General features: G+C 68.3%; 58 protein-coding genes (1 of these 58 only partly in view). 23 read left to right on the top strand and 35 right to left on the bottom strand.

The annotated features are described in order from the left end of the window. The 5 genes in view from A5698_RS04760 to pncA are tightly spaced (at most 26 nt apart) and all read left to right on the top strand, a layout consistent with a single transcriptional unit that may run on beyond the window. Positions 1–216: the 3' end of a hypothetical protein gene (locus A5698_RS04760; RefSeq protein ID WP_068293850.1), read on the top strand. The gene continues 1,635 nt to the left of window position 1, outside the view; the window shows 216 of its 1,851 coding nt (coding positions 1,636–1,851); its start codon lies off the left edge, out of view; it ends in the stop codon at positions 214–216. After that, positions 213–383, top strand: coding sequence for a hypothetical protein (locus A5698_RS28860; protein ID WP_197500588.1), 171 nt, complete (start codon positions 213–215; stop codon positions 381–383). The genes A5698_RS04760 and A5698_RS28860 overlap by 4 nt, the downstream gene beginning before the upstream one ends. A gap of 26 nt (positions 384–409) precedes the next feature. Continuing rightward, positions 410–796 (top strand): hypothetical protein, encoded by a 387-nt coding sequence (locus A5698_RS04755; RefSeq protein WP_068293868.1) that lies wholly within the window; start codon positions 410–412, stop codon positions 794–796. Positions 797–798: 2 nt separating this feature from the next. Then, positions 799–2,127 carry a hypothetical protein gene (locus A5698_RS04750; RefSeq protein ID WP_068293848.1) on the top strand — a complete coding sequence of 443 codons (1,329 nt, stop codon included), beginning with the start codon at positions 799–801 and terminating at the stop codon, positions 2,125–2,127. A gap of 11 nt (positions 2,128–2,138) precedes the next feature. Then, a complete protein-coding gene (pncA, locus tag A5698_RS04745; RefSeq protein ID WP_068293845.1) occupies positions 2,139–2,690 on the top strand; it encodes a pyrazinamidase PncA in 552 nt (183 codons plus the stop codon). Here the strand turns inward: pncA and A5698_RS04740 are convergent. After that, positions 2,687–3,508 carry an enoyl-CoA hydratase/isomerase family protein gene (locus tag A5698_RS04740; protein ID WP_084792259.1) on the bottom strand — a complete coding sequence of 274 codons (822 nt, stop codon included), beginning with the start codon at positions 3,506–3,508 and terminating at the stop codon, positions 2,687–2,689. The genes pncA and A5698_RS04740 overlap by 4 nt on opposite strands. A gap of 109 nt (positions 3,509–3,617) precedes the next feature. On the opposite strand from A5698_RS04740, the gene glgX reads away from it, so the two are divergent. Then, positions 3,618–5,765, top strand: a complete 2,148-nt coding sequence (gene glgX, locus A5698_RS04735) for a glycogen debranching protein GlgX (RefSeq protein WP_068293837.1) — start codon at positions 3,618–3,620, stop codon at positions 5,763–5,765. 15 nt (positions 5,766–5,780) lie between these two features. Here the strand turns inward: glgX and A5698_RS04730 are convergent, their stop codons facing one another. Then, positions 5,781–6,161 carry a hypothetical protein gene (locus A5698_RS04730; RefSeq protein WP_067084803.1) on the bottom strand — a complete coding sequence of 127 codons (381 nt, stop codon included), beginning with the start codon at positions 6,159–6,161 and terminating at the stop codon, positions 5,781–5,783. A gap of 393 nt (positions 6,162–6,554) precedes the next feature. Here A5698_RS04730 and A5698_RS04725 point away from each other — a divergent pair, with 393 nt between their 5' ends. After that, positions 6,555–7,115, top strand: coding sequence for a TetR/AcrR family transcriptional regulator (locus A5698_RS04725; protein WP_068293865.1), 561 nt, complete (start codon positions 6,555–6,557; stop codon positions 7,113–7,115). Here A5698_RS04725 and A5698_RS04720 read toward each other — a convergent pair. Genes A5698_RS04720 through treS form a run of 3 tightly spaced genes read right to left on the bottom strand, consistent with a single transcriptional unit; the run spans position 7,099 to position 10,654 of the window. Further along, positions 7,099–7,479, bottom strand: a complete 381-nt coding sequence (locus A5698_RS04720) for a hypothetical protein (RefSeq protein WP_067084805.1) — start codon at positions 7,477–7,479, stop codon at positions 7,099–7,101. The genes A5698_RS04725 and A5698_RS04720 overlap by 17 nt on opposite strands. An 8-nt stretch (positions 7,480–7,487) precedes the next feature. Beyond that, on the bottom strand, positions 7,488–8,834 hold the full coding sequence (locus A5698_RS04715) for a maltokinase N-terminal cap-like domain-containing protein (protein ID WP_068293834.1): 1,347 nt from the start codon (positions 8,832–8,834) through the stop codon (positions 7,488–7,490). After that, positions 8,831–10,654 (bottom strand): maltose alpha-D-glucosyltransferase, encoded by a 1,824-nt coding sequence (gene treS / locus A5698_RS04710; RefSeq protein ID WP_068293832.1) that lies wholly within the window; start codon positions 10,652–10,654, stop codon positions 8,831–8,833. Before treS ends, A5698_RS04715 begins: the two co-directional genes overlap by 4 nt. A gap of 66 nt (positions 10,655–10,720) precedes the next feature. Between treS and A5698_RS04705 the strand changes: the two genes are divergently transcribed. Further along, on the top strand, positions 10,721–11,521 hold the full coding sequence (locus A5698_RS04705; RefSeq protein ID WP_067084810.1) for a HugZ family pyridoxamine 5'-phosphate oxidase: 801 nt from the start codon (positions 10,721–10,723) through the stop codon (positions 11,519–11,521). Positions 11,522–11,535: 14 nt separating this feature from the next. After that, entirely contained in the window at positions 11,536–12,120 is a 585-nt protein-coding gene (pyrE, locus tag A5698_RS04700) for an orotate phosphoribosyltransferase (protein ID WP_067084811.1), read from the top strand. Positions 12,121–12,144: 24 nt separating this feature from the next. Here pyrE and A5698_RS04695 read toward each other — a convergent pair whose 3' ends face one another. From A5698_RS04695 to A5698_RS04680, 4 genes are read right to left on the bottom strand one after another with little or no spacing between them, the layout of a single operon-like run. Further along, positions 12,145–13,185, bottom strand: a complete 1,041-nt coding sequence (locus A5698_RS04695) for an ABC transporter ATP-binding protein (protein WP_068293829.1) — start codon at positions 13,183–13,185, stop codon at positions 12,145–12,147. Continuing rightward, positions 13,182–13,964, bottom strand: coding sequence for an ABC transporter permease (locus tag A5698_RS04690; RefSeq protein WP_067084815.1), 783 nt, complete (start codon positions 13,962–13,964; stop codon positions 13,182–13,184). Before A5698_RS04690 ends, A5698_RS04695 begins: the two co-directional genes overlap by 4 nt. Beyond that, on the bottom strand, positions 13,961–14,782 hold the full coding sequence (locus A5698_RS04685) for an ABC transporter permease (protein WP_502688875.1): 822 nt from the start codon (positions 14,780–14,782) through the stop codon (positions 13,961–13,963). The genes A5698_RS04690 and A5698_RS04685 overlap by 4 nt, the downstream gene beginning before the upstream one ends. A 53-nt stretch (positions 14,783–14,835) precedes the next feature. Next, a complete protein-coding gene (locus tag A5698_RS04680) occupies positions 14,836–15,966 on the bottom strand; it encodes an ABC transporter substrate-binding protein (protein WP_068293825.1) in 1,131 nt (376 codons plus the stop codon). Positions 15,967–16,119: 153 nt separating this feature from the next. Here A5698_RS04680 and A5698_RS04675 point away from each other — a divergent pair, with 153 nt between their 5' ends. Beyond that, positions 16,120–16,692 (top strand): hypothetical protein, encoded by a 573-nt coding sequence (locus tag A5698_RS04675; RefSeq protein ID WP_068293824.1) that lies wholly within the window; start codon positions 16,120–16,122, stop codon positions 16,690–16,692. Here the strand turns inward: A5698_RS04675 and A5698_RS04670 are convergent. Continuing rightward, entirely contained in the window at positions 16,683–16,946 is a 264-nt protein-coding gene (locus tag A5698_RS04670; protein ID WP_084792257.1) for a hypothetical protein, read from the bottom strand. The genes A5698_RS04675 and A5698_RS04670 overlap by 10 nt on opposite strands. 175 nt (positions 16,947–17,121) lie before the next feature. On the opposite strand from A5698_RS04670, the gene A5698_RS04665 reads away from it, so the two are divergent. Together A5698_RS04665 and A5698_RS04660 are read left to right on the top strand one after the other, a co-directional pair. Further along, entirely contained in the window at positions 17,122–17,529 is a 408-nt protein-coding gene (locus A5698_RS04665) for a TIGR03668 family PPOX class F420-dependent oxidoreductase (RefSeq protein WP_068293819.1), read from the top strand. Between the two features lie 100 nt (positions 17,530–17,629). Further along, positions 17,630–19,798 (top strand): elongation factor G-like protein EF-G2, encoded by a 2,169-nt coding sequence (locus tag A5698_RS04660; protein WP_068293816.1) that lies wholly within the window; start codon positions 17,630–17,632, stop codon positions 19,796–19,798. A 179-nt stretch (positions 19,799–19,977) separates the two neighbouring features. Here the strand turns inward: A5698_RS04660 and A5698_RS04655 are convergent, their stop codons facing one another. The 5 genes from A5698_RS04655 to A5698_RS04635 form a co-directional block, all read right to left on the bottom strand. Continuing rightward, on the bottom strand, positions 19,978–20,709 hold the full coding sequence (locus tag A5698_RS04655) for a hypothetical protein (RefSeq protein ID WP_068293813.1): 732 nt from the start codon (positions 20,707–20,709) through the stop codon (positions 19,978–19,980). Next, complete coding sequence (locus tag A5698_RS04650; protein ID WP_068293808.1) at positions 20,706–21,899, bottom strand: hypothetical protein; 1,194 nt, start codon at positions 21,897–21,899, stop codon at positions 20,706–20,708. The genes A5698_RS04655 and A5698_RS04650 overlap by 4 nt, the downstream gene beginning before the upstream one ends. Then, positions 21,896–23,482 carry a S53 family peptidase gene (locus A5698_RS04645; protein WP_068293804.1) on the bottom strand — a complete coding sequence of 529 codons (1,587 nt, stop codon included), beginning with the start codon at positions 23,480–23,482 and terminating at the stop codon, positions 21,896–21,898. Before A5698_RS04645 ends, A5698_RS04650 begins: the two co-directional genes overlap by 4 nt. A gap of 39 nt (positions 23,483–23,521) precedes the next feature. Next, a complete protein-coding gene (locus A5698_RS04640; protein WP_068293802.1) occupies positions 23,522–23,797 on the bottom strand; it encodes a hypothetical protein in 276 nt (91 codons plus the stop codon). 124 nt (positions 23,798–23,921) lie between these two features. Next, positions 23,922–24,281, bottom strand: coding sequence for an STAS domain-containing protein (locus tag A5698_RS04635; protein WP_082963807.1), 360 nt, complete (start codon positions 24,279–24,281; stop codon positions 23,922–23,924). Positions 24,282–24,465: 184 nt separating this feature from the next. Here A5698_RS04635 and A5698_RS04630 point away from each other — a divergent pair, with 184 nt between their 5' ends. From A5698_RS04630 to A5698_RS04620, 3 genes are all read left to right on the top strand, one after another. Continuing rightward, positions 24,466–26,433 (top strand): SpoIIE family protein phosphatase, encoded by a 1,968-nt coding sequence (locus A5698_RS04630; RefSeq protein ID WP_068293801.1) that lies wholly within the window; start codon positions 24,466–24,468, stop codon positions 26,431–26,433. A 201-nt stretch (positions 26,434–26,634) separates the two neighbouring features. Further along, entirely contained in the window at positions 26,635–26,946 is a 312-nt protein-coding gene (locus A5698_RS04625; protein WP_067084255.1) for an STAS domain-containing protein, read from the top strand. Positions 26,947–26,956: 10 nt separating this feature from the next. After that, positions 26,957–27,766, top strand: coding sequence for an ANTAR domain-containing protein (locus A5698_RS04620; RefSeq protein WP_068293799.1), 810 nt, complete (start codon positions 26,957–26,959; stop codon positions 27,764–27,766). Positions 27,767–27,784: 18 nt separating this feature from the next. On the opposite strand, the gene A5698_RS04615 is transcribed toward A5698_RS04620, so the two are convergent. After that, on the bottom strand, positions 27,785–28,687 hold the full coding sequence (locus A5698_RS04615) for a DMT family transporter (RefSeq protein WP_068293797.1): 903 nt from the start codon (positions 28,685–28,687) through the stop codon (positions 27,785–27,787). 36 nt (positions 28,688–28,723) lie between these two features. On the opposite strand from A5698_RS04615, the gene A5698_RS04610 reads away from it, so the two are divergent. After that, a complete protein-coding gene (locus A5698_RS04610; RefSeq protein WP_353651806.1) occupies positions 28,724–29,185 on the top strand; it encodes an aminopeptidase in 462 nt (153 codons plus the stop codon). A 16-nt stretch (positions 29,186–29,201) separates the two neighbouring features. On the opposite strand, the gene A5698_RS04605 is transcribed toward A5698_RS04610, so the two are convergent. The 9 genes from A5698_RS04605 to A5698_RS04565 form a co-directional block, all read right to left on the bottom strand. Next, positions 29,202–29,477, bottom strand: a complete 276-nt coding sequence (locus A5698_RS04605; protein ID WP_068293795.1) for a hypothetical protein — start codon at positions 29,475–29,477, stop codon at positions 29,202–29,204. Between the two features lie 44 nt (positions 29,478–29,521). Then, positions 29,522–29,935 carry a hypothetical protein gene (locus tag A5698_RS04600; protein ID WP_068293792.1) on the bottom strand — a complete coding sequence of 138 codons (414 nt, stop codon included), beginning with the start codon at positions 29,933–29,935 and terminating at the stop codon, positions 29,522–29,524. 73 nt (positions 29,936–30,008) lie between these two features. Continuing rightward, positions 30,009–31,310, bottom strand: coding sequence for an MFS transporter (locus tag A5698_RS04595; protein ID WP_068293790.1), 1,302 nt, complete (start codon positions 31,308–31,310; stop codon positions 30,009–30,011). Between the two features lie 119 nt (positions 31,311–31,429). Further along, the gene (locus A5698_RS04590) at positions 31,430–32,842 is read right to left on the bottom strand and encodes an HNH endonuclease signature motif containing protein (protein WP_068293787.1); all 1,413 of its coding nucleotides are present in this window, start codon (positions 32,840–32,842) and stop codon (positions 31,430–31,432) included. A 145-nt stretch (positions 32,843–32,987) separates the two neighbouring features. Beyond that, positions 32,988–33,422 (bottom strand): hypothetical protein, encoded by a 435-nt coding sequence (locus A5698_RS04585; protein WP_084792253.1) that lies wholly within the window; start codon positions 33,420–33,422, stop codon positions 32,988–32,990. Continuing rightward, positions 33,419–34,672 carry a DUF58 domain-containing protein gene (locus A5698_RS04580; protein ID WP_068293784.1) on the bottom strand — a complete coding sequence of 418 codons (1,254 nt, stop codon included), beginning with the start codon at positions 34,670–34,672 and terminating at the stop codon, positions 33,419–33,421. Before A5698_RS04580 ends, A5698_RS04585 begins: the two co-directional genes overlap by 4 nt. Continuing rightward, the gene (locus A5698_RS04575; protein ID WP_068293781.1) at positions 34,669–35,634 is read right to left on the bottom strand and encodes an AAA family ATPase; all 966 of its coding nucleotides are present in this window, start codon (positions 35,632–35,634) and stop codon (positions 34,669–34,671) included. Before A5698_RS04575 ends, A5698_RS04580 begins: the two co-directional genes overlap by 4 nt. Beyond that, positions 35,631–36,116 (bottom strand): hypothetical protein, encoded by a 486-nt coding sequence (locus tag A5698_RS04570; protein ID WP_068293779.1) that lies wholly within the window; start codon positions 36,114–36,116, stop codon positions 35,631–35,633. Before A5698_RS04570 ends, A5698_RS04575 begins: the two co-directional genes overlap by 4 nt. Next, positions 36,113–37,069, bottom strand: coding sequence for a DUF4129 domain-containing protein (locus tag A5698_RS04565; protein WP_068293776.1), 957 nt, complete (start codon positions 37,067–37,069; stop codon positions 36,113–36,115). The genes A5698_RS04570 and A5698_RS04565 overlap by 4 nt, the downstream gene beginning before the upstream one ends. A gap of 53 nt (positions 37,070–37,122) precedes the next feature. Between A5698_RS04565 and A5698_RS04560 the strand changes: the two genes are divergently transcribed. Beyond that, complete coding sequence (locus tag A5698_RS04560; protein ID WP_067083804.1) at positions 37,123–37,782, top strand: O-methyltransferase; 660 nt, start codon at positions 37,123–37,125, stop codon at positions 37,780–37,782. Here the strand turns inward: A5698_RS04560 and A5698_RS04555 are convergent. Further along, on the bottom strand, positions 37,775–38,599 hold the full coding sequence (locus A5698_RS04555) for a hypothetical protein (RefSeq protein WP_068293772.1): 825 nt from the start codon (positions 38,597–38,599) through the stop codon (positions 37,775–37,777). The two genes, A5698_RS04560 and A5698_RS04555, sit on opposite strands and share 8 nt — an antisense overlap. A gap of 79 nt (positions 38,600–38,678) precedes the next feature. Between A5698_RS04555 and A5698_RS04550 the strand changes: the two genes are divergently transcribed. Next, positions 38,679–40,589: a potassium transporter Kup gene (locus tag A5698_RS04550; RefSeq protein ID WP_068293769.1), complete on the top strand. Its 1,911-nt coding sequence runs from the start codon at positions 38,679–38,681 to the stop codon at positions 40,587–40,589. A gap of 5 nt (positions 40,590–40,594) precedes the next feature. On the opposite strand, the gene A5698_RS04545 is transcribed toward A5698_RS04550, so the two are convergent. Then, positions 40,595–41,461, bottom strand: coding sequence for a rhomboid family intramembrane serine protease (locus tag A5698_RS04545; protein WP_068293766.1), 867 nt, complete (start codon positions 41,459–41,461; stop codon positions 40,595–40,597). Beyond that, complete coding sequence (locus A5698_RS04540; RefSeq protein WP_502688874.1) at positions 41,458–41,865, bottom strand: VOC family protein; 408 nt, start codon at positions 41,863–41,865, stop codon at positions 41,458–41,460. Before A5698_RS04540 ends, A5698_RS04545 begins: the two co-directional genes overlap by 4 nt. Before the next feature lie 295 nt (positions 41,866–42,160). Between A5698_RS04540 and A5698_RS04535 the strand changes: the two genes are divergently transcribed. From A5698_RS04535 to lipE, 4 genes are all read left to right on the top strand, one after another. Next, positions 42,161–42,559: a heme-binding protein gene (locus A5698_RS04535; protein ID WP_068293759.1), complete on the top strand. Its 399-nt coding sequence runs from the start codon at positions 42,161–42,163 to the stop codon at positions 42,557–42,559. Between the two features lie 100 nt (positions 42,560–42,659). Beyond that, entirely contained in the window at positions 42,660–43,130 is a 471-nt protein-coding gene (locus A5698_RS04530; protein WP_068293756.1) for an Rv1352/Rv1906c domain-containing protein, read from the top strand. 9 nt (positions 43,131–43,139) lie between these two features. Then, positions 43,140–43,622: a peroxynitrite isomerase gene (locus A5698_RS04525; RefSeq protein ID WP_068293753.1), complete on the top strand. Its 483-nt coding sequence runs from the start codon at positions 43,140–43,142 to the stop codon at positions 43,620–43,622. Next, positions 43,619–44,857: a lipase LipE gene (lipE, locus tag A5698_RS04520; RefSeq protein ID WP_068293750.1), complete on the top strand. Its 1,239-nt coding sequence runs from the start codon at positions 43,619–43,621 to the stop codon at positions 44,855–44,857. The genes A5698_RS04525 and lipE overlap by 4 nt, the downstream gene beginning before the upstream one ends. A gap of 39 nt (positions 44,858–44,896) precedes the next feature. Here lipE and A5698_RS04515 read toward each other — a convergent pair whose 3' ends face one another. The 5 genes from A5698_RS04515 to A5698_RS04495 form a co-directional block, all read right to left on the bottom strand. Next, entirely contained in the window at positions 44,897–46,033 is a 1,137-nt protein-coding gene (locus tag A5698_RS04515; RefSeq protein WP_068293746.1) for an FAD-dependent oxidoreductase, read from the bottom strand. Positions 46,034–46,042: 9 nt separating this feature from the next. Further along, positions 46,043–47,044 (bottom strand): tocopherol cyclase family protein, encoded by a 1,002-nt coding sequence (locus tag A5698_RS04510; RefSeq protein ID WP_084792251.1) that lies wholly within the window; start codon positions 47,042–47,044, stop codon positions 46,043–46,045. A 37-nt stretch (positions 47,045–47,081) separates the two neighbouring features. Then, complete coding sequence (locus A5698_RS04505; protein ID WP_068293743.1) at positions 47,082–47,888, bottom strand: glutaminyl-peptide cyclotransferase; 807 nt, start codon at positions 47,886–47,888, stop codon at positions 47,082–47,084. A 108-nt stretch (positions 47,889–47,996) separates the two neighbouring features. Then, the gene (hrpA, locus tag A5698_RS04500; RefSeq protein WP_068293740.1) at positions 47,997–51,899 is read right to left on the bottom strand and encodes an ATP-dependent RNA helicase HrpA; all 3,903 of its coding nucleotides are present in this window, start codon (positions 51,897–51,899) and stop codon (positions 47,997–47,999) included. Between the two features lie 22 nt (positions 51,900–51,921). Continuing rightward, the gene (locus A5698_RS04495) at positions 51,922–52,758 is read right to left on the bottom strand and encodes a helix-turn-helix transcriptional regulator (RefSeq protein ID WP_068293738.1); all 837 of its coding nucleotides are present in this window, start codon (positions 52,756–52,758) and stop codon (positions 51,922–51,924) included. Positions 52,759–52,936: 178 nt separating this feature from the next. On the opposite strand from A5698_RS04495, the gene A5698_RS04490 reads away from it, so the two are divergent. Further along, a complete protein-coding gene (locus A5698_RS04490) occupies positions 52,937–53,710 on the top strand; it encodes an SDR family oxidoreductase (RefSeq protein WP_068293735.1) in 774 nt (257 codons plus the stop codon). Positions 53,711–53,733: 23 nt separating this feature from the next. On the opposite strand, the gene A5698_RS04485 is transcribed toward A5698_RS04490, so the two are convergent. After that, a complete protein-coding gene (locus A5698_RS04485) occupies positions 53,734–54,849 on the bottom strand; it encodes an aromatic acid exporter family protein (protein ID WP_068293734.1) in 1,116 nt (371 codons plus the stop codon). A gap of 82 nt (positions 54,850–54,931) precedes the next feature. Next, positions 54,932–55,825 (bottom strand): mycobacterial-type methylenetetrahydrofolate reductase, encoded by an 894-nt coding sequence (locus A5698_RS04480; protein ID WP_068293731.1) that lies wholly within the window; start codon positions 55,823–55,825, stop codon positions 54,932–54,934. Between the last annotated feature and the right edge of the window lie 239 nt (positions 55,826–56,064).

The following is a 56,064-nucleotide window of genomic DNA, read 5'->3' as shown; positions in this document are numbered from 1 at the left end:
GAGGCGTCGATGACGCGTCCGTTCGTCTCCGAGGTCACGATCCTGCAGCGCGAGCGCAGCCCGGACATTCCGGCGTCGCTGTGGCTGATCGGGTGCCTCGTGGTGCTCGTGTGCTCGCTGGCCATGGTCACGGGAGTGACCTGGGGCGGCGGCCGCATCAACCGGAGCGAGCCCAGCGGCAGTGAAGCCAAGCTCGAGCCGAGCGCGCAATCATGACGGCCGGTACAGCCGACGCCGACGTCCTGATCCTCGCCGACCACTCGGTGTGGATCGCGGTGCCCGCCTTCGCTCCTGCGATCGTCGTCGCCGGGGTGGTGGTCTACATCGCGATGAAGAACCGACGCAAACGAGAAGCCCGATCCGACGGGGAGACCAACACGTGAAACCGATCCACACTGCGATTTGCGTCATGGCCGCGGTGACGCTGCTCGTCGCCGGTTGCGGCGGCTCGCGCAACGACACCGAAAGCAACGGTCCCGCCGAGTCGACGGCGGCACCGGCGGACATGCCGGATCAGCAGCGGCCGACCGATCGCGTCAGCATCGACGTCTCCATCGAGGGCGGCAAGGTCGACCCGACCAACGCCCGAGTGCAAGCGAAGGTCGGTGAGCCGATCGTGCTGCGGGTCAACAGCGACGCCGCGGACGAACTCCACGTCCACTCGGTGCCCGAGCACACCTTCAAGGTGGATCCCAAGCCCGGCCAACAGTTCCAGTTCACGGTCGACGTGCCCGGCAACGTGGAGATCGAGCTGCACGAGCTGAATCGCGTCGTCGCCACGGTGCAAGTCCAGTAGCGATGCGGGAACCGACGGTTTCCGTACTGGCACACGGCCTCGGTGGCTCGACCGACCTGCCGATCCCCTACACCTATGCACTGGTCGGCGCGGCGTGGGCGTTGACGTTCACCTTCGCGGTGGTGGCGCTGGCGTGGAAGAAGCCCAAGTTCGATCCCGCCAATTCGGTTCGCCCGCTTCCTCGTTGGGTCACGACGATCGTCGACGCACCGGCCACCCGGTGGGCCCTTGCCCTCGCTGGGCTGGTGTTCGCGGTGTGGGTAGGCGTCGCCGCCGTCTTCGGCCCTCAGAACAACCAAAACCCGTTACCCGGTGTCTTCTATGTGTTGCTCTGGGTGGGCCTGGTGGCGGTGTCGCTGATCATCGGGCCGGTGTGGCGCGCGATATCGCCTGTGCGGACGGTGCTTCGGCTGTTGGGCGGGCGGTCGCGCGCGCTGGCCTACCCCGCGTGGCTGGGCTACTGGCCCGCCGTGTTCGGCCTGTTCGCGTTCGTCTGGCTGGAGCTCGCCAGCCCCGATCCCGGTTCGCTCAACGCGATTCGTATCTGGCTGCTGGTCTACCTGGTCGTCACTCTGGCCGGGGCACTGCTGTGCGGTGAGCGGTGGTGCACGCGGGCCGACCCGTTCGAGATGTACAGCGTGGTGGCCTCGCGGCTCTCCCCGTTTCGCCGCGACCCTGCGACCGGCCGAGTCGCCATCGGCAACCCGTTCGACCATCTCCCGTCGCTGCCGGTGCGCCCGGGCGTCGTCGCCGTCATGGCCGTCCTGCTCGGATCGACTGCGTTCGACAGCTTCTCGGCGATGCCGGTATGGCGGAACTTCGTCGACGACCACTCCTCCTCGACGCTCACCGCGACCCTGATCAAGACCGTCGGCTTGTTGACGTTCGCGGCGGTGGTCGCGGCGACGTTCTCGCTCGCCTCGATCGCCACCGGCGGGGTCGACCGCAACCAGCGCCGCCGGTTGCCCGGCGAGATGGCGCACTCGCTGATCCCGATCGTCATCGGCTACGTGTTCGCCCACTACCTGACGTATCTGGTGGAGCGCGGACAGCAGACGATCATCCTGCTCGCTGATCCACTGGGTCGCGGTTGGAACCTGTTCTGGCTGCACGACGCCGAGGTCAGCTACTTCCTTTCGCAGCATCCGGCGGTGCTGGCCACGCTCAAGGTCGGCTTCGTCGTGGCCGGACACGTCGCCGCCGTCCTCGCGGCGCACGACCGCGCCCTGCGCCTGCTTCCGTCGGGCCATCAGCTGACCGGGCAACTGGCGATGATGCTGGTGATGGTCGGCTACACATTCACCGGGCTGTACCTGCTGTTCGGCGGGTAGCGTCAAAGGGCATGAGGGCACTCATCATCGTCGACGTGCAGAACGACTTCTGCGAGGGCGGATCGCTGGCCGTCACCGGCGGCACCGACGTGGCCCGCAACATCAGCGCGCTCCTCGCGAACCAGACCGACTACGCACACGTGGTGGCCACCAAGGACTTTCACATCGACCCCGGCGACCACTGCTCCGACAACCCCGACTTCGTGAACTCCTGGCCGAGGCACTGCGTCGTCGGCACCACCGGCGCCGACTTTCACCCGCAGTTCTCCTCCGACGCGGTCGAAGCCGTCTTCACCAAGGGCGAATACGCGGCGGCCTACAGCGGTTTCGAGGGGACCGACGAGAACGGCACCTCGCTGGCTGAGTGGCTGCGTCAGCGCGGCGTCGACGAGGTCGACGTGGTCGGTATCGCTACCGACTACTGCGTGCGCGCGACGGCGTCCGACGCCGCCGCCAACGGGTTCACGACCCGCGTGCTGTTGGACCTGACCGCGGGGGTCGCCGCGGAGTCCACCGCCAAGGCCGTCGAAGACCTGCGCGTGGCGGGCGTCGTGATCGCCTAACACTCCGCCGTCGGGTCTACCGGCTTGCCCGTCCACACCGGCGCTCTGCGCTGCATGAATGCGCGCACGCCCTCCTTGGCGTCCTCGTGCCCCATCAGTCGCAGGTGGATCTCGGTCTCGCGATCGCCGACCGCGGGCCGGTCCAGGTCGGACGAATCCCACAGCAGGCGCTTGCTGGCTGCCACCGACATGGGGGCGGTGTTCACCGCGATGTCGCGGGCGAGTTTGCGCGCGGCCGGGAGCACCTCGTCGGCGGGCAGCACACGGCTACCGAGCCCCAGCTCCACCGCGCGCACTCCGTCGAAAGTGGCACCGCCGAGCAGTATTTCGGCCGCGTTGGCGATGCCGACCAACCGCGGCAGGACCCAGTGTGAGTACGCGTCGCCGACGACCCCGCGCCGCACCTGCACGACGCCATAGCGGCCCTCGGCGGCGAAGAACCGGATGTCGCACTGCAGCGCCAGCGTCAGGCCCAGCCCGATCGCGTGGCCGTTGACCGCCGCGATGACCGGCTTGGGCAGCGTCCACGCGGGCACGTCGATGCCCGCCGCGCTGAACCCGGCCCCCGGCGCGGCGAAGGTGTCCTCACCGGGCGCCAGGTCGGCACCGGCGCAGAACGCCGGCGGAGCGCCGGTCAGCACGATCACCCGGATGCGGTCGTCGTGGCCGAGGGTTCGGTACGCGTCGGCGAGTTCCTCACGCATACCGTCGCCGACGGCGTTGCGCTGCCGCGGCCGATTCAGGGTGATGGTCGCCACGCCGTCGTCGACGTCGGTCAGCAGCGTCCGGTAACCGGGCAGGTCGGGGCGGGCGGACACGCGTTTCTCCTGGTTCGTGTGATTTTGATGCCGAGTTGGTTGTGATGCTGCCGCATCGGGCACACCCGTATCGTTCCGTTGTGAGTTGTGTCGTCGTCTGGAGTGAGAATTGACCCAAGCCCCCGCCCCCCAAGCCGCGTCCCATGAGGTCTGGCCGGGTAAGGCCTACCCGCTCGGCGCGACCTATGACGGGACGGGCACCAACTTCGCGGTGTTCAGTGAGGCGGCCGAGAAGGTCGAGCTGTGTCTGTTCGACACCGACGGCACCGAGACCCGGATAACGCTTCCCGAGAACGACGCGTTCGTCTGGCACGGCTTCATCCCGAACATCGAGCCCGGTCAGCGGTACGGCTACCGCGTGCACGGCACCTACGACCCGCCGACCGGTCAGCGCTGCAACCCGAACAAGCTGCTGCTCGACCCGTACTCGAAGGCCATCGACGGCAACTTCGACTGGAACCAGTCGCTCTTCAGCTACAACTTCGGCGACCCCGACAGCCGCAACGACGACGATTCCGCGGCGAGCATGCCGAAGTCGGTGGTCATCAACCCGTACTTCGACTGGGGCAACGACCGGCCGCCGGACTACGAGTACGCCGACTCGGTCATCTACGAGGCGCACGTCAAGGGCCTCACGCAGACGCATCCCGACATCCCCGAGAACATCCGCGGGACGTATTCGGCCGTGGCACACCCGGTGATCATCGAGCATCTGCAGTCGCTCGGCGTGACGGCGATCGAACTGCTGCCGGTGCATCACTTCGCCAACGACTCCACACTGATCGACAAGGGCCTGTCGAACTACTGGGGCTACAACACGATCGGGTTCCTCGCGCCGGACTCCAAGTACAGCTCCAGCCCGAACCCCGGCGGTCAGGTGCAGGAGTTCAAGGCGATGGTCCGCGCGCTGCACGAGGCCGGCATCGAGGTGATCCTCGACGTGGTCTACAACCACACCGCCGAGGGCAACCACATGGGCCCGACGCTGTCCATGCGTGGCATCGACAACGGCGCGTACTACCGGCTGGTCGAGGACGACAAGCGGTATTACATGGACTACACCGGAACCGGCAACAGCCTCAACGTCGGCCATCCGCATTCGCTTCAGCTGATCATGGACTCACTTCGGTACTGGGTCACCGAGATGCATGTCGACGGGTTCCGTTTCGACCTGGCCTCGACGTTGGCCCGCGAGTTCTACGATGTCGACCGGCTGTCGACGTTCTTCGAACTCGTACAACAGGATCCGACCGTCAGCCAGGTCAAGCTGATCGCCGAACCGTGGGACGTCGGCCCCGGTGGCTATCAGGTCGGCAACTTCCCGCCGCAGTGGACGGAGTGGAACGGCAAGTACCGCGACACGGTTCGCGACTACTGGCGCGGTGAGCCGGCGACGCTCGACGAACTCGCTTACCGCTTAACGGGTTCGGCCGACCTCTACGAGCAGACCGGTCGGCGACCCGTCGCGTCCATCAACTTCGTCATCGCCCACGACGGGTTCACGCTTCGCGATCTGGTGTCCTACAACGAGAAGCACAACGAGGCCAACGGCGAGGACAACAACGACGGCGAAAGCCACAACCGGTCCTGGAACTGCGGTGTCGAAGGGCCGACCGACGACCCCGAGGTGAACGCGTTGCGCGCCCGCCAACAGCGCAATTTCCTTACCACACTGTTGCTTTCGCAGGGCGTGCCGATGATCGCCCACGGTGACGAGCTCGGCCGCACCCAGCAGGGCAACAACAACGTTTACTGCCAGGACAACGAACTGTCGTGGATCGACTGGGACAACCCCGACACCGATCTGATGGAATTCACCCGCAAGGTGTCGGCGCTGCGCGCGGCGCACCCGGTGTTCCGTCGGCGCCGGTTCTTCTCCGGGCGTCCGGTGCGCCAGCGCGGTGATGACGGACTTCCCGACATCGCCTGGTTCGCGCCCGACGGCTCCGAGATGAGCGACGAGGACTGGGAGACCGGTTACGCCAAGTCAATCGCGGTGTACCTCAACGGCAACGGCATCCCCGACCGCGATGTGCGCGGCCAGCGCATCGTCGACGACTCGTTCGTGTTGTGCTTCAACGCCCACTACGAGCCGATCGATTTCGTGTTGCCGGAGAAGAAGTTCGGCGACTCCTGGATCTCGGTGATCGACTCGGCGGCCGACGGCGACGACGAACCGGCGCCGGTCGGCGCCGGGCAAAAGGTGTCCGTCGCCGCACGCTCGGTCATCGTGCTGCAGGCTGCCCCGGAGGAGTAACCGCCGAAGCGGTTGTTATTCGACGACGGGGAAGAACGAGTCGCCGTCCTCGGGCGTGCCGTCGACCTGGCCCTCGTCGCGACCATGCTGTTCGGGGTCGAGGCGATCCACCTGGTCATCGGTGCGCACCTCGGTGTCGCCGCTGGGTTCGCTCATCGGCTCGTTCAGTTCGGGTTGTTCGGGTTCTTCGGCCGCGAGTTTCTCGTCGAGGCTCTCGTCGACCTCACCCTCGGCGTTGATCTTGTCGGCTTCACGCCACTGCTCTGGCGGGTCGACGGTCTCGTCGCCGTCGTCATTGCGCACGTCGTCGGAGTCGAACGCCTCCGTCGGGCGCAGCGTGTCGCCGACGCCGCCGCCGTCGTTGGGTGAATAGCCTGGGTCCGGATTTGCGCTCACAGTTATCCGGTTGCCCACCTGCCGGGTCGCTAAACGCCGCACCGCACCCGGCGGCGCGATTCGCGCCGCCCTCGGATGCCGCGCCACCTTCCCTCGCAACCATGCCGGCTCCGAAACCGCCTGTGCGACACCGTTCTTGGGGGCGCAAATGCCCGACGTGAGCATGCCGGTGTGCTACGGTTTGCCTCACAGCAACCGTGGCCGTCGCGACTGACAGCCAGAGTTGTCACACGCCCGGCGGGGCGAGTAGGAGCCGATGAGCGGCGGCGCCTACCGGCGGCCACGGTTGCCGTCTCGCCTCGTGCATCACGGTTGACTCAACGGTGAACACGCACGTCAAAAATTTTCGTGAGTGTCAGTAAAGGACCCGGAACTCGCCGTATGCTGCCCTCCATGACGGCGCCTCCCAGCACCGGCCGCCGCGTGACCGCCCAAGACTGGATCCAGGCCGGTTTCGACGTGCTCGCCGACGGCGGTCCCGGCGCGCTGCGGATCGGCCGCCTCTGTGACCGTCTCGAGGTCACCAAGGGCAGCTTCTATTGGCACTTCACCGACATGCCCGCCTACCGCGACGCACTGGCGCGGGCATGGGGCAATCTGCACGACGAGCGTCGGCGGCGGTTCGAGGACATGCGTGACGCCGATCCGCGCGTCCGGCTGGCGCTGATGATCCAGACGTTGATGTGCCCGGACCACTGGGCGCTGGAGCGGGCCATGCGGGTCTGGTCGTTGACCGACGCGACGGTGCTCGCCAGTGTTCAGCAGAGCGACGGTCGTGTCCTGGGCGCTGTGCGGGAGGCGTTCGTCGACTACGGATTCGAGCCGGGCGAGGCCGATCTGCGTTCGGCGCTTCTGTTCGCCACTGGCTTGGGCCTGTTGCACGAGGTCGGTTCGGCGCCTCGCGAACCCGCGTCGATGAGCGAGCGGGTGCTCGACCTCATGCTTCGCCAATAGGCCGCGATGGTTTGAGCCCGGTTTTGGCGTCCAGGTACTGCAGCAGGTGGTGGGCGGCGAGCTCGATGTCCTTGTGCCGCCATTCGGCTGCCCGGTACACGCAGGCGATGAGCCCCGAGCGGTGCAGCCGCCGAAAATCGCCGTACACGAACGCGTACCGCGCCTTCGTCTCGTCGCGGGCGCCGTCGGTCAGGCCGAGGTGCCAGCGCGCGTAGTCGTCCCAGGAGTGCGACTCGAGATAGGCGTTCTGCGCCTCGGCGCGCGGCTGCACCTCGCCCCAGTCGCTGTCGAGCACGTACTGGCGCGCATCGATGAGCTCGCGGGCCCTGGCCATCGCGGCGTCGTTGAGCGAGTACTTGGCCACGGCCCTGTTCAGCCGACGAGGCGCGCTATCGACTTCAAGGGGATCGGCAGCCAGCTCGGCCGGAAGCGCGCTTCGTACGCCGCTTCGTACACCGCCTTGTCCAATTCGTAGGCCGCGAGCAGCTGGCCGGAGTCGCGCGGGTCGGTGCCGGACACCTCCGCGTAGCCCTCGCAGAACGACGCGGCGTTGCGGTCCACCCACTCACGGGCGCGCGCGCCGAGTTGACGGTCGTGGTCCTCGTCGAAGGACTGTTCCATCAGCCGTTGGTACGCGGCGTATTCGAAGGACCGCAGTATCCCGGCCACGTCGCGAAGCGTGGAGTCCGGCCGGCGGCGCTCCTCAAGCGGTTGGCCGGGCTCGCCCTCGAAGTCGATCAGCAGCCAGCCCTCGGGGGTGCGCAGCACCTGGCCGAGATGCAGATCGCCGTGGATGCGCTGCACCGTCACTGTGTCCTCCGACAGCTTGCGGTAGCGCTCCTCGATCAGCGGCGCGTACTGCTCCAGGTCGGGTACCGACTTGGTCGCCGACGCCAGTCGCTCCAGCGCGGTGTCGGTCGGGAACAGCGTGGTCTCGGTGCCGAGTTCGTCGGCAAGCGTGGCGTGCACGGACGCAACCGCCTCACCGAGCCGGTACGACTCGCCCGCGAAGTCACCGCCGACCTCGTCGGCGTACAGGTCGCCCTCGGCGAACAGATCGCGGGTGCTGGCGGTCGCCATGTCCCAGCCCTCGGCCGACGTCGCGGCGAACTCGGTGACCATGCCCAGCGCGCACGGCTCACCGTCCTCGCTCCCGTCCCAGTTCGTCTCGAACGAGCCGAGGAGCCGTGCGACATGCGGATTGTCGGCGCGGGCCAGTACGCGGTTCAACTCGATGTCGGGGTTCGTGCCCGGCGTGATCCGACGGAACAGCTTGAGGATCGCCTTCTCCTCGAAGACCACGCTGGTGTTGCTCTGCTCGGCGGCCGACACCCGCGGCGCCGCATCCAGCGGCAACTGCACGTCGGGCTCCTTGACGAAGCGCACCACGTCGGCTCCGGACCCAACCGTCGCCGACGAGTCGATCAGCGACAGCAGGTACTGGGCCGAGGTCGGGTCGTAGAGCGCGTCGTAGGCGGTGCGGTCACCGTCGGCTCCGATGGTCGCGACCTCCGCGTACTCCTCTATGGGACCGGTGTTCCAGCGCACCAACACCTGATAGCGCTCGCTCGAACCGTCGGTGTACGACAAGTCGAGCAACACGAGGTCGAGGTCGTCGCGCAGACCGACGCATGCGGACTGCTCTACCGACGCCAGCTCACGGCTGCGGCCGGCATACCACCGCTGCTGCGGTAGCCACTCGTCGAACGGAAGGTTCATGACTGCTCTCCAGGCTCCGGGCTGGGCGGCTTCAGCGAGAACCAGTAGAAGCCATGGCCGGGCAGGGTCAGTAGATAGGGCAGCTGGCCGATGCGGGGGAATTCGACGTATCCGGTCATCTCGATCGGCGTGTATCCGCTGTAAGCCTGCAGGTTCATCTCGATCGGCTGGGGGAAGCGCGAGAGGTTGTTGACACAGAGCACGGTGTCTTTCCCGCCGTCCTTCGTCCCGTTCTCCTTCTCCACCTCGCGAACGTAGGTCAGCACCGACGGGTTGGAGCCGCCGAGCTCGTGGAAGCTGCCGATCGCGAACGCCTCGTGGCGGCTGCGCACCGCGAGCATCGTGCGGGTCCAGTTCAACAACGAGGTCGAGATGTCGCGCTGCGCCTCGACATTGACCGCTTGGTAGCCGTAGATCGCGTCCTGGTTCGGCGGCAGATACACGCGCCCGGGCGTCGCGGTCGAGAAGCCGGCGTTGCGGTCGGGCGTCCACTGCATTGGGGTGCGCACGGCGTCGCGGTCGCCGAGCCAGATGATGTCGCCCATCCCGATCTCGTCGCCGTAGTACAGCACCGGCGAACCGGGCAGCGACAGCAGCAGCGCGGTGAACAACTCCATCTGGTTGCGGTCGTTGTCCAGCAGCGGCGCCAGCCGTCGACGGATCCCGACGTTCGCCTTCATCCGCGGATCCTTGGCGTACTCGGAGTACATGTAGTCACGCTCTTCGTCGGTGACCATCTCCAGCGTCAACTCGTCGTGGTTACGCAGGAAGATGCCCCACTGCGCCATCTCCGGAATGTCGGGGGTCTGCGCCAGGATCTCCGAGATCGGGAACCGCGACTCGCGGCGGACCGCCATGAAGATGCGCGGCATCAGCGGAAAGTGGAACGCCATGTGGCATTCGTCGCCGCCGGTGTCCGGGTCACCGAAGTACTCGACCACGTCGGCGGGCCACTGGTTGGCCTCGGCCAGTAGCACCCGGCCCGGGTACTCGTCGTCGATCACCTTGCGGCAGTGCTTGAGGAATGCGTGCGTCTCGGGCAGGTTCTCGCAGTTGGTGCCCTCGCGCTCGAACAGGTACGGCACCGCGTCCAACCGGAAGCCGTCGATACCGAGGTCGAGCCAGAACCGCAGGACGTCGAGCATCGCCTCCTGAACGGCGGGGTTGTCGTAGTTCAGGTCGGGCTGGTGGCTGAAGAACCGATGCCAGTAGAACTGTCGTCGCACCGGGTCGAACGTCCAGTTCGACTCTTCGGTGTCGACAAAGATGATCCGGGCGTCGGAGTACTTGTCGCTGGTGTCGCTCCACACGTAGAAATCGCCGTACGGTCCGTCGGGATCGCGGCGCGATTCCTGGAACCAGGCGTGCTGGTCGGACGTGTGATTCATGACGAGGTCGGTGATGACGCGGATACCGCGACGGTGCGCGGCGTCCAGGAGCTCAACGAAGTCGTCGACGGTGCCGAACTCGGGCAGCACCTTGTAGAAGTCGCGGATGTCGTAGCCGCCGTCGCGCAGCGGCGAATCGTAGAACGGCGGCAGCCAAAGGCAGTCCACGCCAAGCCACTTCACGTAGTCCAATTGCTCGGTCAGGCCGCGCAGATCGCCGATGCCGTCGGAGTTGGAGTCGTAGAACGCGCGCACCAGCACTTCGTAGAAGACGGCGCGTTTGAACCATGTTCGGTCCTCGGGCAATACCCGGGCGTGGCCGAAGTCTCCGGCGGTGGGGTGCTCGACGACGCCGTCCTCGACGTGACTGCCCTCCGCCGGATCGTGGTCGGCGGATACGTCGGATGCTGAGACACCGCTGTGCTGTTCCATACGGTTTTCAACCTACCCACGTGACGGACAAACGAATCGGCGGAAATCTCTAGGTATCGTTCGGGCGTGGCCACTCGTGATCACGGCGACCCGGGCGACGCGCCGTCGATTCCTCCGCCGTTGACGGAGGTCGTCAATTCCGTCCGCCCGTCGGCGGCCGAGGAAGCGCGGACCATCGCTGCGTCCACTAATACCGCAACTCTGGCGACGCTGACGGCCGACGGCGATCCGTGGGCGTCGTTCGTGACGTACGGCCTGCTCGGCGGCGACCCGGTGCTGTGCGTGTCTAATCTTGCCGAGCACGGCCGCAACCTGTTGGCCGACCCGCGGGCGAGCCTCGCGATCGTCGCGCCGACGTCGGAGTCCGATCCGCTGGCCAGCGGGCGGGTCACTCTGGCCGGGGTGGTGGAGCGGCCCTCCGGCGACGAACTCGCCGCAGCGCGCGAGGCACACCTGTCGGCCGTCGCGGCCGCGAAGTACTACATCGACTACAGCGACTTCACGCTGTGGGTCCTGCGGGTGCGGCGGGTGCGCTGGGTCGGCGGCTACGGGCGGATGGATTCGACGACGGGTGAAGCGTATTCGGGGGCCAGCCCCGATCCGGTACAACCGCTGGCGGGCGGGGCGATCGCGCACCTGAACGCCGACCACTCCGATGCGCTCGTCGCGATGGCCAAGGTGCTGGGGGGCTACCCGGACACCACCGCGGCGACCTGCACCGGCGCCGACCGGTACGGCCTCGACCTGCGCCTGACCACCGAGCGGGGGCTGGCCTACACCCGCATCGGGTATCGCGAGCCACTGGGCTCCATCGATGAATTGCGTTCGGCCGCCGTCGAGCTGACGCGCCTGGCGCGCCGCGGCTGAAATACGATCACCCCATGACTGCTGCGGCTTCCTCCGGGCGACCGGCCACCTGGCAAGCGGCGTTCGACCTGATCGCCACCCGCGGACACGAGCGCCGCGACGAGCCGTTCCGCCTGGCCAGTGGCCAGCTCAGCCATGACTACATCGACGGCAAGTACGCCATCGACACCGGTGAACGGTTGACGGTCGTCAGCCGCGCGGTCGCGGAGCTGGCCGAGAGCCGCGGCATCGAGTTCGACGCCGTCGGCGGACTCACGATGGGCGCCGATCCGCTGGCGCACGGCGTCGCGATGGTGACCGGCAAGGCGTGGTTCTCGGTCCGCAAGGAGCAGAAGAAGCGCGGCCGTGAGCAATGGATCGAGGGCACCCGCATCGAACCGGGCATGCGGGTGCTGCTGGTCGACGACGTGATCAGCACCGGCGGCTCGACCGAGATCGCGTTCGAGCGGGTGACCGAGGCGGGCGCCGTGGTCACCGGGGTGATTCCGATGGTGGACCGCGGCGACATCGCGGCCAAGCGCTTCGCCGCCCGCAACGTGCCGTTCGCGGCGCTGGTCACCTACCGCGATCTCGGCATCGAACCGGTCAAGGACGTCTAGCCCCAGCTCCCGCGAACGGCGGGGTCAGGTCGGCACGACGAGCACGCCGTCGGAAACGACGCCGACGGTCACGCGGTCGCCGGGTGCGAAGCCGCGCGCCGCCGCGCTGGCCATCTGAGCGCTGATGACCGTGCCGTCGACCATCGCGGCGTAGACGCGGGAGATCGCGCCGAGGAAGGCCACCGAGCTGACGGTCGAGGTGCCGGCCGGGTCCGCCGTCACGGTCACCGACTCCGGGCGCACCATCGCCATACCGCTGCCTGACGCGACCGATCCCGCCAACGCCGGCACCGATGTGCCGAGCAGTTCGGCCCGCCCGCGCGAAACCGTCGCGGGCACTTTGTTGTTCAGGCCGACGAACTCGGCGACGAAGGGCGTCGCCGGGTTGGCGTAGAGCTCCGCGGGCGCGGCGACCTGTTCGAGTTTGCCCTGGCTCATCACGCCGACGCGGTCGGCGACGGCGAGCGCCTCCTCCTGATCGTGGGTGACGAACAACGTCGTCGTGCCGACGTCCAACTGCACGCGGCGGATCTCGTCGCGCAACTGGGACCGGACCTTGGCGTCCAGGGCCGACAGCGGTTCGTCGAGCAGCAGCACCCGCGGCTGGATCGCCAGCGCGCGGGCCAGCGCCACGCGTTGCTGTTGGCCGCCGGACAGCTCGCTGGCGAACTTGTCCTTGTGTTCGGACAACCCGACCAGGTCCAGCATGTCGGCGGCCCGGGACAGCCGGTCGCGCTTGCCGGTCCCGCGCATCTTCAACCCGAACGCGACGTTGTCGAGCACCGTGAGGTGAGGAAACAGGCTGTAGGCCTGAAACACCATGCCCATATCGCGTTTGTTCGCCGGTACACCGCCGACGTCTCGCCCGCCGACGGACACGGTTCCGGACGTGGCCTTGTCGAGTCCGGCGAGGATGCGCAGCGCCGTGGTCTTACCGCAGCCCGACGGGCCCAGCAGCGCGACGAGTTCGCCGGGTTCGATCCTCAGCGTCAGCCCGTCGAGTGCCTTCACCGTTCCGTAGACCCGCGTCAGATCGTTGAGTTCGACGGCGACTCCGGCGGTCATGCGGTCACTCCCTGAACTCGGCGGCGGCCCCGGGTGAGCAGTGAAAGCCCCATCAGCAGAACGAAACCCAGCAGCAGCACGGCCAACGACGCGGCCACCGAGGTGGGTCCGTCGGCCTTGCCGATCGTCACGATCTGCACTTGCAGCGTCTGGTAGCCGCTCAGCGAGGCGATCGTGTACTCGCCGAGCACGACGGCGATCGATATGAAGGACGCGGACAGGATGCCGGGCCAGATGTTGGGCACCACGACCCGCAGGATGGTCGTCGTCCATCCGGCGCCCAGCGATCGTGCGGCCTCGGTGAGCGTCTGCAGGTCGATCGATGACAACGCCGCGTCCAGCGCGCGGTAGGCGAACGGGAACACCAACACGATGTAGACGAACGTCAACGTCAGCGCCGATTCGCCGAGGAAGTACGTCACCCAGAGATACACATTGCGCAGTCCGACGACAATGACCAACGCCGGAATCGTCAACGGCAGCAGGCACAAAAATTCGACGACGCCCTTCGCCCACGAGGCCCGCAGGCGCACCCAGATCATCGTGGGCAACAGGATGACCAGCATCGCGAGCACGGTGAACACCGCGAGCAACAGGGAGACCACGATGGCCTGATACAGGGCGTCGTCGGCCACCAGGTTCGTCCACGCGCGCAGCGTCCGCCCACCAGCGACCAAATTGCGCGTCGAGAAATCCGCCATCGCGTAGAGCGGGAAAAGGAAGAACACGCCGAACAGCAACCACAAGGCGGCCCGAATCACCTTGGCGCCGGACGTCATCGGAGCCACCTCGCGGTGCGCCGCACCAACCTGCTGTAGGCCACCATCACCACCGCGACCACCACGATCATCTCCAGCGCCAGCGCATACGCGAACCCGCTCTGCCCCAGCACCACCTCGCTGGTGAGCGCCGCCCTGATCAACAGCGGCACGATCGGGCTACCCTGGCTGACCAACGCGGCGGCCGTCGCGTACGCGGCGAATGCGTTGGCGAACAACAACAACGCCGACCCCAGGAAAGCGGGCGTCAACAACGGCACGACGACCTCGCGGAAATACTGCAGCCGGGAGGCGCCCAGACTCAGCGCCGCCTCGCGCCACTGCTCGCGCAGGCCCTCGAGTGCCGGCACGAACACGATCACCATCAGCGGGATCTGGAAGTACGTGTAGACGAGGATCAGGCCGGTCAGCCCGTACAGCCATCCCGATGCGGCCAGGTTCCAGTCGAAGAGCTGCTGGACCCACAGCGTCAGCACGCCGTTCAGCCCGATCGTCGCCAGGAACGCGAAAGCCAGTGCGACACCGCCGAACTGCGCGAGCACGCTGCACAGCGCCAGCACGGCGCGTCGCACCATCGACGTCGGCGCGCTGGACACGATCAGCCAGGACAGCGCCGCGCCGAACGTCGCGCCGATCAGCGCGGTGCTGGCCGACAACACGACGCTCTTACCCAGGGCCGACAGTGCGGCGCCGGAAAACAACGCGTGGATGCGATCCAGCGAGAACACACCGTCGGCGAAGAACGCGTTGACGATCACCGTCACGGTCGGAATCAGCAGGAACACCACCACCACCGCCAGGAACGGCAGCAGCGGCACGGTGTCTCGTGCGGTGTCCCGCAGCCTCTTCAGAGTTGCTCCTCCGTGTGCGGTCAGCCGATCGCGGCGGCCCAGTGCTCGGACAGGTACTTGGTGGCCGCCTCGGTCTGCTGCGGTGACGGCACCGTCACCGGGCCGTCGATGACGGGCAACGACGCCGCCGCGGCCTTGTCCAACGTGCCGTCGACGGTCATGTTGTCGGCGCGGACCGGGCGCACGCCACCGAGCGCGAACAGGTTCTGCCCCTCGTCGCTGTAGAGGAACTCCTGCCACAACCGTGCCGCGGCGGGATGCGGCGCGTCCTTGTTGATCGCCTGATAGTAGAAACCGGCGACGGCGTAGTTCGGCGGCACCAGAACCTGCCACGACGGTAGCTTCTTGGTCTCGGCCGCGTTGGTGTAGTTCCAGTCGATGACGACCGGGGTCTGGCCGGAGCCGATGGTGGCGGGCGTCGGGTCGACGGGCAGGAAGTTGCCCGCGTCGGCCAACTTTCGGAAGAACTCGACGCCCGGCGCGATGTCGTCGGCCGAACCGCCTTGGGAGAGAGCGACCATCAGCACGCCCGAGAACGCGGCGCCCGCCTGGGTCGGGTCGCCGTTCAGTGCGACCTTGCCGCGGTACTCCGGCTTGAGCAGGTCCTCGATGCGCGTCACCGGCGGCACCTTGGCCGAGTCGTAACCGATCGACATGTAACCGCCGTAGTCGTTGACCCAGGTTCCGTCCGCATCCTTGAACGCGGCAGGTATGTCATCGAAATTGACCACCTTGTAAGGCGCGAACATCGAGGTGTTGGCCAGTGCGACCGACTGGCCGAGATCGAACACGTCGGGCGCGGAGCTCCTGCCCTTCTGCTGATTGGCCGCGTTGATCTCGTCCTGGCTCGACGCGTCGGGCTGCGCCGAGTTGACCTTGATGCCGTACTTGTCCGAGAACGCCTTGATGATCGCGCCGTAGTTCGCCCAATCCGGCGGCAGCGCAATCACATTGAGCGCGCCCTCCTTCTTGGCCGCTTCCACCAAACCGTCGAAGCCGCCGAAATCCTCCGCCGAAGTGGCTTCGGACGCCTTGACGCCGGACTGTGTCTGCTCGCCATCACCGTTCTTTTCGGGCGGTGCGCACGCAACCGAACCGGCCAGCAGCAGAACGGATGCGGCGAACGCGGCCGCCAGCGAGGTGATCTTCATGCGAACCTTCCGATGGTCGGGAGACGGCAGCGGTCACCGCAGTGAATGACTCCATGCGAGGCGCTCGAAACCCTATCGCGGTGAAAACAATGGCGTGCAACTTCCATCGGAGTTTGCCAGGCCGCCCGCTTGGTGCGGCGTTAGCATTCTCGTGTGGCGCAACGCGAAGCCTCGGGGGACTTCGACTATCTGATCGACGACACGGTCGACGTCGAGGATGCCGCCGATTCGGGGGCGCAGACGCAGGCCGACTTCTTCGATCCCGAGAAGGCGCCGGGCCGCGATATGAGGTTCGACGCGTTCGACGCGGACACGTGGTACTTCGAGCCGTCTCCGCCGCCCTGGTACCGGACCAGACTCAATCTCTGCATCCTGATCGCCGCCGCGATCGCGGCCATCGCACTCGTCGTCTCCGTTGTGCTGCTGGTGGTTCGTGCGCCCGAACCGGCCGTCGACCGCAACGACAAGCCGGTGCGCCCCTCCGTCCAGACCACGGCCCCGCCGCGCACACCGTCGCCGCGCAACGAGTCACCGCCGCCGCCACCGCCTCCCCCGCCGCCGCGTGAAGACGCGTCGCCGCCTCCGGCAGCCCCACCGCCGCCCGCGACCTATCGACCGCGCACGCCCGCGCCGCGATCCGGCCGCGAACCCGAGATCGGGGTGACACGCACGCCCGTCACCCGGTCGCCGATCAGCGTCGCGCCTCAGCGGCCGGGTCAGCGGTGATGGTGCCCTACGTCTTGGCGGTTGTCGTGACGGACCACGAAGCCATGAGGGGCGAAGAACGGGTACTGCAGGCGGGCGGCGTCCGCTGAGGCCTGCCCCGGTTGGGTGGTGATCTCCACGTTGCCCGGAGTCTGGCAAGCCACGGCGCCGCCGGTGTACGAGCAGCCCGTCGGCGCGGCATCGGCCAGCGGCGCGAATCCGATCGCCGCGGCAGCGGCCGCCATCGCCAGGGGTGCGATCAACCGTGTATTCATGGTCGTCCTCTTTCGCTAGTGCGGGGCGGGCCCCCCTAGGACGACGTCTCGCGAATACTGAACAATGAATTCAACTCGGGCGCCGTACGGCCGATTCCCGCTCACTCCTGTGAATGATGGGCACCGCCGCGGCGAGACGATGCCCGTCCCGGCCGAACCGGAATAGGCTACGAAAATGGCCGCATTCGAACCCGAGGCCATCTTCGCCGCGGCGCCCGTCGCGATGTTCGCGACCGTGGGATCCGATGGTGCGCCGCACCTCGTGCCGGTGGTGTTCGCGGTGCACGCCGGCGTGGCCTACACCGCGGTCGACGCCAAGCGGAAGTCGACGCGCAGGCTGCGGCGGTTGAGCAACATCGAGGGCAACCCACAGGTGAGCATGCTCGTCGACCATTACGAGGACGACTGGGCGCGATTGTGGTGGGTGCGCGCCGACGGTCGAGCCCAAATTCATTACAGCGGCGAAGAATTGGCGACCGGTTACATGTTGCTACGCGGTAAGTATCCGCAGTACCAGCGCATCGCCCTCGACGGTCCGGTGGTCGCCGTGACCATCACGAACTGGTCGTCGTGGCACGCCTGAACCTGAATTCGGTGAATCCCTTGTGTTCGCTGTCGGTTAGGGGAATTGTGGTCTAACACACACTTTGGCGGCTTCGGCAGCCGTCGTGGAAGGGAACGTCATGGCAGACAAGACGACAAATTCCCAGGGCGCCGGAGCCGCCCCGACCGCGGACAGTCCGGCCGCCATCCGCAATGTGGTGCTGGTGGGCCCATCGGGTGGCGGCAAAACCACACTCGTCGAGGCACTTCTGGTGGCGTCCGGCGTCCTCACCAGACCGGGCTCCGTACAGGACGGCACCACGGTCTGCGACAGCGACGACGCCGAGATCTCCCAACAGCGTTCGGTGGGCCTGGCGCTCGCGTCGCTGCGCCACGACGGCGTCAAGGTCAACCTCATCGACACTCCCGGATACGCGGACTTCGTCGGGGAACTGCGGGCGGGCCTGCGGGCCGCGGACTGCGCGCTGTTTGTGATCGCCGCCAACGAGGGCGTCGACGAACCGACCAAGGCGCTGTGGCACGAGTGCGACCAGGTCGGCATGCCGCGCGCGGTGGTCATCACCAAGCTAGACCACGCCCGCGCGAACTACGCGAACGCGTTGGCCGCCGCGCAGCAGGCGTTCGGCGACAAGGTGCTTCCGCTGTATCTCCCTGCGAATTCGCCGTGCACCGGCCTGATCGGGCTGCTGTCGCAGACGCATTACGAATACGCCGACGGCAGGCGCACCGGCACCCATGAACCCGACGGCTCGTATGCCGACGCGATCTCCGAACATCGCGGGGCCCTGATCGAGGGCATCATCGAGGAGTCCGAGGACGAGACTCTCATGGAGCGTTACCTCGGCGGCGAGGAGATCGACCAGTCGGTGCTCATCGACGATCTCGAGAAGGCCGTTGCCAGGGCGACGTTCTTCCCCGCACTTCCGGTGTGCAGCGGCACGGGCGTCGGCACGCTCGAGCTCCTCGAGATCATCACCGCGGGCTTCCCGCCACCACCCGAACATCGGCTGCCCGAGGTCTTCACGCCGCAGGGCAAACCGCGCGCCGAGCTCCCCTGCGACCCGAACGGTCCGTTGCTGGCGGAGGTCGTCAAGACGACGTCCGACCCCTACGTCGGTCGGGTCAGCCTGATCCGGGTGTTCTCGGGGACCATCACGCCCGACTCGACGGTCCATGTGTCCGGCCACTTTTCGTCGTTCTTCGGCGGGAGCGGCACGCTGACGGGTTCGCTGGCCGCGCACGAGGACCACGACGAGGACGAGCGCATCGGCTCGCTGTCGTTCCCGCTCGGCAAACAGCAGCGCCCCGCACCGTCGGTGATCGCCGGCGACATCTGCGCCATCGGACGGCTCAGCCGCGCAGAGACCGGAGACACGCTCTCCGACAAGTCCGACCCGCTGGTGCTGCGGCCGTGGAGCATGCCGGAACCGCTGCTGCCCATCGCGGTACAGCCCAGGGCGAAGACCGACGAGGACAAGCTGTCCGGGGGGCTGCAACGGTTGGCCGCCGAAGACCCGACGCTGCGCATCGAGCAGAACCCCGAGACGCACCAAATCGTGCTGTGGACGATGGGTGAAGCGCACGCCAGCGTCGTGCTCGACACGCTCGCGCGGCGATACGGTGTCGCCGTCGACAGCGTCGAGCTGCGGGTGCCGCTGCGAGAAACGTTCGGCGGCAAGGCAAAAGGCCACGGCAGGCACGTCAAGCAGTCCGGCGGACACGGCCAGTACGCGGTGTGCGACATCGAGGTGGAACCGCTGCCCGAGGGCTCGGGTTTCGAGTTCGTCGACAAAGTGGTCGGCGGCGCGGTGCCCCGACAGTTCATTCCGAGCGTCGAGAAGGGTGTCCGCTCGCAGATGGAGAAGGGCGTCGGGCCCGGTTATCCGGTCGTCGACATCCGGGTGACCCTGTTCGACGGCAAGGCCCACAGCGTCGACTCCTCCGACTTCGCCTTCCAGATGGCGGGCTCGCTGGCGTTGCGGGAGGCCGCCGCGGCGACGAAGGTGAACCTGCTCGAACCGGTCGACGAGGTTTCGGTGCTGATTCCCGACGACTTCGTCGGCGCGATCATGGGCGATCTGGCCGGGCGACGGGGCCGTGTGTTGGGCACCGACAAGGTCGGTGAGGACCGGACCCTGGTCAAGGCCGAGATCCCCCAGGTCGAACTCACCCGCTACGCCATCGATCTGCGGTCGCTGGCGCATGGCGCAGGCACGTTCACCCGAGCGTTCGCCCGCTACGAACCGATGCCCGAACACGCTGCGGCGAAAGTCACATCGTCGGTCTGACCCACCGAATCAGCGGAATCTGCAGGCGCTGCCAGAGGATTCTCAGGCGCCGTACCTAGCGTCGCCGCCATGAAAGACCGAACGCATCTGCTGGCTCACGTGGTCGTGACCGGGATACTGGCGGTCACCATGCTGATCGCCACCTGGTTGTGCCTGTTCAACGGCTCCATCTGAACTCGTCACCGGGGTGGATCCCCGCGCCAGCTGAAACTGTTGACGTATTTGCCCATGTCCAGGGCGATCTGAAGGTTCGCGCCGGACGGTTTACCGAATCCGAAGTCGGGACCGAACTGGTGATAGGGCCCGACTGCCGCCGCGACAAGCGCCAGGTCGTCCTTCACTGCGGCCATCACCAGCACCCTCATGCGCATATAGCTGCTGTTGGCGCCCTGCGGCCAGCAGTCGGCGACCTCGCCGTACCCCGACTGGTAGCCGACCATCGCGTTGGGAATCTCGTACGCGGTCCGGGTATCGGGAAACGTCTTCTTCACCAACGACTTTGCGATGTCACGTGCAGACCTGCCCGCGGCGGGTTCGCTGAACAGCTGCAGCGTCCCGCCGTCGCCCGCGAGGAGTTCGGCGGTCACCCCGTTGGGCTTGGTGCTCACCCGGTAGGCCGACTCCGGCGCGGGATAGGACACCGAAAACGTTCCGTCCGGCGCGGTGAACCGCGGGTTGATCGACACGGGGGTGCCGGTCGGCGGCCGACCGCAGTCGGGCGGGCAGACGTAGCGCACCGGTGGCTTGGCGAGCAGCGCCGACACCCCGACCAGGGCCGCGGCGAGCACGGCGATCGCGGCGAACCACGTCAGCACCAGTCGCTTTCGCGAGGTTCGCCGCGGTGCCGGTGCCGCGTACGTTCCGGCCGGAACCGCGTATCCGGGAAAGAAATTTGTTGTCGGTGCGCTCATTCGGGGTCACCGCGCACCGGTCGCGCCTCGCGCCGCGCCGTGCGCGACGATCGCGACGAGGCCCTTGTCGCGACCCCGCACGCCGGACAGAACGCCATGTCCGGTACGACGTGCCCACAGTGCGGGCACAGCAGCGGTTCCTCCGCGCGGATCTCGTCGTGCGCCTCGTGCAGGAGTGCCAGGTGCAGACCGACGCGTAACAGCAGCAGCGCCGCCACCGCCAGCGCGAGGTACAGCACCAGCATCAGCAGTTGTGGGAAGTGGGCGACGTCGGTCAAGCCCAGCGCCAGGTACACCACCAGCACCGCGACCGCGAAGCCCACCAGCACCGCGCGCACCAGGACCGGGCGTTGGTCGCGCTTGCTCGGTGGACGCGTGAACCACAGTGCCGCGCCGATCAATCCGCCCGCGGCCGCAGCGGTCAACGGCACCGCCAAGCCGCGGATGCCCGCCTCGACCCACAGGCTTTCCATCGGCCGCTTGCTGACCACCCCGGTGCCGAACTGCGGGGCCAGCCGCGTCAACGTCGCCGCGGCCGTGAAGCTCAACGCACCCAGCGTCCCGATCATGAAGCCGTCCAGGGCTTCTCGCGAGGACGGTCGAATCGCACGGACCAGCACCGCGGGCAGCAGCATCAGGATGACCCCGCCGAGCGGAACCACGATGCCCATGCGCAGCATGCGCGCGCCGACGATCGCCGAACCCAGTCCGACGTTGTAGGACCTGGCGAACGTCGCACCCGTCAACATCACCCACCCCACGGCGAGCCCGATCGCCAGGGCGACGGTGAGAACCAGTGTGCCGAGCGGGAAGTCGCGAAACGCATCTGACTCGCGCAGGTACAGCACGAACAGCAGCGGCAACCCCAGCGCGGCGACAGTCACGAGCGCGGCGGGTAGCCGCAGAAGTGTGAAGGCGACCAGCGCCGCGACCAGAACGAGCAGGCCGATCCGGAATGCCGAGCGCGAGCGCTGCGGCAGATGCGGGAACAGCGAACTCGCGACCGCCAGCTGCAACAGGTGTTCGTCGGGCGCGGCGCTGAAATCGCGCGGCCGCAACCAATCCGGGCCCTCCCGCGGCCGCGGTGTCAGATGACAGCCGCACAGCCCGCAGTATTCTCCCGCGGGCACGTCGACCTTGCAGACCCGGCACTCGACGGTCGGGACGCTGTCGTCGTCACCCGTGCTCATGCGGCCGCCTCCTGCAGGATGAGGATGTTGCGCACGAGGTTGTCGACATCGGGCGTGCCGAGCCCCGTCACGAGGTCGTAGCCGGGCGTGGCGTCGGCGACGACGTTGCCGCCGAGCGTCACATCGCGGAAGGCGGGCAGCGGGGCGCCCTGCGCGATGCGGTACAGCAGCGGGTTCAGGTCGCCGAGCGCGCGTCCACCGTTGGCGAGCAGGTACTGGTTCATCACCGCGGCCAGGCCCGCCCAGATCGGCGCCGCCTGCGAGGTGCCGCCGCCGACCAACGGCGTCTGCGCAAATACGATCCGCACACCGGTGAACGGGTCGGCCACCGCCGCCACGTCAGGGGTCAGCCGCCGGTCGGTGTCGCGGTCGGGCAGCACGGAGCGCTGCCAGTCCGGGCGGTCGAACACCGCCGAGACGCCGCCCCCGGTGCCGACCGTCAGCGGAACGTCGAACCACGCCTGCTCGGACAGCCACCGGCCTTGGCCGTCCGTCGACAGGGTGGTGCCGCCGACGTCGGTCATCTCCGGGAGTGAGGCGATCGAGTCCAGGCCGATGTCGTTCTCACCCGGTGGCGAGGACCAGTCGTCGCCGCCCTTGCATTCGAGGCCCGCGAGGTCACCGCTGGCGTTGAACGCCGACGTGCCGTGCGACTGCGCCGTCGCGAGCGCCGATCGCACCGGGGCGAGGTCGGCGGCGGTGATCAGCCGGTCACAGCCCCAGCCGATCGAGAAGCTCCACACCGCGCCGGGGAAGCGCCGGTCGGTGTCCTCGAGCAACTGGCCGATCCGCTCGAAGGCCCCGTCGGCGGTGATGGTCGGCATGGCGCTGACCACGACCTTGCGCGCATCGGGTGCGACGGCGTGCGCCACCTGCAGGTCCATCGTTGTTTCTCCGCGCGGCTCGTCGAGTTCACCGACCACCTCGGGGGTGAAGCGGGGCAGGTCGTAGGTGTCGGCGAAGGTGTCGAGATCGTCCTGCGCGAACCCGTCGAACGCGAAGAACACGATCGTGGTGCCCTTGCCGGTGTAGCCGTCGGCGGCCAGCGGCGCGGCGTTGTAGGTGGTCAGCAACGCCTGCGGGGTCAGCCCTTTGTCCGGTACGTCGAGGGGCAGCGTCGGAGTGTGCGACGTGTGGTGCGGGATGTACCCGAGGATCCGACCCACCTGAGAAACCTCGTCGCGCAGCGCATCCGGGATGCCCGGCTGCACCGGAGACGCATAGAAGACCTGGCCGCGGCGCCCGCGGTAGTCGCGCACCTCGACGTCGAACGCCTCGGCGACGGATGCCGCGGACCCTTCCACCACGGCCCACCGATGTCCCGGCCGCCAGCGGACGGAGAGGCCGCGGTCGCCTGCCCAGGCGAACACGTTGGCCGGCCGACCTTCGTCGCGCAGCGCCATCGTCAGCTGGACCCCCTCGTCGCGGGAGGGCCCGAGGTCGGCCGAACTCGCCAACAGGTAGGAGTACGGGCCGGCGATGACCTCGCCGCCGTGTCGCGCGGATGCGGGGCGCAGATCGGAGACGAGGACGAATACGCCCGCCGCGATCAGCACCAGCACGCCGAGATGCCGCGCTCCCACGGACGCCAGCGTATTTCCCGGCCCGGCCCGGTGGAGCCGTTAGCGGTGGTCCGGGACCGCCGTCGGTGCGGGCGGGGCGAGCACGGACGGCGAGAACGGATTGGGTCCGGGAGAGATACGCGGCGCCTTGTCCGTCGACTCGACCGGCGGGGCCGGCGCGGCCGGCTCCGTGGTCGTCGTTGTCGTCGTCGTCGTGGTGGTCTCCTCGGGAGCCTTCTCCTCGCTAGAGCAGGAGGCGCTGAACATGACCATCGCGATCGCGGCGGCGCCGCCGGCGACGGCTGCGAGGCGACGACCGAACCGAGCTGAGCTCATGACGTGAGTCCTAACTGTCCCGACCTGTGCCGGGACATTTCAAGATCACCCCGACCTGGGAACTCTATCCGAAGTCCGGGACCGTCGCTCGGTTCGAATCCGCAGCTAGAAGCCTGCGGCTGCGCTAGGAGTTGGACTTCAGCGCGCCCAGCGCCTCGGCCAGCGTCGGGTAGAGCGAGAACACCTGGTCGAGCCCGGTCAGCTGGATCGGCCTGCTGGTCGCGGGCCCGTCGGCCACGACGGCGAAGCGGGCGGACTTGCTGACGGTCTCGTGCGTCGCGACCAGCGCCTGCAGTCCCGCGGATGCGAGGAAGTCCACCGCCAGCAGATCGACGACCAGCGCAGAGGGCTCCTGCGTCAGCGCCTCGGTGATCGCTGCCTGAAACGCCGGCACAGTGGCGAGGTCGACGTCACCGCCGACCGTCAACACAGCGATTCCGTCGTCGTGCGAGATCGACGTGGTTATCGGGTCATTACGTGACAACGGTGGGTCCTCCGGTCGGCGCCGCCACTACGACGGCAATGGGGCGAGCTTAACCCCTCGCCTCCTGCGGTAGATCAGTGCTTCGGCGGATCATGGTGCTCGACGCAGGCTAATGTCGAGGAAGACTTGTGCGCTCGGCGATTCCATTGTGAGCGCGACGCTGGGAGGGCCGACTGCCTCGAACATGACCGACCCCGTGGACTTCTACCAACGCTACGAACGAGAACGAGCGCGCGCCGACGATCTCGCCGATCGCGACGTTTTCCGCAGCGCTTTGGTCAATTCGCTGCAAGAAGGCTTCTTCGTCACCGACGCCACCGGCTGTGTGGTCGAGATCAACGACGCCTTCGAAGAGATCACCGGATACGGGCAAGGGGGCCTGCCGTATCCGATGCCCCACCCCTGGGCGGTCGACGCATTGGCCGCGGACGAGCGCAGGGCCGCGCTGGTCCGCGACGGCAGCCTGATCGCCGAGACCAGGATCCGGCACCGCGACGGGCGGGTGCGGTGGGTCGCGATCAGCGTCAACGCCGTACCGGATCACCACTCGCGGCGCGGTCTCTACGTGGGCACCATCCGGGACGTCACCGCACCGCGCGCCGCCGCGGAACGCGACCGGGCGATGGCACGGTTGGCGACGGCCGTGAGCGTTGCCAAGAACGTCGACGAGGTGCTGGCGATAACGCTCGCGCAATGCCGCATACCGCTGGACGCCCAGCGGCTCATCGCGGTCATGTGGCCGAAGGCCGACGGCGAGGAGCCCACGGTGCGGGTCGCCGGCGAACCGGGGGTCAGCTCGTGGCGGGACCTCGACGAGGACTGGCGCCGCACGTTCGAGGACGCCCGCACGTGGATCCCGCTGACCGTGACACCGGTCGGCGCGGCGCCCAGCGCGGGCACCACGCGCGGGTTCGTCGCGGTCCTCTCCGGTGCGCGCGACGTGGTGCTCTGTCTCGAGCACCGCATTCCGCGGGTCGTCAGCGCCGAGGACCGACGGCTGGTTTCGGCGCTCGTCGGTCACCTCAGTTCGGCCATGCAGCATGTCCGGCAGTTCGAGAGCGCCAGGGAGACGTCGCTGACGCTGCAGCGGTCGCTGCTGGCGCCGATGGACCTGCCGCCGGGGTTCGCCGTGCGCTACGAGCCGGCCGTGCATCCGTTGGAGATCGGCGGCGATTTCTACGACGTGCTTCCCGTCGGCGACGGCCGGATCGCGATCGTGGTCGGGGACTGTGTCGGCCGTGGGCTGTCGGCCGCCGCCGTCATGGGGCAGTTGCGTGCGTCGACGCGCGCCCTGCTGCTGACCGGGGCGCAACCGTCGGCGGTGCTCGAACACCTCGACTCGGTCGCGGAGTTCATTCCGGACGCGTACTGCACCACCGTGTTCGTCGCAATCGTCGACACGGTGGCCGCGACCGTGGACTACAGCAGCGCCGGGCACGTGCCTCCGGTGCTGGTGTCCGACGCCGCACCGCCGCAACTGCTCGACAAGGCTTGTTCGGTCCCGCTCGCGGTCCGGCATCCTGCGCCTCGGCCGCAGACGTCGCATCCGTTGTTTCCGGGTTCGACGCTGATGCTCTACACCGACGGCTTGGTCGAACGCCGCGACCGGCCGATCGACGATCAGATCGCCCGGATGTCCGCCGTGTTGGCCGATACCGCAAACCTGCCGATCGAGGACGTCGCCGACGCGGTGCTGGGCAGGCTCGCCCCCGACAGTGGATACGACGACGACGTGGCGATCGTCATCTACCGGACCCCGAGGGCTTCCCTCGTCATCGACGACACGGCCACGGCGCCGAAGCTGACCGAGTTTCGGCACCGGCTCGCGGCCTGGCTCGCGGCCAACGGCGCCTCCGAATCGGCGGTGTCGGATCTCATCCTCGTCGTCAACGAGGCCTGCTCGAACTGCGTCGAGCACGCCTACCGCGGACGTGAGCCCGGGCGCATGCGCGTCGAAGCGGATATCCACGACGCCGCAATTCACGTGCGCGTCATCGACTTCGGGTCGTGGAAGGCGCCGCCTCCCGATCCCGGGACCCGTGGCCGCGGCCTGCTGTTGATGCGCGCCGTCAGCGATCAGGTGGATCTCGACGGCACCTCGGCCGGCACTACCGTAGATATGACGTTTCAGTTACCGGAGATTCGCGTTTGAACCAGCTCTACCTGCCTCGACGGCGTCATCGTGGTATTACAAATATTGATAAAGAACGTCTGTCAGGAAGAGGCAGCGATGCGGACTGTGTGGCATGCACGGGGGCGGTGGGGCCCCTAAGACTTCGGGAGGTTCTGTGAACGGATTCGCTCACACTGCCGTCCACTGCTGCACGCTATTGCCGGTGGGGGCCTGAATGTCATGACGCGCAACCAGTTCCGGTTCGAGCCCGGAAGCAACGGAGTGTCTCCGGTCGTCACCGCCGTCGGCGAGATCGACCTGGCGAACGTCGACGAGTTCAGCGCGGCGTTGGCCCGCGCGGCGGCGGACAACTCCTCGATCACCGTCGACCTCACCGGCGTGACGTACTGCGACAGCGCCGCCCTTCGTGAGCTGTTCTCCGTCGCGGCGAACGCCAAGCTCGACCTCGTCGTTCCCGTGGAGGGCCCCATCACCACGCTGCTCGGCATCTCCGGCCTCGATAAGGTCGCGACGGTCACCGTCGTCGACTGAGCGGATTGTCGTGCCAGCACCGAGCTTTCAGCCCCGCCAACACCCGGAGCTGATCACGCTGTTGCACAGGATCCTCGAACGGTTGCAGGCCGATACTCCGAATGTTCTGGGTGTAGCGGCCACCGTGCACGACAAGCGGTTCAATGAGGATCCGTCCACTCTGGCGGCGCTCGGCATCGAGGAGGAGATGGTCGCCGCGCAGCTGTCGGGCCTGGGCGGCCCGGTCGCCGACGCACTGACCCACCAGGTGCCGGTGTTGAGCCTCGACCTGTGGACCGACGAACGCTGGCCCGACCTGGCCTTCGACGCGACGTCGGAGTGCGTGAGCGGGATCGCCGCCGACTTGAAGGCGGTCCACGGGGCGGCGGCGGTGCCGGGGTTCTGGCGCGACGACGCCGCGATCGTGTTGTCCTGCACGCTGTCCGAGCCCGCATCGGCCGTCACGGTGACCACGCTGATCGCCTACGAGCAACTCGTCTCGGCCGCTCTGGTCACGACCGCGGCGCAGAACGAGGCCGCGTTCGAGGATCTGCTGGCCGCGCTGCAGTCGCGCGGCGCCATCGAACAGGCCAAGGGCGCGTTGATGGGTTTGGTCGGGTGCGACGCCGAACAGGCGTGGAGCATGTTGCGCCGGGCCAGCCAGGAGTTCAACGTCAAGCTTCGCGAACTGGCGGTGGCGCTGCTGGAGCACATCAGCGGTTCGCCGGCCCAGCAGCCGGGGATCGCCGAACCGATCGCCCCGCATCAGGCGGCACGCGACGCCGCGGGGTTGCTGTGGACGGCGATGGCTCGGGACAAGCGGGGGTCCGAGGGGTCGTAGCGGGTTCTCGGCGCGGGTTCAGGCGCCGCGCTTGAGCGCCGCCGCGGCCTCGGCCTCGAGTCGCTCTTCGAGTGCGCCCTCGTCGCGGCCAAGCGCGACCGTGGCGGCCGCCATCGCGACGACGGCGGCCGTGATCGCAACGGCCTTCACGCCGCCGACGGTCATGTGCTCGCCGAGGACCACCGCGCCCAAGATGACCGCGACGACGGGTTCGAGCACCAGCATGGTCGGCACCGACGTCTGCAGGGATCCGGCGTGGAATGCGGACTGCTGCAGGAACACCGCGAGGACACCGAGGATAAGGAGCAGGTAGAGCGCCGGGGTGGTCAGCACCTCGCCGACGCCGTCGTTCGCGAGCAGGAACATGACGATCTTCGTCAGCAGCGCGACGACGCCGAACAGCAGGCCGACCGCGACGGCGAGCAGTACGGCGCGTTTCCATCCGCCACCGCGGACGGCCAGGATCACGCAGGCCGTCACCGCGATCGTGCAGACGACCGCGACGAGCGCCGACAGCGGAACCGACGCCTCGTAGTCGCCCGGTTGGGTCTTGGCCAGCACGACGAACACCGCCAGCGCGGCGGTGAGCAGCAGCGCCCACATCCACTCGGCGCGGGTGACCCGGCGGTTGGCGAGGCGGGCGCTCAGCGGAAGGGCGAACAGGAGAGCGGAGACGAGGATGGGTTGAACCAGCAGCAGCGAACCCTTGACCAGTGCGAGGGCCTGAAAGCCGTAGCCCGCGAGCGCCGCCGCGGTGCCGGCCCACCACAGCGGCCTGCGCAGCAGGGTCATCACCATAACGGTGCTGACGCCCTGCTCTTCGGGAACGTCCATGGTCGCGCGCTGCCGAACCACGATGCCGATCGCCAAGAAGCCCGCGGCGAGCAGGGCCAAGAAGACGACCAGCCCTTGATCTAGCACGACTGGCCTACCAAAGCGTTTCGCTCCTCTCCGGCCATGGCGCGCACATCGGACAAGCACAACATATGGATGGTGAGCCTGCGCGACGGGCTCGGCGGTGGCCGTTGCGAGGTTTGGTGCCCGGCCTATCGGGGCATCAAACCGATCATGAATTTGCGACGTGTGATTGTGCTGGTCGGTGCGGTGGTCCTTCTCGTCGGGGTCATCGCTCTACTGGTTCCGGTGTCGATCGCCGGACCGGATGGGCAGAAGATCTCGTGCGGCAATGCCATCGCCGCCGACGACTCCGCGGCCAGCCAGGCCAATGCCAACGACCCGAATCAGCTGAAGAACCTGCCGATCATCGACGAGCTGACCGAGGATCCGCCGGACTACGTCGCGCAGTGCCATTCGGCGGTCGGCGACCGCCGCACGTGGGCGATTCCCGTCGCGATCGTGGGCCTCGTCGTGCTCGTCGGCGGCTTCCTGGTGGGCGGGCGTACCGCGCGGGCGGGCTGACGCCAGTCCGCACGCGCTAGCTTGCCTCGCGGCCCCCGGCGACCACGCGCAGTGTCGGCGCCTCGTGCTCGGGAGCGATCCTGTCGTTGACCGTCGCGACGACGGTGTCGACGCGGTTGACCGCTCGGTCGCACAGACCGCGGACCTTGTCGCTGGCGGTGTCGACCTCGTCGGCCGCGCTGAGCAGGTAGGCCCGAACATTGACGCGGAGTCGCTCGCCCGCGGAGCGCACGCGTCGGCGCAGACGATCGTCGATCTCGACCGTGACATAGGGCATCACGCGAAGCTTCATGGGCCCACCCTAGCCGCGGGCGCCGAGTGCTAGAGGGGTCCGCGCTACTGCTTCTTGGTGGTGGACGCCTGGGCCTGCCTGGATGCTTGGGCCTGCTTGGCCTCCTTGACCGCCGCGCGGCCCTCCGGGCTCGCGACGGAATTACCCGGGCTCTTCGCCGTCGCGACCTTGGCGTTGCAGTTCAGGTCGAGCAGCATCGTGTTCGTGTCCGGTGTGAATGACGCACCCTTGACCCACGGCGCCGTCTGGGAATGGGTCACGATGCACTCGTCCTGCGGCAGCATGTCCCCGGATTTGGTTGCGACGACGGCTGTTTTACCCGTCCCGCTGATCTGTCCCGCCGCGTCGCCGTAGGTCTCACCCGCATAGTCGTCGGCACGCGCCCCGCCGGCCCCCAGCACCGCGGTGACCAACACCGCGGCCGAGACCGCGACCGTGTGGAGGCGCAACCTCGTCATGCACAGACAACGTAGGACACCGAGCTGCCACGGGGCTGAGAGAACGGTTCGGGTCTGCTCTCAGGTGCTGCGATCACGGCATCGCCGGCGCCGCTCGGTTGTCGCTGGTCTGTGCGAGTGGTCGGCCCGCCGACTCTCTCAGCGTGACGACCGTCGCGAGCGAGACGACGGCTGCGACGACCAGGTACCACGCAGGCGCCAGATTGTTGCCGGTTTCGGCGGTCAGCCAGGTGACGACGTACGGGGTGGTGCCGCCGAACCCGGCGACGCAGATGTTGTAGCCGATCGAGAAGCCGCTGTAGCGCACCGTGGTCGCGAACAGTTCGACGCCCGCCGAGACGGCGGTGGAGACGTAGATCGATTCGATGACCGCCAAACCGCAGTGGGCGGCGATCGCACCGACCAGCGAGCCGGAGTTCAGCAGCAAGAACAACGGATAACCGAACACCGCGAACGCCACGGACCCCGCGATCAGCATCGGACGCCTGCCGATGCGGTCCGACAGCGCCGCCAGCGGAAGGATCAGTATCAGCGCGACCAGGCTGGCCAACGTGATCGACAGGAACGCATCGGTCTTGGAGAACTCGAGCGTCTTGATGAAATAGGTCGGCAGGAACGTGAACACGACGTAGTAGCCGACGTTGAAGACGATGAACAGCCCGATCACTTGCAGGATCGGCCGCCACGACGTCGTAAACGCCTCGCGCAGCGGCGAGTCGGCGACTCGGTCGGTCTTGCTGAGTTCGGCGAAGTGCGGTGTGTCGTCGAGGCGCAGCCGGATGTAGAGGCCGACGAGGCCCAGCGGTCCGGCGATCAGGAACGGGATGCGCCAGCCGTAGCTCTCCATCGCCGCGGTGGGCAACAGCGCCTGCAGCAGTGTCACGGTGATCGAGCCCAGCAGGAAGCCCAGGACGCCGGACCACACCATGAACGTGATGGTCAACCCACGACGCCGTTCCGAGGCGAACTCCGCGAGATAGACGGCGCCACCGCCGTATTCGCCGCCGGCCGAGAATCCCTGCAGACACCGCAGCAGCAGGAGCAGCAGCGGCGCCGCGACACCGATCGACGCGTAGGTCGGCAGCACACCGATCAGCACCGTCGCACCCGACATCAACAGGATCACCAACGCCAGGACCCGTTGCCTGCCGAGCTTGTCACCCAGCGGACCGAAGACGAACCCGCCAAGCGGTCGCATGAAGAAGGCGGCCGCGAAGATCGCGAACGTGTTCAGCAGGGCCGCCGTCTCGTTGCCCGCGGGGAAGAAGTTGGCCGCGATGAACGTCGCCAGGAAGCCGTAGATCGCGAAGTCGAACCACTCGACGGCGTTTCCGATCGACGCGCCGGTGATCGCCTTCCGCACATCGCTTGGCATCCGACCTCCCGAAAGTAAGCGCTGCGCTGATCATTTCGCTTACCGGGCCGGTAAGCGCCCTACGACGATAACGGGCGCATTGTGGACGCAGCCACGGGTTCGCGCCTCTTCGGCCGGCGTCAGGCGTCATCGTCGTCGCCACGCGGTGGACCGTCCTCACCGCGCGGCGGATCGACGTTGCCGCGCAGCAGTTCTTCGGGGTGGTGCAGGCGGTTGACCTCGGGCGGATGGTTGTCGTTGCTCCAGGCGAGGCGGCCTGCATCGGTGACGGTGGTGCGCCAGCGGCCCTCGCTCACCGCTTTGTGGTCGGGCCCGCAGCAGAAGAACAGCTTGTCGGCGTCGGTGGCTCCACCATCGGCCCACTCCGGACTGTGATGCACCTCGGAGTGGTATCCGGGTTCGGTGCAGCCGGGCCGGGTGCATCCACCGTCGCGGGCGTAGCAGATGATGCGCTGATCGGCGGTGGCGATCCGTTTCTGTCGGCCCAAGTAGATCGGGCGCTCGGTGTGGTCGTCGAACACCGCCAAGTAGTGGATCGCATCGGAGGCCATTCGAATCACGTCGCGCATCGGCAGCACGCTGTTTCCGCCGGTGCGCGCCGGGGCCGGCATCGAGACGTACGGGTCGACAACCGCATGCGCCGCCTGGTTCAACTCTCCCAGCGAAGTGCGGACGACGACGGTGACGGGCACCCCGCGGTGGGTCCCCAGTCCGCCCGATGCGATTCCGGCTTTGAGTCCCAGCTTGATGCCGTCGTGGCACCGTTGCGCCATTGACCGGTCGTCGCGGGTGCCTTCGATGCTGCCGTCGGGCATGTGCCGTCCCGGTCGAACTGCGGCGCTTGCTGTTTCGACGTAGCACCGTGTTTCGGGATCGACCCAACCCGTGAGCCGCGACATGCCGTCGCGGCCCTGCGGGCCGAGCACCAAACCACGCCGGCGGGCCCGGTCGGATTCATCGTAGTGGCCGTCGGGATTGAAGATCTCATCGATACGACGCCCGATCACACGCACGGCATCGGCGTCGCTCTTGGCCGCCTCACGCACAAGGCTCGCTTCGACTTCTGTTCGGTCGGCCGCCGAGGTGTCGGACGGCAGCCGATCCATGCAGTCGGTGATCACTTTCAGGTGGTCCTCGCCGATGGCGCCCGCCTCGACGGCCTCGGCGACCGCGGGCAGTTCCGGCGGTATCGGTGCACCGGTCAACGCCGCGCCCGGACGGATCCGCGCCGCGACCTTGAATCGGCGCCGGATCTCCTTCGGCGCGATCCGCAGGCGCGCCCAGAGTTTGTCGATCACATCCGGATCCGCGCGGGATTCGTCAGGCGGGTGCACAAGCTCGGCGAAGACCCGGTACATCAGGCCTCGGTTCGCCCGTTGTTGATTCTCCAACCGTTCCGCCATCGTCAGCCGGAACGCACTGCCCACATCGACGGTGGGCAACTCTCGCAACTCGTCTTGGGCGGCATCGATCCGGTCCAGCAGCACGTGAGCTCGCTCCCGTGCCGCCGCGCCGTTGATGAAATCCGCCATACCTCAACGCTATCCACGGGCCTGACAGGACAGACCTCAACGCACAACCACGGCCGTATCTGTGGATGAATTCGATGTTGGGGATAACTCACCCGACGCCGCCGAAAATGTCGGTGCCTCCTGGTAGGCGGCTGCCCCCACCCCGTCAGCGAGACCGGCCCGAATGCGACCCGCCCGCCCAGTACGGTCGCGTCGCCAACACCACCGCCGCCAGCACCGCGAGCGGCGCTGCCAACGGCACCCACGGCAACTCTGGCGCAAGAACCACCGCCGCCAACGCGACGGCCGTGAACAGCAGCGCCCCAACGACGGTCGGCACCGTGACGTCGCTCGTGTACCGCAGCACCAGGTACGCCGCGCCTGCCAGACCACACAACGCCGCGTACACGGGGCTCGCCGATGCCATCACGATCACGGCCGCCGTCGCCAACACAGCCACCGTGGCGGCGACCCGAAACACATTGCCCAACAACACCATGACCACAGCCAAGCCGCACACACCCAGTGCCGCATCGTCGGCCGGCAACGCCGCGGCCGCCACCATGACGAAACCGAACGCCGTTGACACCGCCCGGTTCACCGTCGCCTCCGCACGGGCCTGCGATGATCGGGCACCAACTGCATCGCCTGGTCGAGCGTGTCCTCTTCGCGCCACGCCACGATATCGACGCCGACCGTGCCCATGTCGCGATACATGAACGACCGTTGCAGCGACCACATCCGCGCCACCAACGCGTCGCACCCCTCCTCGAACGGCGCCCCGTGCAGGACGTCGACCGCGACCACGGTGTGGCCCCGCTTGCACAGGTCGATCAACGCCAGCGCGAACTCGGTGTCGAGCATCGTCGAGAACGCGACGACGATGGCACCCGGCGGGACCGCGGCCCGCGGCGCCAGAGTCCCCGACGTCGTGTCATAACCCCCGCTGACGCCGAGCATCGCATCGAGCACCCGATAGAACTGCCTGCGCCCGATGTCGGCGCTCAACCATCGCGGATTGCGGTCCCCCAACGCGACGATGCCCGCCCGGTCGCCGCTGCGCAGCGCGCTCTGCACCACCTGCACCGCGCCGCGCGCCGTGCGCTCGGTGGCCTCGGTCGCCGGCCCCGCCGGCTGGGCGTAGTTGTCGATCAGCACGACCACGTCGACGGCCCGATCGGTCAACCGCTCAGTGACGTGCAGGCTGCCCCGACGCGCGCTTACCGCCCAATTCACCGCTCGCAGATGATCTCCCGGCACATACCTGCGCACGTCCGCGTACTCCACCCCCGGGCCCGTGTGCCGGGTCAGGTGAGTTCCCAGACGGTCGAGCAACTCGGTGCGCGGGATCGCCGTCGACTGCGGCGGGGCCATCGGGAACACGTACACGTCGGCGGCGTCGACCACCACGACGCCCTCGACCAGACCGCCCCGCGCTGTCACCGTCAAGTGTGCCTGCAGCGGATAGCGGCCCCAGCGTTGCGCGCTAACCACCACGGTCTGCCCGACCTCACTCTCGCGCTCCGCAACCTCCAGCGTCATCCCTGCGACAGAACCGCTGAGCAGGCGAATAGTCTCGCCCTCGGCTTCCGCCCACATCCTGATCCGCGCGGGCTCGTCTTCGAAGCAGCGGTGGATGCCGGGGTCGGCGTACACCCGCACCGCCGGAACTGCCCGCTGCCATCCGACCGAACACAGCACCCCGATCAACGGAGCGGCGAAGGCGATCAGCTGCCAGCGCGCCCCGAGCACCGCGACGGCCAAGGCCACGACGGCACAGGTCAACAATGAACGGGACAGAGGCGAAGCGCGCCACCGTAACTCGGCGTCGGTGCAGCGGGTTTCGATCACGGGTTGGTCCGTGGCACCGGCAGCCGGCGCAGCAGCTCGTCGACGACGTCACTGCCGCGTACCCGTCGCACCCACATCTCCGGCCGCAATGTGATCCGATGTGCGATGGCCGGAACCGCAAGTGTTTTCACATCTTCGGGCACGACGTAATCGCGGCCCTGCAACAGCGCGCGGGCGCGGGCCAGCTGCACCAAGTCGAGTTCGGCGCGCGGGCTGGCGCCCACCGCGATCTGCGGGTGCTGGCGCGTCGCGGCGGCCAGCGACACGACATACCGCAACACGTCGTCGTGCACGGTCACCTGTTCCACCGATTCGCGCATCGCGACCAGATCGTGGGCATCGACCACCTGCGTGACCGTCGGCTCGGCCGAACCGCGCTCGATGCGTCGGCGCAACATCGACGCCTCCTCCTGTTCGGAGAGATACCGCAGCTCGAGCCGGATCGTGAACCGGTCCAGCTGAGCCTCCGGCAGCGGATAGGTGCCCTCGTACTCGATCGGGTTGTCGGTCGCCAGCACGATGAACGGCGCGGGCAGCGCGTGCGTGGCGCCGTCGATGCTCACCTGGCTCTCCGCCATCGCCTCGAGCAGAGCAGCTTGCGTTTTCGGCGGTGTGCGGTTGATCTCGTCGGCGAGAAGCAGATTCGTGAAGATCGGGCCACGGCGGAATTCGAAGTGCCCCGACTGCATGTCGTAAACCGTCGACCCGAGCAGGTCGGCAGGCAGCAGGTCCGGCGTGAACTGCACTCGGGTGAACTGCAGCCCGAGCGCTGCGGCGAAAGACCTGGCGATCAACGTCTTTCCGAGGCCCGGCAGATCCTCGATCAGCACATGCCCGCCGGCCAGCACCGTCGTCAGGATCAACGCGAGCGCCCCACGCTTTCCGACCACCACCCGCCCGATCTCGTCGAGCACCGCCTCGCAGTTCGCGGTGGTCGCCGCCGCAGGCAGTCCTGTCGTCATACCCGCTCCAACCGTTGCAGGATCTCGTCGAGCGTCGCCCGGCCGGGCCCCGGTGACTCCGACCCGCGCGCGGCGACGTTCTCGGGGTTGACCCACCCCCACAGTTCCGGGCCGAACAGCACCTCGCCGGTCGCGTGATACGCGGCGCGATTACGGGTCCGTCGTTGTCCGGTCGCCAGTTCGAACTGCCGGGCGAGCATCGGCCGCAGGTGGCGATCCCAGTCGGTGCGGGTCGCCTCGGCGCGGCTGATCAGGGTCTCGGTGCGCGAGCGCCAGCGGCGTAGGGACTCGGCGGCGTCATCGGAAAGTGTTTGCGAATCGTCGGTTTCGGCCTCGTGAGCAAGCTGCCATCGCAGGCCGAGCAACGCCAGTGCGAGCGCGACGCCGGAGACGACGAGGATCAGATCCCGGTCTCGGCTCGCGACGGCGAGCAGTTCTGCCCCCGCCACGAACAGGAACGCCGCCGTCACAAGCCTTTTCACGTAGCCGCCTCGGCTGTGCGCTGCGGTAGCTCGGTCAACACGCGGTTGAGCACCTGCACCGCGGCGTCGCGATGTTTCTCGCTCATCACATGCGGCGAAAACCGCGCCTCCTCGAACAACTCGACCAGTCCGGTGGCGCTGTCGGCCCGCAACGCCCCGCTGGCGACCGCACGCGCGAGCACCTCGGTCGGGGTGTCGCAGGCCTGTGGCACCGCCCCGGGCACCCGCGTTAGTTCGCGTTCCATCGCGGCGTAGCAGGCGATGATCGCCTCTCGCGGTTCGCGGCTCAAATCGCCGATCTCGGCGAGCCCCACCTCCGCCGCGCGTGCGAGCGACGTCGTGGTCGTCGGCACCACCGGCGGCGAGTCCGCCGCCTCGAAAGCAACAGCGGGACCCGGACGGGGTCCCTGCCGCCGTGACGCGACCGCCGTCCCGACGACGATCAGCGCCATCAGCAGAAGCATCGGCGGAATCAGGTAATTCACCACGTTGCTGTCGGCGGGGTCGTCCTCGACGGGCGGACGGGGCTCTACCGGGCCACCGGCAACCTCGTCGGGGACCGCCGGCGGCGCCTGTTCGGTCGGCACCGGCAGGGAAACCCGGGACAACAGCGCGACCAGAAACACCAACGCGATGAGCGCCGCCAGCGCGACGAGCGCGAACCGCCATGACGGCCGCTCCCCCGATCGATCGCTTCGCGGCAGGCTGCCCATAGGCGCGGGACGCGGCCGTTTGTCCCGCATCCGCACAATGATCGCGAAGCCGATGATCCCCACCGCGGTGCACAACAGCGCGATGACCGCGACCAGCGCCAGGGGATTGCTCGAACGTGGCTCCACCTCTTCGGCGGCGCGCTCCACGCCGGGCACGTAGCCGCGCAGTGCCCAGGCGGCAAGCACCATGAGCGTGATCACCCCGATCACGCGTCGCGTCGACGTGCCGGTAGCGCCCATGGCCCTGTGGCCATCCTGACACGGATGGCCGCGGCCCGATACGTTCAACGGCTATGAGCATCACACTGCATGAGTCCCGCGTCGCCGATGCGCTCGACCGGATGTACGCCGAGGCCCGCTATCAGATGGAGGCGCTCCGGCGCGCCGACTTCGCCCGCCTGAACGAGGCGACCCCGCAGGAGCGCGCCGACGCCCTCAGCGACTTCTATCTCCCGGTCACACCGGAGGCGGGCCGCCTGCTCTACGCACTGGTGCGGGCGAGCAAGCCCACCACCGTCGTCGAGTTCGGCATGTCGCTCGGCATCTCCGCCATCCACCTCGCCTCCGCGGTGCGCGACAACGGCAGGGGCGCCGTCGTCACCACCGAGCTGAGCGCGGCCAAAGTCGCCGCCGCCACGAAGACCTTCGTCGACATCGGCCTCGACGATGTGATCACCGTACTCGCCGGCGATGCGCTGCACACCCTGCAGACGCTCTCCGGCGCAGTCGATTTCGTTCTTCTCGACGGCTGGAAAGAGCTGTACCTGCCGGTGCTCGAGCTCCTGGAACCCCGCCTGAGCCCCGGTGCGTTGGTCGTCGCCGACAACACGTCGATGGACGAACTCGCGCCCTATCTCGACTACGTCCGCGATCCGGCGAACGGCTACGTCAGCGTTCCGTTCCCGGCGCGGGAGAGCGACAGCATGGAGATCAGCTGTCGCGCGGTCACTTAACGCGACGCAACCGAGCCTTGGCCTCTTTCACCGCGGCCGCGGCATCGCGGCCCGCCTGCTTGCCCTTGTCGTAAGCATCCTCGGCGGCGGCCAGGCCGCGCTCGGCTTCCTGCAACCGGCGCTGGGCGTCTTGATATCGCAACCGCGCGGCGGCCAGATCGGATTGCAGTTCGGACAGCGCGTCGTCGGCCTCGGCCCTGGTGCGCTCTGCGGCGGCCAGTTCGGCGCGGGCCTTCTGCAGTTCGCGGCGCGCCGCCGCGTCCTTCGTGTCACGCCCTTCGGCGGCCGGCTCGTCGGCAGCGGGCTTCGGCTCCGGTTTGCGCTTGGTGGTAGGACTGAAAACTATTGCGGTGTCGCCGAACTCACCGAAGCCAGACCACTCCTCGGCCTTGGTCAGCCGCCCGAGCCGGTCGGCGACGTCGGGATCGGCGACCGCGGCCTGCAGGGTCCCGGTGACGTCGTCGCGCAGCGCCCCGGTGGGGTTCTTGAGCTCCGCCTCCTCGAACGCGGTGCGCGTCAGATCGTTGACCAGCCTGCGCTGTTCGGTGGAGAGCTCGCGAATCCGGTCGCCGTCCATCGCCGCGTGCGCGTCGCGCAACCGTTCGCCGAGGCTCTTCAGCCGTTTCTTCATGTTTTCGTCGCCGAGTGCGAGTCGGTTCACCACCCACGCCGCGGTGGTCGGTTTGCGCGCGGCCGAGATCCTCTTGGCGGCCTCGGCATCGCCGCGCTTCTTCGCGGCTCCGGCCAGCTTGGTGCGCAGCGGGGTGAAGTCCTCGAGCTTGGCGGCATACAGTTCGTCGAGCGCATCGTCGGCCATCGCCTCATTCTCCCAAAAGGCAACGGATCATCCGCCGCGATGAGCCGCGAACACGCCCCCGCTCGGCGATGATCATCGGGTGCACACAGCGCCCGGTACCACCTCGCTGCGTCCGGCCGTGGTGATCGCCGCGCTGGGCATCGTGTTCGGCGATATCGGCACCAGCCCGATCTACACCATTCAGACGGTGTTCAACCCGCACGATCCGCATCCCGTCCCCGTCGCGCACAGTCACGTCTACGGCGTCGTCTCGCTCATCTTCTGGTCGGTGATGATCATCGTCACGCTCACCTACGTCACGTTGGTGATGCGCGCCGACAACCGCGGCGAGGGCGGGATCATGGCGCTGATAACCCTGCTGCGCCGATGGACCGGCCGACACGGTCGACGCGTGACGGCGACGCTTGCGGCGTTGGGACTGTTCGGCGCCGCCCTGTTCTTCGGCGACAGCATGATCACACCCGCGATATCGGTGCTGTCGGCCGTCGAGGGCCTCAAGGTGATCGACCCGGGCCTCGGCGATTTCGTCGTCCCGGTCACCGCGGTCATCATCGCCGCACTGTTCTCGGTGCAGCGCCGCGGCACCGCGACGATCGGGCGCTTCTTCGGTCCCGTCATGATTCTGTGGTTCACCACCATCGGTGTGTGCGGCGTGCGGGGCATCGCCGGGCATCCGCAGATCCTCAAGGCTTTGTCGCCCACCTACGCCTTGGCGTTCATCACCGAACACTTCCACATCGGGTTCTTCGCGCTGGCCGCGATCGTCCTCGCGGTGACGGGCGCCGAGGCGCTCTACGCGGACATGGGGCATTTCGGCAGGCGCGCAATCACTTTCGGCTGGCTCGGCCTGGTTCTGCCAGCATGCACGCTGAGCTACTTCGGGCAGGGCGCGCTGGTGCTCGGCGACGAGTCCACGGTCGCCGCGCCGTTCTTCCTGCTGGCGCCCGAGTGGGGCCGAATCCCGTTGGTGCTGTTGGCCACCGCGGCGACCGTGATCGCCTCGCAGGCGGTGATCACCGGCGCGTTCTCGGTGACCGCGCAAGCCGCCCGGCTCGGATATCTGCCGCGGCTGCGCATCGACCACACGTCAGCGTCGACCATCGGCCAGATCTACGTGCCGTGGATCAACGGCGCCCTGCTGTTGGGAGTGCTGATTCTCGTCTTCGCCTTTCGGAGTTCGGCCTCGCTGGCCTACGCGTTCGGAATGGCGGTGACGGGCACCATCACGATCACCACGACGCTGTTCTTCTACTACGCGCGCACCCGGTGGCGGTGGCCGTTGTGGGCGGTGCTGCCCGGCGCGGGTGCGCTGCTGGTGGTCGACCTGATGTTCTTCGGCGCCAACCTCACCAAGCTGGTGCACGGGGCATGGTTGCCGTTGACCATCGCGGTCGCGGCGTTCACGGTGATGACCACGTGGCAACGCGGGCGCAGGCTGGTCACCGCCGCACGCGAACGCGCCGAGGGTTCGTTGCGCGGCTTCGTCGACGGCCTGACGCGGCGTGATCCGCCGCTGATCCGCATACCGGGCACGGCCGTGTTCCTGAACCGCAGCCGGCACACCGCGCCGCTGGCGATGCGGGCCAACGTCGACCACAACCACGTACTCGCCGAGCACGTGCTGATCGTCTCCGTCGAGACCGAGACGGTGCCGCGCGTCCCCGATGACGAGCGGATGACGCACGACGACCTCGGCTACACCCAGGACGGGATCGTCCACGTGGTCGCCCGGTTCGGTTACATGGAACGACCGAACGTGCCGCGCGCCCTGGCCCTGCTGGATCCGGCGGACACCGAGGGCCCGATCGATCTCGACAGCGCGTCCTACTTCCTGTCCAAGCTCGAACTGTGTCCCGGCGACGCCCCGACCATGGCGCCGTGGCGCAAACGGCTGTTCATCGCGACGTCGCACATCACCGCCGACGCGGCGGCGCACTTCGGGCTACCCCTGGACCGTACCGTGATCGTCGGCTCCCGCATCCAGCTCTGACGGGGTCAGGCCAGGCCGAGCGACGCCAGCAGGTCGGCCGTGCGCCACCAGATCAGGACCGCGAAGAGCACGAGCGCCGCCGCGCTGGCCCCCGCCTGCACCAGGTCGCGCGAGCCGCGCGGGGCGTAGACGTAGGCCGTCGCGATCGCCGCACCGGTGACGAGTCCCCCGATGTGGCCCTGCCAGCTGATGTTCTGCGAGCTCACCAGCGGAATGATGAACGTGAACGCCAGGTTGATCGCGATGATCGCGACCACCCACCGCACGTCCATGCGCAACCGCTTGCCGACGACGAAGATCGCGCCGAACAAGCCGAACACCGCGCCGGAGGCTCCCGCGGTCTGCGCGACCGGCGACGACAGCAGATAGACCAGTACGGATCCGCCCAGTGCGCTCAGCAGGTACAGGCCCGAGAACCGAAGCCGGCCCAGCGCCGCCTCCAGCGGTGGCCCGACCACATAGAGGGCCCACATGTTGAACAGGATGTGCGCGGGTCCGTAGTGCAGGAACGCCGACGTCAGCAGGCGGTAGAACTCGCCGTCGGCGACGGCGTAGGACTGCAGCACGAGCTCGCGCTGCAGCCCGGGCACCGCCATCTGCAGCGCGAACATCACCACGTTCGCGGCGATCAGCACGTAGGTGACCATCGGCTTGTCCGACGGCATCCCACCGAACTGGGTCCGCACCGGGCGGACCTGTTGGGCGCCGGCGTTCACGCATTCCACGCACTGGTGTCCGACCGCAGCGTCGCGCATGCACTCCGCGCAGATGTAGCGGTTGCAGCGTGCGCAGCGGACGTAGGTGACGCGGTCGGGGTGCCGGTAGCACGTCGGCGTCACCGGAGGGGTCGAGCCGGGAAGGGGTCCGGTCACAGCGTTCCGAACAATTCGATCCAGTTGCCGTCCGGATCGGCGACGAACATCCAGCCCATCCCCGGCACCGGCGCGAACTCGGTCAGCGGTTCGACGACGTCGTATCTCGAAGACGCGAACGCTTCGGCGACGCCGCGCAGGTTCTTCACGCCGACGGTGAAGTAGCGGATGCCCGCCTGCGCCCTGCCGCCTCCGGCCGCCGCGGGTGCCGGCGGCGGCGTCTCGTAGGTGACGAGTTTGACCACGCTGCCGCCCAGCGAGTACCGCCGCTGCGAACCGCCGGGGAACTCGATCTCGCCCTGGGGTTCGAGTTCGAGGAATCCTTCGTAGAAGGCGACCATCTCGTCGCGGTTCGTGGTGACGAGCCCGACTTCGAGGCCGGGGCTCAGCAGGTCCAACTTCACAGGGACCACCTTAGATTCAAGGTCAGAGCCCGTTGCGCCGGATAACAATTCGGTCACCGTGCACATCACGATCAATTAAAGATCGACAGCTAATTCTGAGAGTTCTCGAAGTTTCTGGTTGCGCGCTTATCGAATTCGACCGAAATTGCGGTACAGATCACGCCGTCGCGGTGTAACGCCTGCGTGTGCTCCGATTCCGGGTTCCGCGGCAGCGTTTGCACGTGTTTGCCATGGGTACCTTGGTTTTCGGGGACGGGGGAAATCAGCGACAAACGCAATGAAGGAAAGAATCAATATGAAATTCCGTGGTATCGCCGCGCGCCGGCAGATCGCCGGCGCCTGTGCCGCCAGCCTGCTCGGCGGCTTGGCCGCAGCAACCATCGCCGCGCCGTCGGCGATGGCCGCACCGGACTGCAGCGCAAGCGCCGTGTCCGGCACCGTCAGCTCCGTGACGGGTGCGGCCCGTACGTACCTGGACAGCCATCCGGGTGCCAACCAGGCCGTGACCACCGCGTTCGGTCAGGACCGCAATCAGGCCTCGGCCACTCTGCGCGGATACTTCAACGCCAACCCGCAGGAGTACTACGACCTGCGCGGCATCCTGTCGCCGATCGGCGACGTGCAGCGCACCTGCAACGTCAAGGCGCTGCCGCCGGAGTTGGCGTCGGCCTATGACGAGTTCATGGCCGGCTAATCCGGTTGATGATCAACGAACAAGGCCCGTCGCCGCAGCTCCCCGCTGCGGCGACGGGTTTTTTCCTTGCCACGCCCGTCATCCGTTTAGACTGGCTCGCATGACTTTGCCGCGACTTGCCGCCGCCGCTGCGACGGCGCTGCTCGCCCTCGGCGGGCTGGGTGTCGCGCACGCCCAACCGGACGAACCGCACCACACCGATACGACGGCGCCTGGCCCGCCGGCCGCGCCGGGGCCGCCTCCGGCCGCGCCCCTGACCGCGATCGACAAGGACGGCACCTACCAGGTCGGCACCGAGATCCTGCCGGGTACCTACGCGTCGGCGGGTCCCATCGACGGCGGCGCCTGCTACTGGAAGCGGGTCAACAACGACCAGGTTCCCGACAACGCGCTTACCAAGAAGCCGCAGGTGGTTCGCATCGAGGCCACCGACACCGCGTTCACCACCAGAGATTGCCAGCCGTGGCAGCAGACCAACGCCGCGCCGCCGCCTGAGGCCTCGCCCACCGATCTGCTCGGCCAACTCGGCTCGTTCATCGGCAAGGGAATACTGAGCGGCGGCCCCCGCTAGCCTGGCGGAGTGGTCGACCTCCACCCCGACATCGCCGCACTGCGCCCCCTGCTGGGCGTCTGGTCCGGCCGTGGCTCCGGCGAGTATCCGACGATCGAACCGTTCGGCTACACCGAGCAGATCGCGTTCGACCACGTGGGCAAGCCGTTCCTGACGTACCGGCAGAAGACCACCGCCGACGACGGCCGCCCGCTGCACGGCGAGACGGGTTACCTGCGGGTGCCGTCGCCCGGGCGCGCCGAATGGGTGCTGGCCCATCCGAACGGGATCACCGAGATCGAGGAGGGCACCCTCGTGCTCGACGGCGCGGTCATCGAGCTGGAACTGACCGCGACCTCGATCGGCCTCACTTCCACCGCAAAAAATGTTGCGGCGTTGGGTCGTTCGGTTCGGATCGACGGCGACGAGTTGGTCTACTCGTTGCGGATGGCGGCGATGGGCCAGCCGTTGCAACACCATTTGGGTGCGACCCTGCACAGGACGACCGAATGACGGCGCCGGACGGCAGGATCGAGGTACCCGCCGACCTCGACGCCGTGACCGCGATCGGCGATGAGGACCACTCCGAGGTCGACCCCGCGGCGATCGAGCGCATCTGGCAGGCCGCGCGCCACTGGTACCGCGCCGGTATGCACCCGGCGATCCAGGTCTGCCTGCGCCGCAACGGCAGGGTCGTGCTCAACCGCGCGATCGGGCACGGTTGGGGTAACGGTCCGTCCGATCCGCCGGACGCGGAGAAGGTTCCGGTCACCACCGAGACCCCGTTCTGCGCGTACTCAGCGGCCAAGGCGATCACGTCGACGGTGGTCCACATGCTCGTCGAGCGGGGCTGCTTCTCGCTGGACGACCGCGTGTGCGAGTACCTGCCGAGCTACACCAGCCACGGTAAGCACCGCACCACGATCCGGCACGTGATGACCCATAGTGCGGGCATTCCGATCCACACCGGCCCGCGGCCGGACCTGCGCCGCATGGACGACAGCGAGTACACCCGCGAAAAGCTCGGCGAGCTCAAACCGCTCTACCGGCCCGGGCTCGTGCACATCTACCACGGTCTGACGTGGGGTCCGCTGATCCGCGAGATCGTCGGCGCCGCGGCCGGACGCAACATCCGCGACATCCTGGCCTCCGAGATCCTCGGACCGCTGGGCTTCCGGTGGACGAATTACGGTGTTGCCCCGCAGGATGTTCCGTTGGTTGCGCCCAGCCATGCGACCGGCAAGGAGCTGCCGCAGCCGGCCGCGACGGTGTTCCGGCTGGCAGTCGGCGGGTCGCTGTACAAGATCATCCCGTTCTCCAACAGCCCGCAGTACCTGACCAGCGTGCTGCCGTCGTCGAACACCGTCTCGACCGCGTTTGAGCTGTCGCGGTTCGCCGAATTACTCAGGCGCGGTGGCGAACTCGACGGCGTGCGGATCATGGCGCCGGAGACGCTGAGGGCGGCGACGGCGGAGTGCCGGCGGCTGCGACCCGACGTCGCGGTCGGTCTGGCACCGCTGCGGTGGGGCACCGGTTTCATGCTCGGCTCGAAACGGTTTGGTCCGTTCGGCCGCAACGCCCCTGCCGCGTTCGGGCACACGGGTCTGACCAACATCGCGGTGTGGGCCGATCCACAGCGCCGGCTCGCCGCGGGCGTGATCAGCAGCGGCAAGCCAGGCCCGCACCGCGAGGCCAACCGCTACCCGGCGTTGTTGGACACGATCGCCGCGGAGCTGCCGCGAGACTGAGCTTGTGGGCGACAACACTGCGAAAAGTCACGCATATCTTCAGTTTCGCGGAGCCGACTCCGGGCGCACGCCGCGGTAGAAGCCGCGCCAGACGATCCACGGCATCAGCACGCGATCGATCGACCATCCGGGGAACCGGAATGCCTGGCCCTTCGGGGTGAACACCTCGAGCCCGTCGGCCTGCGGCCCGAGCACCGAACCCCAGCGCCGGGTCGCCGGCCGGAAGGACCGCAGTGGCTTTCCGGCGAAGTGGGCGCGGATGTTGTGGGCGAGCAGGCCGTCGGCGCGGTTGCGGGCCGAGGTCCGCAGCGGGTCGGTCGCCGCGACGTCCCCGATCGCGAACACACCTGGCGCACCTGGCACGCGAAGTTCGGGGGTGACCCGCACGAAACCGTTCTCGTCGAGCAACTCGCCGGGAAGCCATCCCGTATTGGGTGTGACGCGGCCGATGGCCCACAGCACGGCGTCGGCGGTCGCTGCCGGTTGTCCGCTGCTCCACTGCACCGGCGCGTCGGTGATCGCATCACAGGCGAAGCCGTCCGGCAGCACCGCGCGGTGGCCGGCGTGCAGTCCGACGCCCAGGTCGCTCAGTTGTGTGCCGATCCGCTGCCACACCCGCGGGTGATGGCCTGCGAGGGCGCGCTCCCCGGGAAAGTACAGATCGACGCGTTTGTCGGGCCATGTCTTCGCCAGGTTGGCGGCGCTGCTGACGGCCGCCGCGCCCCCGCCGACGACGATCACCGAACGCGCGGACGCCAGCCGCTGATGTGCGGCATCGAGGTCGTGCGTGATCTCCTCGGCCGTCTGCAGATGCGGTCGGCGCCAGAAGCCGTTCGTGACGCCGGTCGAGATCACCAGCGCGTCATAGGGCTCGACGACCTCGCCGTCGGCGGTGCGGATCAACACCTTGCGGGCCGTCGGGTCCAGGCCGGTCAGGATGCCGTGCACGGTGCGGACGCGGTCGAGTCCGTTGAAGCGGTGGAACGGAATCCAGTTGTAGCGGGCCCAATCCTGCGGCCTGCTGATGCGCATGCCGAGTTCCTGGCCGCTGAGCAGTCCCGGCTTGGCGGAGATCCCGACGACGTCGGCGTGCCGCGCGAGCTTGACGGCTGTCAGCACACCGCTGTCACCGAGGCCCGCGACGACCACCCGCGGGCGACTCCTGCCGTGTCGCATGCGGTCACCCTAGCCACCGGGCAGGCTGCCGACCTCCAGACCCGCCAGCTCGGACTCCCCGTCGAACACCACCCGGCCGAAGTCCTTGACCACACACCGCAACCGGCCGCCGAGGTGCTCGAAGTCGGTGTCGACGTTGCGCCGCTCGGCGGGCAGCGGAACCGGAAGCACGTGGGGATCGAGATGTGTTCCGTCACCCTGCAATTCGACCTCGTACCGAAGTGAGGTGGCGCGCATGCCCCATGTTCCTTCGCCGACGTCCGAGCGCACCCAGGCGGTCGGCGGGGTCAGGCGGAGCACCTTGTTCTGAAGCCGGACCACGATGCCGCCGACGTCCTGTTTGAGCGGCCCGAGCGCCAGCAGTCCACCGGAGAACGCGACCGAGACGTCGGCGTCGCCGAAGTCGTGCGCCTGACCCCACCACCACCGCTGCGGGAACCCCGCGCCCCAGTTGCGCTCGGTGTAGAGCTTGGCGCCGTCGAACTCCCAGTGGTCATCGTCGAATTCGACGGTGCCGGTGGCGGATCCGCCGAGCCGGTAGGGGTGCCAGTACTGGTTGAGAAACGGTACGACCGATGCGAGCCCGCCACCGGCCAGTGCCTTGGGCCACCGGACCGGATCGTCGAACTTCATGTCGACGCGCACGCCGGGAAGGTCCATCAGCAGCCGGTCGTATGTCGCGTGAAACCGGCCGTCGTCGGCGTCGAGCCGGAACGGGTCCGCGCCCGCGCTCGCGCCGTCCAGCGCCGCGCTGTACACCCGGTCGCCCGGATGCAGGGCCACCGCGGTCGTCGCCCAGTCGCCGTCGGGATGCTTGTTGACGCTGAACAACGCCACCACGACGCGACCGGTCGCCGCATCGGTCAGCCGCCAGAACCAACCCTCCATCTCGGTGCCATGCGAGGTCAGGGGATCGCTGAAGGGCAGATCGGCGCCGGTTCGGCGATAGAGGCCGGCGAACGGGCCCGCGATGAGCCTGGTCGCGTCCCGTGTGGTGTCGAGGGCGGTCATGTCCGCTGCTTTGACGGTTCGGCCCGTCGGCAAACCCTCACTGGGGCGGATCGAGCCGCACCCGGTACATGGACGGCCAGAACTTGCCGGTCAGCAGGTATTCGTCGCCGCCGAGGTGGGCGATGCCGTTGAGCACCTTCTCCGGGTCCTCCTCCTGCCCGGGCCACAGGCCCGCGGCGTCGACCACGGTGTTGACGCGGCCCGTCGCCGGATCGATGCGCACGATCTCGTCGGAGTGCCAGACGTTGGCCCACACCTGACCGTCGACGCATTCGAGCTCATTCAGATCGCGCAACGGTTGGTCGTCGCGGGTGACGTTGACCGAACCGGTCTCGGCGAATGTCGCCGGGTCGTGGAACCGCAACCGATCGGTGCCGTCGCTTCGGACCAACCGGTCACCGTCGCGGCACAGACCCCAGCCCTCCCCGTCGACCGGTGCCTCCCGCACGGGCGTCAAGCTGGCCCTGTCCCACTGCACCGCCACCCCGTCGCGCCATGTCAGCTCCCAGATCCGGTCGTCGACGACCGTGATGCCCTCGCCGTAGTAGTCGTTCGGGGCGGGCGTCGCCCGGCGCACCGCACCGGTGGCCGGGTCGAGTTCGCGCATCTGCGACCTGCCCTTGATGCCCGTGCCCTCGTACAGGCTGGGACCGCTGAGTTCCAGCCCCTGCGTCCACGCGTTGGCGTCGTGCGGAATCTCTGCCAGCACAACGGGTTTGATCACGGGCGCCGAGCCCGACGGCGCGGGTGTGTCGCTCTGGGCGGTCGGCGACGGGCCACCGCAGGACACGGTCGCCACCGCCAGCGCGATGACGGCCACGCGGCGGACAACACAGGCATACATAGGGCATATGCCTACCCGATGGCCGGGCGTCGCGTGCGGATGGGGCGAAACTGCGTTACTCGGCCAGGCGGGCCGACTGTCGCCGCCCCGGTTTCGCTCAGTGGCGTGTCAGCCGGACAGTGCGGCGTCGATCGCGCGGTAGATGCGCTGTTCGCTGACCGGTCGCGGGGTGCCCAACTGCTGTGCCCACAGGCTGACCCGCAGTTCCTCGATCTGGCGGCCGATGTCGCGGATGTCGGTGCCTCGGGCGCGCGCGGGACTCAACGCCCGCAGCAGTTCGTCGTAGGCGTCTTCGACGGCGTGCACCCGGCCCATCCGCTCGCGGTCGGCGGCGGGCGCGTGCGGCAGCCGGTCCAGCCGCCGGCCGATCGCCAGCAGATAGCGGCTCAGATCGCTCAGATGCGCCGCGCCCGTGGCGGCGACGAAGCCGCGCGGCAGCAACCGGTCGAGCTGTGCGCGGACGTCGGCGACGGCGTCGGCCTGCGCAGCCGAGGGCGCCGACGGCAGCGCCACCTCGACGTCGTTGGCCGCCGAAAGCACCTTCTCGACACGAGCGACGATCCCCGCGGTGGTGGGCACGAGGTCGGCGGCGACGCGCTCACGCAGCGCGGTGAACTCGTCGCGGGTCCACGCCGGCGCGGGTGCGAGCATGTCGGTTGCGGCGTCGGCGCAGTCCTCGAGCAGCGCCTGCAGGGAGCCGTCCGGGTTGGCGCCCAGCATCAGCTTGGTGCGCGGCGACAGTTGCCGCTCAACGGCTTTCACCGGTGACGCCACGGCGAGGCGCAACAACCTGCGGGTGCCGGCCCCCATCGACGCCAGTTGTTCGGCCGCCGTGGGGAACACGTGCAGGTCGACCGTGTCGCCCGCGTCGACCAGCGCCGGGTAGCCGCGCACGGTGTGGCCGCCGACGGTGTTCTCCACGGTCCGCGGCAGCGCGTCGAGGTCGTCGGGCCACGCGCGCAACCCGGTGCGATCGAGGCCACCGGCCACCGCGTCGGCGACCGCGCGCCGGACCGGGGCCGCCAGTTCGTGCTGTAGCGCCTCGAGGTCCTTACCGCGTGCGAGTTCCGTGCCGTCGGCGCCTTCGACGGCGAACGTAACGCGTAGGTGCGAGGGCAGCTTGCCGAGGTCGAACGCGTCGATCGGCACCAACACGCCCGTGCGGCGGTGCAGTTCGCGCTGCACGGCCTCGAGCAGCGGTTCCGCGCCGGGCGTGATCGCCGCCAGCACGGCACGCGCGGTGTCCGGTGCGGGAACGAAGTTGCGCCGCAACGCCTTCGGCAGTGATCGGATCAGTGCGGTGATCAGTTCTTCGCGCAGAGCTGGGACCTGCCAGGCGAATTCGTCGCCGCCGAGCCGGGCCAGCACCTCGACCGGCACGTGCACCGTCACACCGTCGTCCTCGGCGCCCGGTTCGAAGCGGTAGCTCAACGGCAGCGCCAGGTCGCCGGCGCGCCACGCGTCCGGCTGGCCCGCGGCCGCGTCCTCGGTTCGCAGTAGATCGTCGCGGGTGAACGTCAGCAGGTCGGGTGTGATGTGACGCTGTTTCTTCCACCACGCGTCGAAGTGCCGCGCGGACACCACATCCGCGGGAACTCGGGCGTCGTAGAACGCGAAGACCTCGTCGTCACCGACGAGCAGGTCGCGGCGACGCGCCTTCTCCTCCAGTTCCTCGAGTTCCTCACGCAACCGGGCGTTGTCGCGGAAGAAGTGGTGGCGGGTCTGCCAGTCACCCTCGACCAGCGCATGCCGGATGAAGAGCTCACGCGCCAGGTCGGGTTCGATCTGCGAGTAACCGACGCGGCGGCGAGGCACCAGCGGCAAGCCGTAGAGCGTCACCCGCTCGTACGCCATCACCGCGCCGCGTCGGGCATCCCAGTGCGGTTCACTGTAGGTCCGCTGCACGAGGTCGCCCGCGATGCGCTCGACCGTTTCGGGCTGGATGCGGGCCCCGATCCGGCCGAACAGCCTGCTGGTCTCGACGAGGTCAGCGACCACGATCCAGCGCGGCGGCCGCTTGGTCAGCACCGAACCCGGCGCCAGCACGAACTTGGCGTTGCGCGCACCCTGGTAGTCGCGGCCGTCGCCGTCGCGCACTCCGATGTGCGACAGCAGGCCCGCCAGAAGCGCGGCGTGCACCCCGCCGGGATCGGCGGGCTCGGGATCGTGGGACTCGGTGATCCCCAGATCCCGTGCGATGCTACGCAGTTGCCCGACCAGGTCCTGCCATTCGCGGATCCGCAGGTAGTGCAGAAACTCGTCGCGACACATCCGCCGAAACGCGTTGCCGGACAGCTCCTTACGCTGCTCGCTCAGATAGCGCCAGAGGTTGAGGTAGGACACGAAATCCGAATGCTCGTCGGCGAACCGGGCGTGCTTTTGTCGTGCTGCATCCTCGCGGTCGGCGGGCCGTTCCCGCGGATCGGGAATCGACAGCGCGGCGGCCAGCACCAGGATCTCCCGCACACAACCCTCGGCATCGGCCTGCAGGATCATGCGACCCAGCCGGGGATCGACGGGCAACTGCGCGAGCCTGCGGCCGGTGTCGGTGATGCGCCCGTCGGCGTCGAATGCGCCGAGTTCCTGCAACAGCTGCACACCGTCGCGGATGGCGCGCCGGTCCGGCGGGTCGAGAAACGGAAAGCCCTCGATGTCACCGAGATTCAGCGCAGCCATCTGCAGGATGACCGCCGCCAGGTTGGTCCGCAGGATCTCCGGGTCGGTGTAGCGAGGCCGCGCCGCGAAGTCCGCCTCGGAATACAGGCGGATGCAGACCCCCGGCGCCGTGCGTCCCGAGCGGCCCGCCCGTTGCGCCGCCGACGCCTGGGAGATCGGCTCGATCGGCAACCGCTGCACCTTGGTCCGGCGGCTGTAGCGGGAGATGCGCGCGGTGCCCGGGTCGACGACGTACCGGATACCGGGCACCGTCAGCGACGTTTCGGCGACGTTGGTGGCCAAGACGACGCGGCGCCCGGTGTGGCCGGGTTGGAACACCCGCTGCTGCTCGGCCGTCGGCAGCCGCGCGTACAGGGGAAGCACTTCGGTGTTCTTCAAGCCGCGCAGAGCTTCTGCGGTGTCACGGATCTCCCGCTCGCCCGAGAGGAACACCAGCACGTCGCCCGGCGGCTCGCTCTCCAACTCGTGAATGGCGTCGACGATCGCCTCGGTCTGGTCACGCATCTGCGTGCGCACCACCTCGTGGTCGGGATCGTCGGGATCGTCGTCCTCGTCGACCGGGACCGCGACCTCCAGAGGGCGATAACGGATTTCGACCGGATACGTGCGGCCGGACACCTCGACAATCGGTGCGTTGTCGAAGTGCGCCGCGAAGCGCTCGGGTTCGATCGTGGCGGAGGTGACGATCACCTTGAGGTCGGGGCGTCTCGGCAGCAGTTCACGGAGGTAGCCGAGAAGGAAATCGATGTTGAGGCTGCGTTCGTGGGCCTCGTCGAGGATCAGGGTGTCGTAGCGCAACAGCCGGCGGTCGCGCTGAATCTCCGCGAGCAGGATGCCGTCGGTCATCAACTTCACCAGCGTGCGGTCACCGGCCTGGTCGGTGAAGCGCACCGTGTACCCGATCGCGTCGCCGAGCGGACTGCCCACCTCGTCGGCGATGCGCTGGGCGACGGTGCGGGCGGCGAGGCGGCGGGGCTGGGTGTGTCCGATGGTGCCCCGCACGCCGCGACCGAGCTCGAGGCAGATCTTCGGCAGCTGCGTCGTCTTCCCGGAACCGGTCGCGCCCGCGACGATCACCACCTGGTGCTCGTTGATCGCCGTGGCGATCTCGTCACGGCGCTCACTGACCGGCAGGTCGGGATAGGTGATGGTGGGCACCGCGGCCGCTCGGGTCGCGACCAGCCCTTCGGCCGCGGCGATCTGTTCGGCGATTCTGGAGATCTTGTCCGGATCGGCGCCACGCAGCTGGCGCAGGCGCCTGCCGAACCGGGCGGCGTCGTGGATCGTCAGCCCGTCGAGGCGCTTGCGGAGCTGCGCGACAGAGGGCCCGGACACTGTGGCCAGGATAGGCGGCCGGTCAGGGAGTCGGCAGCTCGGCGGTCAGCGCGGTCTCCGACGGCGAGCCGGGCTCCGCGGTGTAGATGCACAACGTCTGGTCCGGATCGCCCAGCACCGCGACGCTCTCGTAGTTCACCGTGAGGTCACCGACCAGCGGATGGTGGTAGCGCTTGATCCCGTGCGTGCGTTCGCGCACGTTGTGGTCGGCCCACCACCGGCGGAACTCCTCGCTCTTGACGGCGAGCTCGCCGACCAGCTCGGTCAGCAGCGGATCGTCGGAATGCCTGCCGGCGTCCAGGCGCAGGATCGCGACGTTGTCGCGGGCCACCTCTTCCCAGTCGGTGTAGAGCTCGCGTGCGGACTCGTCGAGAAAGGTGAACCGCAACAGGTTTCGTTCCCTCGGCGGCAGGGCCTCGAAGTCGCCGATCAGCGCGCGGGCCAGCCGGTTGGCCGCCAGCACGTCCATCCGGCGGCCGAACACGAATGCCGGCGTCACGTCGTCGAGCGTCTCGAGCACCCGGCGGACACCCGGTCGCACCCGCTGCACGGGGGCCGGACGCCGCCTCGCGCGACGGGTGTTCGTCCGCGCGATCTGGAACAGATACGACCGCTCGACCTCATCGAGCCGCAGCGCGCGGGCGACGGCGTCGAGCACCTCGTCGGAGACGTTGAGGTGGCGGCCCTGCTCGAGGCGGCTGTAGTAGTCGACGCTCACGCCGGCCAACTGCGCGACCTCCTCGCGGCGCAGACCGGGGACCCGTCGCACCCGGCTGGTGCCACCGATCTCCACGTCGTCGACGCGCAGCCGCGCGCGCCTCGTCCGCAGGAACTCCTTGAGCTCGGCGTTGTGGTCCATGCATCCAGTGTGGGCGCACCGGCCGCCTCGCACCGCGTCAAAGGTGGACCTGCCAGTCCTAGGTACGCCGAACCGAGGCCGACGGGGGCTCGTTTTGGCCGCTCAGAAGGCCGCGCGCGGTTGTTGTCTCGGATGTGCGGCACTCCCGCCGCCATCGAACGGAAGAAAGGTTCCCGACATGACAACCCACACCACCGCCCCGCTGGCCGGACGCGTCGCCGTGATCACCGGAGCTTCCAGCGGCATCGGCGAGGCGACCGCCAAGAAGCTCGCCGCGTCCGGGGCCAAGGTCGCCCTGATCGCGCGCCGCGCGGACCGGCTCGACAAGCTCGTCGCGGAGATCGTCGAGGCGGGGGGCACCGCGCTCGCCCTCGCGGTCGACGTCACCGACGCCGACGCCGTGCACGCGGCGGCCGAGCGGGTGGCCGCCGAACTGGGCACCGTCGACGTGTTGTTCAACAACGCCGGGGTCATGCTGCCGTCGGCGATCGACGAGCAGCGCTTCGACCAGTGGCAGCAGCAGATCGACCTCAACATCGCCGGCTTGATGACCGTCATCGGCGCCTTCGTTCCGCAGCTGCTGAAGTCCGCGGCCGACAAGGGCGTCGCCGACCTGATCAACACCTCGTCGATCGCGGCGCAGAACATCTTCCCCAATTTCGCGGTCTATTCGGGCACCAAGGCGTTCGTCACACACATGTCCCGCACCCTGCGCGCCGAGCTCGGCGCCAAGGATGTGCGCGTCGCGACCGTCGAACCGGGCATCGTCGAAACCGAGCTGCAGGGCCACGTCACCGACGCAGGCGCCCTGGAATGGTTGGACGGCACCCGCGAGCAGATCGACTGGCTCGCACCGGACGACGTCGCCGAGGCGATCGACTTCCTGGTGTCACAACCGGCCCGGGTGAACATGCAGCAGCTGACGATCATGCCGACACGTCAAGCGTCGTGAGTGTCCGCGGTCGCGGTGCGGTCCTACCGGGGCCGCACCGCGCTACCGGAGGTCGCGTAAGCCTCACGGGCGGAGTCGATCTCGTCACAGAGGCGCTCGGCGTCGGTGTACAAGCCGCCGAAGATGGCCCACTGGGTCGGCCGGTCGAGCTCCCGGTTCTGAACGTGCTCGGTCAACTCGTCGAACGCCGCCCGGCAGCGACGGGCCTGCTCGGTCAGCGGCCGGCCGCTGAAGTCCTCGACCGTGTGCATCTCCCCCGCGGCGGCCACGGCATCGCGCACGGCCGCCAGCAACGTGCCGTAGCGGTGGAGGAATTCGTCGTGTTGCGCACCCGACTCGTCGCGCGCGACGGCGCGGGCGACCCCCGTGGCCACCCAGCGCAGCTCTTCACCGATCCGCTCGAGCGCGTTGACCGTCACCCTGTGTCCCGCCACCCCGGTGTCGGTGTGGACCACTAGGCGGCGCAGGTTGAGCTTCGTCGTGTGCACGGCGTGGTCGAGGGTGTGACGCGCCTGCGCGGCCTTGTTCGGCAGGGTGTCGGCGCGCCACCGCCAGTCGCGGGCCTCGTCGTCGCTCACCTCGCCGCCCGAGAGCCCGTCGGCCATATCCGAGAGCAGGTCGATCATCGACCCGCTGACCGATTCGACGGCGTAGCGCACGCTGCGGTACCGCAACGGCGGCGCGACGACCAAGGCCACCACGAGCGCCACCGAGGCGCCCAACAGCACCATCCCCGCGATCGAGGGCAGCGGGCTACCGGCCGAGGCGCCACCGGACGGCAACGCGAACGCGCCGTACGCGAAGATCGCCGCGACCGCGACGTTGATTCCCTGGCTGCCCAGCCGGTGCCACCGCCCGATCACGAGCGCGACGACGAGGATCGCCGGGAACAGCCATACCGCCACACCCCACATCCACACGACCGCGCCCGCCAGGGCGATGCCGGCGAGCATGGCCGCCGTGTAGCGGACGGCCTTCGCGACCGAGTCGGCGATGGTGATCTCGACCAACATCAGCGCGGAGAACGCCGCGAAGGTGGCGTGGGAGGACCCGAACACCTTCGTGGCCAGGAGCCACGCACCCGTGCAGGCGATGACACCCTTCAGCAACGCGAGCGCGGTTTCTCGATCGAGCCTCACCTGGGCCAAGGCGCGACGCAGACGCGGTATGAGACTGCCCACCACGTCGTGAGGCCTTCCCGCGCACCGCGGGGGTAAACCGTCAGGCCTTGTCGGGGGCCCAATAGTCGAGCATCTCGGCGAACGTCTCGAACGCCGGAACCGAGACGCCGTACGTCGCCTCCAGGTGGATGCTGAGCGGGAACCCGAGGTCGCCGACGCCGTCGATGACGCGCTTGTACAGGTCGACCATCAGCTTGCGCTTCTCCGCCGGCTCGGCGGCGGCGAGCTTCCTGACGAACTCCTGCTCCGCCGCGACGGCCGCGTTGCCCGGATCCTGGATCAGCCAGTTGATCAGGCCGACCTTGCTCTCCATCTTCGGCACGAACCCGAACGACAGCAGGATCTCCGGGCGGTGGTCGGTCTCGGCGGCGAAGTCGCGCAGGAAGCCGACGATCGCGTCCGAGTACAGCAGCTGGGTCATGCCGTAGGTGGCGCCCTGATCGCACTTGAACCGGAACCGGCCCTGTTCGCCGTCGCGGGTCGGGATGAGAATCGCCCCGCGGTTGGGCACCAGATCGGAGTAGATCGACAGCGCATCGGTGGGTGCGACGCCGGCGCCTTCGCCGTCGTTCATCGTGCGCGGCACCCCGACGAACGCGATGCCGTCGAATCCTGCGCTGGACAGGTCGGTGAGCCGACGGCGCAGCGTCGGTTCGTCCATGAACGCAGTGACCTGCGTGCACAGGCCGTTCATCCCGGACAGTTCGGGGGTGATGATCGCCCAGAAGTCGAGCACGTCCATCTTGGGCTTCATCTCGATGGGACGGTCGTCGTCCTCTTCGATCATGCCGGGGATCATCACGTGCCGGATGCGGCCGTCGAGACCCGTCTCGGCGGAGCATCGCAGCACTTTCTGCGCATCCTCCAACGCCTGCTCGTGCCCGCGTTCGACGTTCGGCGGCACGAGTTCGAGCGCGATGGTGTTCAGCGTCACCGGGCTGCTCCTCATCCGACGGTTGGTTCCCGCGCGCGGCAGGTAGGTGATCGAGAGCTGGGAATCGGCTGCGAGCCCTCGAGAGGCGGCGCCGGAACGCACTGTCTGTATGGTGAGGCTTCCCGAGGGAGCGCGGGATTGGAAAAAGTCGGGTCAGCGAGGACCTGCCGCGCGCGGGAACCAACCGTCGGATGAGGAGCAGCCCGGTGACGCTGAACACCATCGCGCTCGAACTCGTG

The sequence above is a fragment of the Mycobacterium sp. E136 genome (genome assembly GCF_001666865.1).
In the GTDB taxonomy this organism is placed as follows: Bacteria; Actinomycetota; Actinomycetes; order Mycobacteriales; family Mycobacteriaceae; genus Mycobacterium.
Note: the sequence above shows the minus strand (reverse complement) of the source record. Positions and strands in the feature narration are given on the sequence as shown.

Coding starts and splice junctions, on each gene's coding strand:
- A5698_RS04495 (WP_068293738.1), bottom strand. CDS start 52,758: ATGGACCACAACGCCGAGCTCAAGGAGTTCCTGCGGACGAGGCGCGCG.
- A5698_RS04565 (WP_068293776.1), bottom strand. CDS start 37,069: ATGGGCGCTACCGGCACGTCGACGCGACGCGTGATCGGGGTGATCACG.
- A5698_RS04625 (WP_067084255.1), top strand. CDS start 26,635: ATGACGCGCAACCAGTTCCGGTTCGAGCCCGGAAGCAACGGAGTGTCT.
- A5698_RS04690 (WP_067084815.1), bottom strand. CDS start 13,964: ATGACGTCCGGCGCCAAGGTGATTCGGGCCGCCTTGTGGTTGCTGTTC.
- A5698_RS04505 (WP_068293743.1), bottom strand. CDS start 47,888: ATGTATGCCTGTGTTGTCCGCCGCGTGGCCGTCATCGCGCTGGCGGTG.
- A5698_RS04660 (WP_068293816.1), top strand. CDS start 17,630: ATGGCAGACAAGACGACAAATTCCCAGGGCGCCGGAGCCGCCCCGACC.
- A5698_RS04725 (WP_068293865.1), top strand. CDS start 6,555: ATGACGGCGCCTCCCAGCACCGGCCGCCGCGTGACCGCCCAAGACTGG.
- A5698_RS04555 (WP_068293772.1), bottom strand. CDS start 38,599: ATGGCCGACGATGCGCTCGACGAACTGTATGCCGCCAAGCTCGAGGAC.
- pncA (WP_068293845.1), top strand. CDS start 2,139: ATGAGGGCACTCATCATCGTCGACGTGCAGAACGACTTCTGCGAGGGC.
- treS (WP_068293832.1), bottom strand. CDS start 10,654: ATGGAACAGCACAGCGGTGTCTCAGCATCCGACGTATCCGCCGACCAC.
- A5698_RS04640 (WP_068293802.1), bottom strand. CDS start 23,797: ATGAGCTCAGCTCGGTTCGGTCGTCGCCTCGCAGCCGTCGCCGGCGGC.
- A5698_RS04590 (WP_068293787.1), bottom strand. CDS start 32,842: ATGGCGGATTTCATCAACGGCGCGGCGGCACGGGAGCGAGCTCACGTG.
- A5698_RS04560 (WP_067083804.1), top strand. CDS start 37,123: ATGAGCATCACACTGCATGAGTCCCGCGTCGCCGATGCGCTCGACCGG.
- A5698_RS04595 (WP_068293790.1), bottom strand. CDS start 31,310: ATGCCAAGCGATGTGCGGAAGGCGATCACCGGCGCGTCGATCGGAAAC.
- A5698_RS04715 (WP_068293834.1), bottom strand. CDS start 8,834: ATGAACCTTCCGTTCGACGAGTGGCTACCGCAGCAGCGGTGGTATGCC.
- A5698_RS04575 (WP_068293781.1), bottom strand. CDS start 35,634: ATGACGACAGGACTGCCTGCGGCGGCGACCACCGCGAACTGCGAGGCG.
- A5698_RS04670 (WP_084792257.1), bottom strand. CDS start 16,946: ATGAATACACGGTTGATCGCACCCCTGGCGATGGCGGCCGCTGCCGCG.
- A5698_RS04755 (WP_068293868.1), top strand. CDS start 410: ATGGCCGCGGTGACGCTGCTCGTCGCCGGTTGCGGCGGCTCGCGCAAC.
- A5698_RS04510 (WP_084792251.1), bottom strand. CDS start 47,044: ATGACCGCCCTCGACACCACACGGGACGCGACCAGGCTCATCGCGGGC.
- A5698_RS04515 (WP_068293746.1), bottom strand. CDS start 46,033: ATGCGACACGGCAGGAGTCGCCCGCGGGTGGTCGTCGCGGGCCTCGGT.
- A5698_RS04530 (WP_068293756.1), top strand. CDS start 42,660: ATGACTTTGCCGCGACTTGCCGCCGCCGCTGCGACGGCGCTGCTCGCC.
- A5698_RS04605 (WP_068293795.1), bottom strand. CDS start 29,477: ATGAAGCTTCGCGTGATGCCCTATGTCACGGTCGAGATCGACGATCGT.
- A5698_RS04655 (WP_068293813.1), bottom strand. CDS start 20,709: ATGAGCGCACCGACAACAAATTTCTTTCCCGGATACGCGGTTCCGGCC.
- A5698_RS04650 (WP_068293808.1), bottom strand. CDS start 21,899: ATGAGCACGGGTGACGACGACAGCGTCCCGACCGTCGAGTGCCGGGTC.
- A5698_RS04695 (WP_068293829.1), bottom strand. CDS start 13,185: ATGACCGCCGGAGTCGCCGTCGAACTCAACGATCTGACGCGGGTCTAC.
- A5698_RS04630 (WP_068293801.1), top strand. CDS start 24,466: ATGACCGACCCCGTGGACTTCTACCAACGCTACGAACGAGAACGAGCG.
- A5698_RS04750 (WP_068293848.1), top strand. CDS start 799: ATGCGGGAACCGACGGTTTCCGTACTGGCACACGGCCTCGGTGGCTCG.
- A5698_RS04665 (WP_068293819.1), top strand. CDS start 17,122: ATGGCCGCATTCGAACCCGAGGCCATCTTCGCCGCGGCGCCCGTCGCG.
- lipE (WP_068293750.1), top strand. CDS start 43,619: ATGACGGCGCCGGACGGCAGGATCGAGGTACCCGCCGACCTCGACGCC.
- pyrE (WP_067084811.1), top strand. CDS start 11,536: ATGACTGCTGCGGCTTCCTCCGGGCGACCGGCCACCTGGCAAGCGGCG.
- A5698_RS04600 (WP_068293792.1), bottom strand. CDS start 29,935: ATGACGAGGTTGCGCCTCCACACGGTCGCGGTCTCGGCCGCGGTGTTG.
- A5698_RS04610 (WP_353651806.1), top strand. CDS start 28,724: ATGGCGCGCACATCGGACAAGCACAACATATGGATGGTGAGCCTGCGC.
- A5698_RS04680 (WP_068293825.1), bottom strand. CDS start 15,966: ATGAAGATCACCTCGCTGGCGGCCGCGTTCGCCGCATCCGTTCTGCTG.
- A5698_RS28860 (WP_197500588.1), top strand. CDS start 213: ATGACGGCCGGTACAGCCGACGCCGACGTCCTGATCCTCGCCGACCAC.
- A5698_RS04535 (WP_068293759.1), top strand. CDS start 42,161: ATGAAATTCCGTGGTATCGCCGCGCGCCGGCAGATCGCCGGCGCCTGT.
- A5698_RS04490 (WP_068293735.1), top strand. CDS start 52,937: ATGACAACCCACACCACCGCCCCGCTGGCCGGACGCGTCGCCGTGATC.